35 protein-coding genes (1 of these 35 cut by a window edge) are annotated in these 42,815 nt (G+C 32.4%); 7 read left to right on the forward strand and 28 right to left on the reverse strand.

Features of this window, described 5'->3' with window-relative positions:
- From hisB to APR43_RS16630, 6 genes are all read right to left on the reverse strand, one after another.
- A protein-coding gene (gene hisB / locus APR43_RS16605; RefSeq protein WP_053471452.1) for a bifunctional histidinol-phosphatase/imidazoleglycerol-phosphate dehydratase HisB crosses the window boundary here: on the reverse strand, nt 1-771 show its 5' portion. 366 nt of this gene lie to the left of the window's left edge; only the first 771 of its 1,137 coding nucleotides appear in the window; the start codon lies at nt 769-771; its stop codon lies off the left edge, out of view.
- Between the two features lie 176 nt (nt 772-947).
- Nucleotides 948-1,997, reverse strand: coding sequence for a histidinol-phosphate transaminase (hisC, locus tag APR43_RS16610; RefSeq protein WP_053471451.1), 1,050 nt, complete (start codon nt 1,995-1,997; stop codon nt 948-950).
- Between the two features lie 82 nt (nt 1,998-2,079).
- Nucleotides 2,080-3,378: a histidinol dehydrogenase gene (hisD, locus tag APR43_RS16615; protein WP_053471450.1), complete on the reverse strand. Its 1,299-nt coding sequence runs from the start codon at nt 3,376-3,378 to the stop codon at nt 2,080-2,082.
- Between the two features lie 155 nt (nt 3,379-3,533).
- Complete coding sequence (gene hisG / locus APR43_RS16620) at nt 3,534-4,391, reverse strand: ATP phosphoribosyltransferase (RefSeq protein WP_053471449.1); 858 nt, start codon at nt 4,389-4,391, stop codon at nt 3,534-3,536.
- 303 nt (nt 4,392-4,694) lie between these two features.
- Entirely contained in the window at nt 4,695-6,101 is a 1,407-nt protein-coding gene (locus APR43_RS16625) for a sensor histidine kinase (RefSeq protein ID WP_053471448.1), read from the reverse strand.
- A complete protein-coding gene (locus APR43_RS16630) occupies nt 6,102-6,767 on the reverse strand; it encodes a response regulator transcription factor (protein WP_053471447.1) in 666 nt (221 codons plus the stop codon). It lies immediately after the preceding gene.
- Between the two features lie 201 nt (nt 6,768-6,968).
- Here APR43_RS16630 and APR43_RS16635 point away from each other — a divergent pair, with 201 nt between their 5' ends.
- Entirely contained in the window at nt 6,969-9,059 is a 2,091-nt protein-coding gene (locus APR43_RS16635) for an LTA synthase family protein (protein WP_053471446.1), read from the forward strand.
- A 586-nt stretch (nt 9,060-9,645) separates the two neighbouring features.
- Here the strand turns inward: APR43_RS16635 and APR43_RS16640 are convergent.
- The gene (locus APR43_RS16640) at nt 9,646-10,644 is read right to left on the reverse strand and encodes a zinc dependent phospholipase C family protein (protein ID WP_053471445.1); all 999 of its coding nucleotides are present in this window, start codon (nt 10,642-10,644) and stop codon (nt 9,646-9,648) included.
- Nucleotides 10,645-10,935: 291 nt separating this feature from the next.
- Here APR43_RS16640 and APR43_RS16645 point away from each other — a divergent pair, with 291 nt between their 5' ends.
- The gene (locus APR43_RS16645) at nt 10,936-11,766 is read left to right on the forward strand and encodes a hypothetical protein (RefSeq protein ID WP_240514962.1); all 831 of its coding nucleotides are present in this window, start codon (nt 10,936-10,938) and stop codon (nt 11,764-11,766) included.
- A gap of 1 nt (nt 11,767) precedes the next feature.
- On the opposite strand, the gene APR43_RS16650 is transcribed toward APR43_RS16645, so the two are convergent.
- From APR43_RS16650 to APR43_RS16750, 21 genes are all read right to left on the reverse strand, one after another.
- On the reverse strand, nt 11,768-12,733 hold the full coding sequence (locus APR43_RS16650; RefSeq protein WP_053471443.1) for a YeiH family protein: 966 nt from the start codon (nt 12,731-12,733) through the stop codon (nt 11,768-11,770).
- Nucleotides 12,734-12,807: 74 nt separating this feature from the next.
- Nucleotides 12,808-13,704, reverse strand: coding sequence for a LysR family transcriptional regulator (locus APR43_RS16655; RefSeq protein WP_053471442.1), 897 nt, complete (start codon nt 13,702-13,704; stop codon nt 12,808-12,810).
- A gap of 395 nt (nt 13,705-14,099) precedes the next feature.
- On the reverse strand, nt 14,100-16,127 hold the full coding sequence (locus APR43_RS16660) for a hypothetical protein (RefSeq protein ID WP_053471441.1): 2,028 nt from the start codon (nt 16,125-16,127) through the stop codon (nt 14,100-14,102).
- 126 nt (nt 16,128-16,253) lie between these two features.
- Nucleotides 16,254-17,000, reverse strand: a complete 747-nt coding sequence (fabG, locus tag APR43_RS16665; RefSeq protein WP_053471440.1) for a 3-oxoacyl-[acyl-carrier-protein] reductase — start codon at nt 16,998-17,000, stop codon at nt 16,254-16,256.
- A 165-nt stretch (nt 17,001-17,165) separates the two neighbouring features.
- The gene (locus APR43_RS16670) at nt 17,166-17,438 is read right to left on the reverse strand and encodes a hypothetical protein (protein WP_053471439.1); all 273 of its coding nucleotides are present in this window, start codon (nt 17,436-17,438) and stop codon (nt 17,166-17,168) included.
- Nucleotides 17,439-17,521: 83 nt separating this feature from the next.
- Nucleotides 17,522-18,868, reverse strand: a complete 1,347-nt coding sequence (locus APR43_RS16675) for a DUF4302 domain-containing protein (RefSeq protein ID WP_053471438.1) — start codon at nt 18,866-18,868, stop codon at nt 17,522-17,524.
- 10 nt (nt 18,869-18,878) lie between these two features.
- Nucleotides 18,879-19,739, reverse strand: a complete 861-nt coding sequence (locus APR43_RS16680; RefSeq protein WP_053471437.1) for a substrate import-associated zinc metallohydrolase lipoprotein — start codon at nt 19,737-19,739, stop codon at nt 18,879-18,881.
- Between the two features lie 19 nt (nt 19,740-19,758).
- Entirely contained in the window at nt 19,759-21,234 is a 1,476-nt protein-coding gene (locus APR43_RS16685) for a RagB/SusD family nutrient uptake outer membrane protein (protein ID WP_053471436.1), read from the reverse strand.
- 11 nt (nt 21,235-21,245) lie between these two features.
- A complete protein-coding gene (locus APR43_RS16690) occupies nt 21,246-24,974 on the reverse strand; it encodes a SusC/RagA family TonB-linked outer membrane protein (RefSeq protein WP_053471435.1) in 3,729 nt (1,242 codons plus the stop codon).
- A gap of 298 nt (nt 24,975-25,272) precedes the next feature.
- Nucleotides 25,273-26,385, reverse strand: a complete 1,113-nt coding sequence (locus APR43_RS16695) for a FecR family protein (protein WP_053471434.1) — start codon at nt 26,383-26,385, stop codon at nt 25,273-25,275.
- 90 nt (nt 26,386-26,475) lie between these two features.
- Nucleotides 26,476-27,087 carry an RNA polymerase sigma factor gene (locus APR43_RS16700; RefSeq protein ID WP_053471433.1) on the reverse strand — a complete coding sequence of 204 codons (612 nt, stop codon included), beginning with the start codon at nt 27,085-27,087 and terminating at the stop codon, nt 26,476-26,478.
- Between the two features lie 263 nt (nt 27,088-27,350).
- Nucleotides 27,351-29,642 carry a T9SS type A sorting domain-containing protein gene (locus APR43_RS16705; protein ID WP_053471432.1) on the reverse strand — a complete coding sequence of 764 codons (2,292 nt, stop codon included), beginning with the start codon at nt 29,640-29,642 and terminating at the stop codon, nt 27,351-27,353.
- Nucleotides 29,643-29,763: 121 nt separating this feature from the next.
- The gene (locus APR43_RS16710) at nt 29,764-30,192 is read right to left on the reverse strand and encodes a hypothetical protein (RefSeq protein WP_053471431.1); all 429 of its coding nucleotides are present in this window, start codon (nt 30,190-30,192) and stop codon (nt 29,764-29,766) included.
- A gap of 140 nt (nt 30,193-30,332) precedes the next feature.
- Nucleotides 30,333-31,205, reverse strand: coding sequence for a succinate--CoA ligase subunit alpha (gene sucD, locus APR43_RS16715; RefSeq protein WP_053471430.1), 873 nt, complete (start codon nt 31,203-31,205; stop codon nt 30,333-30,335).
- 86 nt (nt 31,206-31,291) lie between these two features.
- On the reverse strand, nt 31,292-31,654 hold the full coding sequence (locus APR43_RS16720) for a nuclear transport factor 2 family protein (protein WP_053471429.1): 363 nt from the start codon (nt 31,652-31,654) through the stop codon (nt 31,292-31,294).
- A gap of 1 nt (nt 31,655) precedes the next feature.
- Nucleotides 31,656-32,585, reverse strand: coding sequence for a UDP-3-O-(3-hydroxymyristoyl)glucosamine N-acyltransferase (locus APR43_RS16725; protein ID WP_053471428.1), 930 nt, complete (start codon nt 32,583-32,585; stop codon nt 31,656-31,658).
- A gap of 91 nt (nt 32,586-32,676) precedes the next feature.
- A complete protein-coding gene (gene efp, locus APR43_RS16730) occupies nt 32,677-33,243 on the reverse strand; it encodes an elongation factor P (RefSeq protein ID WP_053471427.1) in 567 nt (188 codons plus the stop codon).
- A gap of 126 nt (nt 33,244-33,369) precedes the next feature.
- Nucleotides 33,370-34,155: an acyl-ACP--UDP-N-acetylglucosamine O-acyltransferase gene (gene lpxA / locus APR43_RS16735; RefSeq protein WP_029270176.1), complete on the reverse strand. Its 786-nt coding sequence runs from the start codon at nt 34,153-34,155 to the stop codon at nt 33,370-33,372.
- Nucleotides 34,156-34,225: 70 nt separating this feature from the next.
- Nucleotides 34,226-35,614, reverse strand: coding sequence for a bifunctional UDP-3-O-[3-hydroxymyristoyl] N-acetylglucosamine deacetylase/3-hydroxyacyl-ACP dehydratase (locus tag APR43_RS16740; protein WP_053471479.1), 1,389 nt, complete (start codon nt 35,612-35,614; stop codon nt 34,226-34,228).
- Nucleotides 35,607-36,650: a UDP-3-O-(3-hydroxymyristoyl)glucosamine N-acyltransferase gene (gene lpxD, locus APR43_RS16745; RefSeq protein WP_053471426.1), complete on the reverse strand. Its 1,044-nt coding sequence runs from the start codon at nt 36,648-36,650 to the stop codon at nt 35,607-35,609. The genes APR43_RS16740 and lpxD overlap by 8 nt, the downstream gene beginning before the upstream one ends.
- 39 nt (nt 36,651-36,689) lie before the next feature.
- Nucleotides 36,690-37,919, reverse strand: coding sequence for an HD domain-containing protein (locus APR43_RS16750; protein WP_053471425.1), 1,230 nt, complete (start codon nt 37,917-37,919; stop codon nt 36,690-36,692).
- Nucleotides 37,920-38,140: 221 nt separating this feature from the next.
- Here APR43_RS16750 and APR43_RS16755 point away from each other — a divergent pair, with 221 nt between their 5' ends.
- From APR43_RS16755 to APR43_RS16775, 5 genes are all read left to right on the forward strand, one after another.
- Nucleotides 38,141-39,694 (forward strand): bifunctional response regulator/alkaline phosphatase family protein, encoded by a 1,554-nt coding sequence (locus APR43_RS16755; RefSeq protein WP_053471424.1) that lies wholly within the window; start codon nt 38,141-38,143, stop codon nt 39,692-39,694.
- Nucleotides 39,695-39,808: 114 nt separating this feature from the next.
- Nucleotides 39,809-40,216 carry a tRNA (adenosine(37)-N6)-threonylcarbamoyltransferase complex ATPase subunit type 1 TsaE gene (gene tsaE, locus APR43_RS16760; RefSeq protein ID WP_053471423.1) on the forward strand — a complete coding sequence of 136 codons (408 nt, stop codon included), beginning with the start codon at nt 39,809-39,811 and terminating at the stop codon, nt 40,214-40,216.
- A 4-nt stretch (nt 40,217-40,220) separates the two neighbouring features.
- Nucleotides 40,221-40,994 (forward strand): DUF4262 domain-containing protein, encoded by a 774-nt coding sequence (locus tag APR43_RS16765; protein WP_053471422.1) that lies wholly within the window; start codon nt 40,221-40,223, stop codon nt 40,992-40,994.
- A gap of 148 nt (nt 40,995-41,142) precedes the next feature.
- The gene (locus APR43_RS16770) at nt 41,143-42,342 is read left to right on the forward strand and encodes an alanine dehydrogenase (protein WP_053471421.1); all 1,200 of its coding nucleotides are present in this window, start codon (nt 41,143-41,145) and stop codon (nt 42,340-42,342) included.
- 36 nt (nt 42,343-42,378) lie between these two features.
- Nucleotides 42,379-42,765 carry a DUF4258 domain-containing protein gene (locus APR43_RS16775; RefSeq protein WP_053471420.1) on the forward strand — a complete coding sequence of 129 codons (387 nt, stop codon included), beginning with the start codon at nt 42,379-42,381 and terminating at the stop codon, nt 42,763-42,765.
- Nucleotides 42,766-42,815: the final 50 nt, after the last annotated feature.

The following is a 42,815-nucleotide window of genomic DNA, read 5'->3' on the forward strand; positions in this document are numbered from 1 at the left end:
TGCAGTATCTTCTATTGTATGGTGTTCATCAACTTCTAAATCGCCTTTTACAAGGATTTCCAAGTCCATTTGACCATGACGCGAAATTTGATCTAACATATGATCAAAAAAAGCAATTCCGGTATCGATTTTACTTTTTCCAGTTCCGTCAAGGTTTAAGTTGATATAAATATCTGTTTCATTTGTTTTACGCGTAATTGATGCCGAACGTGCTTCTAGTTTCAAAAACTCATAAATCCTTTTCCAATCTGTTGTTTGCAGGATAATTGTATCGTCTAATTCCTCACGTTTTGATGAAATTTCATTACTTCCAATTCCATCTGTCATATTCATGAAAATTGCTTTTGCACCAAGATTTTTAGCCAATTCAACATCAGTCAAACGATCTCCTAAAACAAAAGAATTTTCTAAATCATATTCTGGATTGTTTAAATATTTAGTTAACAATCCGGTTCTTGGTTTACGCGTTGGCGCATTTTCTTCAGGAAAAGTTCTGTCAACAAAAATTTCATCAAATACAACTCCTTCGTTTTCAAAAGCTTTTAAAATGAAATTCTGCGTTGGCCAAAACGTATTTTCAGGAAAACTATCCGTTCCTAATCCGTCCTGATTGGTTACCATTGCTAGTTCGTAATCTAATTCATTGGCAATTTTAGCCAGATATTGAAAGGCTTTTGGATAAAATTCCAGTTTATCTAAACTGTCTAATTGGTAATTTTCAGGTTCTAAAACAATCGTTCCGTCACGATCGATAAAAAGTACTTTTTTCATATATTTTATTTTTCTGCCACAGATTTCACAGATTAAAATGATTTTTTTTGTTTGCCACGAATTACACTAATTTTCACTAATTCAATTCGTGTTAATTCGTGCAATTCGTGGCGAAAATCTAAAACAAACAGAATAAAAATAATCCGTTTAATCTGTGTAATCTGTGGCCTATATCTTTACTTCAATAACTTTAATTCTTTAATTACAACAGCATTTTCTTCTTTTGTCCCAATTGTAAAACGAAGACAATTTTCGCATAATGGCTGCGTGGTTCTGTTACGAATTACGATTCCTTTTTCAATTAACTGATTATATCTTTTATTGGCGTCGTCTACTTTTGCCAGAATAAAATTGGCTTCTGTTGGATAAACTTTCTCTACAAAATCAATTTCAAGTAATACTTTAAGTAATTCTTCTCTTTGTTCAATAATTGAAGCTATTTCCTGTTTTATTTTTTCAGAATCTTTTAAACGTTCTTTTGCTCTTTGCTGCGTCAGTTCGTTTACATTATATGGTGGTTTTATTTTGTTTAAAACCGAAATAACAGCTTCTGATGCATAGCAGATTCCTAAACGAATTCCAGCCAGACCATACGCTTTTGAAAGTGTTTGTGTAATGATCAAATTTGGATATTCGTCAATTTCGATTAACCAGCTTTCTTTGTCCGAAAAGTCAATATAAGCTTCATCAATGACAACTAAACCTTTAAAATTTTGAAGCAGTTTAACCACACTTTCATCAGAAAAAGAATTTCCGGTTGGGTTATTTGGAGAACATAAAAAGATGATTTTTGTGTTTTCATCAACAGCTTCCAGAATCTTTTCAACTTGTGGCTGAAAATCATTTGTCAGTAGAATTTCTCTGTTTTCGATTGCATTTATGTTCGCCAAAACGCTGTACATTCCGTATGTTGGCGGAAGCGTGATAATATTATCGGTTTTTGGCTCACAGAAAGCCCTGAAAATCAAATCCAAAACTTCATCACTTCCGTTTCCTAATAAAATCTGGCTTTGTTTTGTATTGTTATTTTTAGCTAAAATGGCTTTAACCGAATTCTGCTGCGGATCCGGATAACGATTTACGCCATTTTGAAACGGATTTTCATTGGCATCCAAAAAAATCATTTCGGCGGTATCAAAATCTTCAAACTCATCTCTTGCTGAAGAATATGGTTTTAAAGACTTTACGTTTTCACGTGTAATTGTGTTTATATCGAAAGTATTCATTTTCTAAGTTTTGCTCCTGCAAGGTTTTTAAAACCTTGTAGGTATTATTCATTAAGGTTATAAATCGAAAATTTATTTAAACCTACGAGGTTTTAGAAACCTCGCAGGACTTCAGACGAAGTGTTACTGCATTTTTATGCGCTTGTAAACCTTCGGCTTCAGCCATAATTTCGATAGCTTTGCCAATATTTTGAATTCCTTTTTCTGATATTTTTTGAAAAGTCATTGATTTCATGAAACTATCAAGGTTTACACCGCTGTAATTTTTAGCATAACCATTTGTCGGTAAAGTGTGATTTGTTCCAGAAGCATAATCTCCGGCACTTTCCGGTGTATAATTTCCAATGAAAACAGAACCTGCATTTACAATTCCGTTGCAGTAAAAATCATCATATTCAGAGCAGATAATAAAGTGTTCCGGACCATATTCGTTGATTAAATCTAAAGCAATCTGATCATTTTCAACATAAATTAATTTCGAATTTTCGATGGCTTTTATGGCAATTGCTTTTCTTGGAAGAACTTCTAACTGCGATTGAATTTCTTTTTCAACTTGGTCAATTAATTTTTTAGAAGTCGAAACTAAAATTACCTGACTATCTGTCCCGTGTTCTGCCTGTGACAATAAATCTGACGCTACAAAGGCTGGAACAGCAGAATCATCGGCAACAATTAACAATTCTGATGGGCCTGCCGGCATATCAATCGCAACACCAAATTGTGTTGCCAATTGTTTAGCAACGGTTACAAACTGATTTCCGGGACCGAAAATTTTATAAACTTTTGGGATTGATTTTGTTCCAAAGGTCATTCCTGCAATTGCCTGGATTCCGCCTACTTTTAATATTTTAGTTACGCCGCATAAATTGGCAGCGTACAAAATCGCTGGATTTATTTTTCCTGTTTTATCTGGAGGCGAACACAACACAATTTCTTTACAGCCTGCAATTTCAGCCGGAACTGCCAGCATTAAAACTGTTGAAAACAAAGGCGCTGTTCCGCCCGGAATATATAATCCTATTTTTTGAATTGGTCTTTTTTCCTGCCAGCAATTTACCCCCTCGATAGTCTCAACTTCAATTCTTTCTGTTTTTTGAGCGCTGTGAAACTTGTAAATATTATCTTTTGCTAATTGAATTGCTTCTTTTAATTCATTCGGAATCAATGCAATTGCTTCATTTACTTCTGCTGCAGAAACTTCATAATTCTCTAAAGTGATTCCGTCAAAAATCGAAGTGTATTTGGCTACGGCTTCATCTCCTTTTTTCTGAACTTCTCTGAAGATTTCTTTTACCGTAACTTCAATATCATCAATCGTTTGGGTTGGTCTTTTTAATATTTCAGACCAGGTATCTGGTTTTGGATTGTCTATCTTATTCATGCTTGTATTTTTTTTAACCGCTAAACTTTGTGCTTTTTTTTTTACCGCAAAGTTCGCAAGGTTTTTTTTCTATTCTTTTGTTTTAGAAAACGCTAAGTTCACAAAGCTGTTGTCGAGAATTGGAATTTGGAATTTAAAAAATTGGAATTTTGTTTTTACAATACCATTTTCTCAATTGGGCAAACTAAAATTCCTTCGGCTCCAACTTCTTTTAATTGGTCGATTACGTCCCAAAAAGTATCTTTATCAATTACAGAGTGAACACTGCTCCAGCCTTCCTGCGCTAGTGGCAAAACGGTTAAACTTCTTAAAACCGGAAGGATTTTTCCAACTGCGTCGATTTTCTCGTTTGGAATGTTCATCAAGATGTATTTTGAATTTCTCGCTCTTAAAACAGATTGTATTCTGAATTTTAAGGTGTCGATGTGCTTTTGAATTTCAGGAGAAACTTTTGGTGAAACGGCAAGAACTGCTTCACTTTTCAGGATTACTTCAACTTCTTTTAGGTTGTTTTTGAATAAAGTACTTCCGCTTGAAACGATATCGACAATTGCATCGGCAAGTCCGATGTTTGGTGCGATTTCTACAGAACCGGAAATTTGGTGAATATCTACTGTTAACCCAAAAGAATTGAAATATTCGTTAACTGTATTTGGGTAAGATGTTGCGATTCTTAAACCAGCTAAATCCTGAATTGAATTGTATTCGAAGGTTTTAGGAACGGCAACAGAAACTTTGCATTTTGAAAATCCTAATCGCTGTACAACTTCGATTTCTTTTCCTTTTTCTACTAAAAGGTTGTCGCCAACGATGGCTAAATCTACTACTCCATCGATTAAATACTGCGGAATATCTGAATTTCTTAGGTATAAAACTTCAAGAGGAAAGTTTGAAGCTTCGGCTTTTAACTGATCGATTCCGTTGTTGATTGAAATACCGCAGTCTTTAAGGATTTGAATGCTGTCTTCGTTTAAACGACCCGATTTTTGAATTGCAATTTTTAAAGTACTCATTTTTCTTTTTTTGTTAGATTAATAGTTTGAGTACAAAGAATTGGTATAAAAAAACCCGTTTGATGTACTCAAACGGGTTTTAAAATATGATGATTTACATGCATACCATTAACACATCGCTTGAGAGCAATAATGAAAATGATGATGATGTAATTGATTTGAAATCATTGTTTGGTTTGTTTTATAATTCTTTGATTCGGTTGCAAATATACTAGTTAATTTCTAAAAAAAGCAATTTTTAATATAACTTAACGATAGTTTATTGTTAAAAAAAATCTGAAGTACTGTTTTTATTGAAAATTTTTAATTTACGAAAACGTTTTCCGAATCTTTGTTGAAAGCCAAAATTACTGTTGTTCCTACTCCTATCTCGCTTTCAATTTTAAATTTAACATGAAGCAGTTCCGTAATTCTTTTTACTATAGAAAGTCCCAGACCAACTCCTTTAATTTCTGGATGTTCTGTATAATTGGACCTGAAAAATGGATTAAAAATCATTTCTAAATCTTCTTTGGCAATACCAATTCCGTTATCAGAAATTTTACAAACTATTTTATTGTTTTCTTTAAATAGTAAAATCGAAATTTCTCCATCTGGATTTGTATATTTTACTGCATTAGAAATAATATTTCTAAGAATGGTAATGATTAAAAAATTATCAGACTGAATATAAAAATCTGTTCCGGCATCAAATTTTACATCTAGTTTTTTACTTTTTATTTTCTCTGAATTCAGCGTTAAAACATCTAAAATTATCGCATTTAAATAGACTTTTTCTGTATTAATCTGCTGCTTTTGATTATCGAATCTGGCCATTGTTAAAAGCTGATCTACGAGCATATTCAAATGATCAACTTCATTTATACAATAGTTTATTTTATCTTCGTATTCCTTATTATTTCTGGGTTTACGTATAAGCACTTCAAGTGTTCCTTTAATAACGGTTAAAGGCGTTCTTAACTCGTGTGAAGCATCAGAAGTGAACTGTTTTTCACGTTCAATAGCATCTTCAATTCGGTTTAATAAATTGTTTATGGTTTTGGAAAGTGTATACAATTCATCTCGCGTTTTAGGCAGCGGAATCCGCGCTTTCAAATTATCTTTTGTAATAATTTTTGAAGTATTAATTATGGCATTTATAGGCTTAATACTTCTGCCTGCAAAAAATCTGGCCAGAAAAAACAACACTATTAAAATCGCTAAAAACGATAAAAACATGATATCAAATAAGTTGTTTAATACCAATTTTGAGTCTGACAGCGACATTGCTACAATAATATAGCCTATCGGTTTGTTCTGAACATTTAATTTAACCTGAATTTGCCGAATGGCATTATTCCCCATTTTGGTATCAAACAATTCATAATCTTCTACAGAATCATGAAATTCAAGTGCTTGTGTTTTTAAATTTGGTGCTTTTTCAATAATTTTTTTATTCAAATCTAAAAACTCCACAAAAACAGGATTTACATCAACAGTATTGTGTTCACGCTCTTCCCATTCTTCTTCATCAATAAGAATTACTTTGCCATTTTGTACTTTGATTTCTTCTAAATGGTTTTTAATTTCAACTTTGATATTTTCGTCTATGTGACTGTAAACGGTATGTTTTACGATAGAATATATAACCGAAAAAACCACTAAAATTAATAGACCCGTGGTTATAATATAGTTTAAGGCGATTCTGTTTTTAAAGGAAAGCTGGTTCATTTATAAGTCATTAGCGATATAACCTACGCTGCGGATGGTTTTGATATAATCTTCTTCTATTTTTAATTTGAGTTTTTTACGAATGGCGTTCATAAAAACATCAATTACGCCGGTATCGTATTCAAAATTAATATCCCAAACGTCTTTTAAAATCTGATTTCGGGGACAGACTTTCCCTTTATTTTGAATTAAATAGGTCAAAAGCTCAAATTCTCTTTGTGTTAAAGCGATTTCTTCATCATTTTTTAAAACGATATGTTTGGAAAGATCAATTTTAATAGTTCCTAATGAAAGGGTTTCGTTTCCACCCCTATTCCTAAAATGAATTTTAACCCTTTCTACTAATTCTTCAAAACTAAAAGGCTTTTTAATGTAATCATTTGCACCAGCTTTCAATCCTTCTATGGTTTCCTGAACAGTATCTTTTGCAGTTAAAAAAATTATAGGAGTTTTTTGGTCTTTGATCCTGATTGCTTTGCATAAATCTAAACCATTGATTTTAGGGATCATCCAATCGAGCAAAATTAAATCAAATTTATGATTCTGAGTTAATTCAAAAGCTTTTGAGCCATCATTTGCGGTTGTAATTTTATATCCTTCTTCCCGCAGTCCTTGTTCTAAAAACTGAACAATTCCTAACTCATCTTCAACAATTAAAATATGCATATCGTATTATTTTGATCCAGGATTAATATCTCTTTTACTCTTCAAAGATATAGATTTTAAGACTTTTAACCTCTTAAAATCATAACAATAGGTTAAAATACGTAATCTTAAGCAAACATTAAGGATAGAATAAGTAAGGTAAAAGGGTAACTTCATCTGTTGTTAATTAATCGAAATTAATTTTGCAGAAAATAAAATACCATGAGTTCTTTCAAAAAATTATCTCCATTTTATAATCTGGCAATTTTCTATTTTTCTATAAGTTTTATCTTGAGAATTGTTTTGATTTTTCATCCAATAACGCAAAGTTCTTTTAAGTTTTTAGAAAGCTTGAAAATTTTTGGTTTAGGATTACTTTCAGATTTTTTTGTTTTCGTGATTGCCTCGGTTTTTCTTTGGCTGTATCTCATTTTTCTTTCAGAATCTAAATATAGAAAGCCGTATGGCTATGTTATTTTAGGTTTTTTGAGTTTATTACTTTTATATACGGCTTCGGGAAAAAGCATTTTTGACGAATACGGAGGCGCTTTACCCAGAATTGTCTTGATTTTTATAGGGCTAAAAACAATTTTATTTACAGTTTTTCTTTTACTGCCAAAATATCGAACCAAACTTAGATTTTGGCTTTATTCGTTTGTCATTTTTCTATATGTTTTACTAATTCTGCAAAACGGATTGAGTGAATATTTCTTTTGGAATGAATTTGGGGTAAAATACAATTTCATTGCGGTTAATTATCTCATTTATACTAACGAAGTTATTGGAAATATTATGCAGTCTTACCCTGTAATTCCTTTATTTTCGGCTTTATTTCTGGTTAGCGGGATTGTTACTTATTTTATAGTAAAAAGGTCTAAGAATTATATTAACGAAATTCCTTCTTTTACAGAAAAAGTAAAAATCTCTGGAATTTACTGGGTTTTATTTTTCATTTCGCTTGCTGCGATTCCAACTTTGGCGAAGACCGAAAATTCTAAAAATGTATTTGTAAACGAATTGCAGTCTAATGGATTGTATAAGTTCTATTTGGCTTTTGAAAACAACAAATTAGATTATTTCAAATTTTACAAAACACTGCCTAATCAGGAAGCTTTTACAATTTTAAAGAAACAGTTTCCGAATATTTCCGGAGAAAATACAATTCAAAAAATATCCAGCGATTCTACCGAAAATCATAAAAATGTGGTTTTAATTACGATTGAAAGCCTAAGTGCTGATTTCATGAAAACCTATGGAAATCAAGAAAATATAACGCCGTTTCTAGACAGTTTATCTCAAAAAAGCCTGCAGTTTACTAATTTGTATGCTGCCGGAAACCGAACTGTACGCGGACTTGAGGCTGTTACTTTATGTCTGCCACCAACTGCCGGAGAAAGTGTTGTAAAACGTGAAGACAATAAGAACAAATTTTCTACGGGTTCTGTATTTAAACAGAAAGGATATAACGTGAAATTTATGTACGGCGGAGATGCTTTTTTTGATAATATGCAGGATTTCTATTCTGGGAACGGTTATCAAATTGTCGATAAATCTAGTTTTACTCCTGAAGAAATCACGTTTTCAAATGTTTGGGGCGTTTGTGATGAGGATATGTACAACAAGGCTATTAAAGTGATGAATGCTGAAGCGGGACAAAATAAGCCTTTCTTTAATCATATTATGACGGTGAGTAATCACAGGCCTTTTACTTATCCAAACAATAAAATTGATATTCCGGGCGATATTAAATCTCGTGATGGCGGTGTAAAATATACTGATTATGCGCTTAAAAAATTCTTTGACATGGCTCGAAAACAGCCTTGGTTCAACAATACTGTTTTTGTAATTGTTGCTGATCATTGTGCTTCGAGTGCGGGAAAAACAGAGCTTCCGCTTGACAAATACAGAATTCCGGCTTTTATTTATACGCCGAATGAAAAACCTGAAAAATGCAATAAATTAATGTCACAAATTGATCTTATGCCCACCCTTCTTGGGTTATTGCATTTTGATTACGACAGTAAATTTTTCGGACAGGATGTTTTAAAACCTTCTTATAAACCAAGGGCTTTTATTGCTACTTATCAGGATTTGGGTTTAATAAAGGATAATGTTTTGACTATTTTATCGCCTAAACAAGAGGTGAAACAATTTGCTTTAAAATTAGATTCAAAAGATAGTGTTTCATCTGAGTTTCAGGTTGAGTACGACGAAATGCCGTTGAAAAAGCACAATGTAGATTTGGTTAATGAAACTATTTCTTATTATCAATCTGCTTCATTTTTGTTGAAGGAAAAGAAATACCAAAAGTAAAATTTTCAATTCTGAAATTCCAAATTCCAAATGTGGTTAATGGCACGCAGATTTGGCAGATTTAAACAGATTTTTATATCTCCGTTCTTGATATACTGGACGTAGACGCACTGCTGTGCGTCTCTACATAATCGTTGTGTATAAAATATATTGACATGGATTGATTCACATGAACTAATCGTAGAGACGCACAGCAGTGCGTCTACGAAATCTAAATCTACAATCGAAATCAAAATTTTAAATTCCAATCTTTTAAATTCCAAATGCGGTTAATGGCACGCAGATTTGGCAGATTTAAACTGATTTTTTATATGCGGGCGTGAAATACTGGACGTAGACGCACTGCTGTGCGTCTCTACATAATTGTTGTGTACAAAAAATATTGACATGAATTGATCGACATGAATTGATCGTAGAGACGCACTGCAGTGCGTCTACGCAATCTAAATCTACAATCTAAATCAATAATTCCAAAACTTAGTTAACCGCAAAGAACGCAAAGGTTTACGCAAGATTCAAAGAAAAAGCCTCAAATTCTAAATGAATTTGAGGCTTTAACTTGAAACTTTAAACCTGAAACAAAAATTTAATCATTCTGATTTTTCAATCCGAATAAATCTCCTTTTTTAAACAATAATAAATCGTCTTTTAAAGCTTGATTATTTCTTTGTGTTACTGCTGGTGAATCTAAATCGCTTAGGTCTGGTTTTCCAGCATTCACCCACGCTGTATACCAAAAACTTGCAGTTGCAGTAATGGCTTTTTTCATTTGGTTTTCAACCATTCCGTTTAACTGATCGTTTAGTTTCTTTGCATATTCATCAGAGAAAATCGGAGTATTGTATTTGCTTTTCAATACTTTTCCATCAGCATCCATTTTAAAAACCTGATTTTCGGGAGTTGCAGTTCTTAATTTTTTATCGATATCTAATAATGGCTGCGCTAAACTGTGCGTATCGTTTATCATATCCCAGATTGCTTTGTGAACATCTGTGTAGTATTGCGCCTGAGGAACATTTAATTTGTAATTTTTAGCAAATAATTCAGGAAGTCTGCTTTCCCAAAGAGAATGAATTCCTTTTTGGTCGCTCAATTGTCCGTCATGGTTTGCAGAAGTATGTAATGGCATGTGCGCATCACCTATATAATGACCTAAATCTGCAGCAAGAAATAAAATTTCTGCTCTGTTTTTATCTTTAAAAGCTTTAGTTAATTTCGCCATCATATCTTCAATATACCAAGGTAAAATTCCGTTATCGTTCAGGAATTTAGCATCATATTTTTTCTTTGCGGCTTCCATTGACTGCGGAATACTGTCAGCAGAACCAAAGTTTTCCATGTCGAAATAATGTCTTGGATTTTCGTCTTTATAATTTAAAGCATATTTACGAATATCCGGAACAGAAGCCTCCTGCGTAATAAAATCAATGTGGTTGTAAAAGAAAACCTGAAGTTGCTGTGGTAAAGCCATTACAGCTGCTTTATTAATTCTTTCATGGCCTACAATTCCCCATGATAAAGTAAAAAAACCAATAATTAATGCGAAGAATGCAATTAACTTTGGCCTCATTTTGAAGTTTTTCATTTTGTTTTTGTATTTGGAAGGCAAAGTTACCGTATTTAAAGATAATTTAAAAGATTACCCTTGAAGAATATGTTAATTTAACTTTTATAAGTTTTTGAACCATATAAATGATATAAGTTCATGTTAAAGATTTTTATTTGTAAGTTTGCTAGTGACTTTAGTTTTATAAATATGCGCCATATACATTTATTTTTTTTGCTTCTTATTAGTTCCGTTTGTTTCGCTCAAGAAGCTGACATAGAGCTAAAAAACGTTAACGATACTATCTTAAATACCAAGCGGGTTCTTAAAATGCAAGACCCGATTGACGGGGTAAAAACAATGCAAAAGCTGTTTCCAGGAAAATTATACAATCTTTCTGATCACAATACGTTTATAAGCTGGAAATGTAAAACTTGTAAACCTTTGCCTTTTACTGATGTGAATGGTGTTGAAGGCGATCAATTGTTTCCTTATTCTGAAGGTGTGGCAACAAGACTTCTTTCCAACATTGATTATGCTGATTCTAAAGGAAACCAATTCAAAATCTTGGCTTTTAATCATTCATATTATGATGCTGATGGTTTACAAACCGGACGTTTTTCTGGTGGTTTGTTAGGTTTAGCAAAATTTGCTAAAAATGGTAATGCTTGGGAAATGAGATCTTTTCAGCCTGCGGTTGCTGCTTTTGGTGCTTTTTCACAATCTCCAAAACCTAAACTTTTGCAAATTGGCGAAGATCAATATGCTTTTACTTTATTACATGTAAATGGCGGTGCTGGCGGACCTTTTGAAGGCTGGTTATACTTAGTTGCTGGTTTTGATGGTAAATATCAGCCAATATTGGAAGCTAATAGTTATCAGTTAACCAATGTTTCAAGTATAACCTGGTCTGGTTCTTATACAGTTGTAGATGATGGGACTAAAAAACATTTTAGAGATATCATTATTAAAACCAGCGGATCATTCAACAAAGCGGCAAAAGCTGAAGATGAGTTTGAAGTTACACCTCCGGATGAAATCGCTGCAATGGCAAAAACTAAAAAATCATTTAATTTTGAGATTGAAAGACGTTTTTCTTTTAAGGGAAAATCATATAAATTGATTGGTAAGCCCGTTGTAAAGTTTTCTAATGTGAAATAATCTAGCTTAGAAAAACAATTGACGCTAAACTTAAACCTGCAATAAATACCCATAGAAAAACTCCTTGGAGTAAAGGCTTTACTCCTACTGACTTTAAAGCATTTACATTTAAAGTTGCTCCAATTAAAAATAATGTAATGGTTAAACCAATTTTAGCCAGATTTACAATATGCGGTGCAATAATCGATACTTGCGGAACGTAAGAATTGATAAGCATTGCCAAAACGAACAAACCAATAAAATAAGGAATCTTTATTTTTGAGTTTTTATTTTTGAAAATAACGGCTGTTAAAAGTGAAATTGGAATAATCCATAAAGCTCTGGCCAGTTTTACGGTTGTTGCGATTTGCAAGGCTTCTGCCCCATATTTATTGGCCGCGCCAACTACAGAACTTGTATCGTGAATGGCAATCGCACACCATAATCCGAAATCTTTTTGAGACAAATCAAGCTGATGTCCGATAAATGGAAAAGCAAACAAAGCAATTGAATTTAGAATAAATATTACGCCTAAAGCAATTGATGTCTGGTTTTCATTTGATTTTATTACGGGAGAAATTGCTACGATGGCACTTCCTCCGCAAATTGCGGTTCCGCATGAAATTAAATGCGATGTTTTTTTCTCGGTTTTAAGCCATTTTCCTAACAGAAAACCAAAAATTAAGGTGCTGAAAATTGAAAATATAGTTAATACAAATCCTTCTTTTCCTGCTGAAAACGCGCTTGATGCGTTCATTCCGAAGCCTAAACCGACTACTGAAAACTGCAATAAAAAAGTTATGGCTTTGCTATTGAATTCTACAAATGGATTTCCGAATACATTCACTATGATAACACCAAATAATAAAGCAACTGGCGGAGAAATTATAGAAAATAAACACAGTAAGATTACTACAGCAAAAATTAATTGCTGCAAAAAGTGATTTATTTCAAATAAATGTGATGCGGAATGTTGTTTCGTTTTCAAAATAGAGTAATTGATATTTACTCTGCAAAGTTCCGTCGATTAAATGGAATTCGCCAATCGTAAAATACAATCGACTATAACTTCAAGTTATAATGATTTGCAATATTTTGAATAAATAATTCTGATAAAGGATCTGATTTGCCTAATAAAGTAATAACATAAAAATATCTTTCAATTGCTAATTTCTCGACATCTAAAACAATTAATTCTTTGTTTTTCAATTCTTTGTTTACGGCATGAATAGACATAAAAGCAAAACAATCTGAATTTAATAAATACGATTTTATACTTTCTGTACTTCCTAATTGCATTTCGATTTGCAGATCAGAGAATTTTAAACCAACATTTTTTAGGGCAAATTCTATAACTTCAAGTGTTCCTGATCCGCGTTCGCGAGTTATGAATTTCATTGATTTTAAATCGTTTACCGAGATTTCATTTTGTTTTACAAATGGATTGTTACTGTTGCAGACTAAAACCAATTCGTCTTTTAAAAACGGAATGTATTTTATGGATTGATTTTTTGATTGTCCTTCGACAATTCCAATTTCGATTTCTTTATTGATTAAAGCGTTTTCGATTTGTTCTGTATTTCCGTTTAACAAATTGACTTTTATGTCTTTTTGTTTTTGATGGAAACGTGCCAAAACGGGAGAAATGATATATTGCGAAATTGTTGTACTTGCGCCTAATCGCAATAATCCCTGACGTTCGCTGATAAACGAACTCATTTCAAAATCTATTTCCCGGTAAATTTCGAAGATTTCTTTGGTATGTTTTAGCAGAATTTCTCCTGCTGGAGTTAAAGCGATTTTAGAACCATTTCGTTCGAATAGTTTGGTTTTGTAGGTTTCTTCAAGTTCCTGAATGTGTTTCGAAACTGCCGGCTGTGTAATATACAATTCAGTCGCCGCTTTAGTAAAATTAAGACGGAGCGCAACGGTGTAGAAAACTTTTAGCCTGAAATCCATATTGTTATTTAATGTGAAACACTAATTTCACGAATTTACACGAAATTAAATTTAGTATAGTTCCTACGGGACAAATTTATTTAATTGATCATATTTTTTCTACCGATATCAAACTCCTAATGGAGTTTACTAATATATTCTCAAAATTTTAACCTAATAATTCTATAGTCCCTACGGGACAAATGTATTGGGGTGTTTATATTTTTTTCTACCGACCTGAAACTCCTAACGGAGTTTTTTTATAATGTTGATCTTTTTGATAAAATTTTATTTAACAAAAAAACAGCAAAAAAATTAACGAAGTAAATCTCGTAGAGATTAAATATCGGTAGCAAAACAATTGTTTTAAATTCAATTTTGTCCCGTAGGGACTTCACATAATAATGTATATAAAACTACAACAACCCATTATACTTCCTAACAAACCATTCCGTCGTTAATAAAGCAGCAATCAAAATCAATAACCAAACCCAATCAATTATTGGAGTTTTGGTGGAAATATTTTTCTCGATTGATTTGTATTCTTTGTTTTCTAAAAGTGTATTTATTAAATCTTGTTCTTGATTTTCGAAGAAAGCTTTTCCGTTGGTTTGTAAAGCCAATTGTTTCAGTTTTAAAACATCAGGATTTACAAATTGTTTTTCGATATCAAAATCTAAAATTTCAAAATGACTGGAATACGATGTATTTGAATTTAATTCTTTTACGGTGAAATTATATTTTCCGGCTGTTAATCCTTCTAAGTTTACAGAGAATGAATTATTTCCTTTTAATAAATCGTAGTTTTTAGCTTGTTTGGTTTCGGCATTTGTAACGGTGATTGTTAGTCTTGCTTTTTCGTCAAACTCATAGTTTTTATTGAAGTATTGCGCGTTGATTACAATTTCTTCTCCTGAATTATAAAAGCTTTCGTGTGTTACAACCAGTGATTTTTTTGAAGTTGATGTTGCTAAAAACTGAATTATCTTATCTACAAAAACATCGTACTTCTCAAATGACTGATTGTCGATATGGCTTTGTAAACGCCATTTCCAGCTATTTTCTCCTAAAAGAAAAGCAGTTCGTTTTCCTTGATTTTCGGCGAAAGCCAATAAAGGCGAATTGGTAGAAACGTTTCTAATTTTTGAAGAAAGTAAAACGGATACATTTCCGTTTGTTGAAATTGTTCCGAATGCATTTTGCAATGGCGGGAAGTTTTCAAAACCAATATTATCTATCGCAAACAAATTAAACTGAGATTGAAATTCTGATAAATAATCTTCAACTTGTCCGCTCATTCTGAAGTTTAAATTGTTTTGCTGCTGATTTAGGAAATTAAAATCGGTGCTGTTTCCGGTTATAATAAAGGTATTTCTTCCGGCTGCTTTATTATTGTCAAAAATTGGTTTAAAAGCATAAGTCGGCTGATATAAAACCAGAACTGAAGCTTCTTGTAATTGATTAATATCATTTGGTTTAACCAAGATTACTTTACGCTGTGCATTAACTTCTATAGAACGTTTTAAGGCCGCAATATCCGGGTGATTTATTGCCGAAACAATTGCAATCGTTGATTTTTGATCGATGATTTCGACGGCAAAATTCTTGATATTATTATAGCTGTTTTTCTCTTTTGCATTTGATGAAATGCTGGCTCTAAAAATCTGTAATCCGACTTTATCTGCTGGTAAGAGCAAATTTAAAGTGGCTGTTTTTTTTGATGGAGAAAAAGAAACTTTCTCTTTTGCTACAACTGAATTTCCCTGCGAAATTGTAAAATCGGCAGTTGTGGTTTTGTCTCCGGCATATTGCAGGAATACTTCAACGGGAAATTTATTTTTGTGGAATGCGTATTTGTTTACGTTAAGCTGATTTATTTTTAAATCAAAAAACGTGGTTGTATCTCCTACAACCAAAGGATAAACTTTATTGGCAGGATCGAATCTGTAAACGTAGTCGTTTCCTGTAGTTTGATTTCCGTCGGTAATAATAGCCGTTGGGAAAGTCAGGTTTTTGTTGATGCTTTTTAAATTCCTGGCAACTTCGTCTAAATTGGTTTGTTTTCCTTTGAAATCAAATTTATCTGAGGTTTTAAATTCATCGTCAAATTGATACGACTGAATTTCGAATTTTTCTTTTAAAGCTGGATTTGAAATTAGCTTTTGATATAATTCGACTGCTTTTTTATCTGATTTTAAAGCTGTTATTGAACTCGAATTATCAACTGCAATGGCTAATGGTGTTTTAGTTATTTCGAGCGAACTTTTAGAAATTATCGGGTTTATTAATAAAACTAATAATCCAAAAATGGCGAGAAAACGTAAAAAAGCCAAAAACCAAATCAGATTTGATTTGTTTTTGGCTTTATAAAAGTATTGAAAGTACGACAAACCACCCGCTATTACTAAAGAAAGTAATAATAATAAAATCGTGTTTGTAGTCATATTTATTTAGTATTCAGTAATCAGTTTTTAGTGATCAGCATTAGAAATCGAATTATAACAAATGTGTTCTCTTTATTATTATCAGACTATATTTACTGAATACTTAAAACTGAACACTGCAAACTATTAAGTAAGCATTCCTCCACAAACATTAAGAACTTGTCCTGTAACGTATGCACTCATATCTGAAGCAAGGAAAAGACATGCATTTGCAACATCTTCTGTAGTTCCGCCACGTTTCAACGGAATTCCGTCTCTCCATCCTTTTACTACATCTTCTGGTAATTTTGCAGTCATTTCTGTTTCGATAAATCCTGGAGCGATTGCGTTGCAGCGAATATTACGAGAACCTAATTCTAAAGCTACTGATTTTGTAAAACCAATTGCTCCTGCTTTTGAAGCTGCGTAGTTTGTTTGTCCAGCGTTACCAGAAACCCCAACTACAGAACTAATATTGATAATAGAACCTGCACGTTGTTTTAAGAAAGTTTTTTGGATTGCTTTTGTCATATTGAAAACAGATTTCAAGTTAACATCAATAACCTGGTCAAAATCTGCTTCAGACATACGCATAAGCAAGTTGTCTTTTGTGATTCCGGCGTTGTTAATTAAAATATCAACTGTTCCAAAATCTGCTAAAACAGCATCAACAAAAGCTTGTGCCTCATTAAAATCGGCTGCGTTAGATTGGTAACCTTTTGCTTTAACTCCTAAACTATTTAATTCAGCTTCAAGAACTTCTGCAGATGCAGCAGATGAACTGTATGTAAATGCTACGTTTGCTCCGTGTTTAGCAAAAACTTCTGCAATTCCTTTACCAATTCCGCGGCTCGCGCCAGTAATGATTGCTACTTTTCCTTCTAGTAATTTCATATTAAGGTATTCGTTTTTATTTTTTGAATTACAAATATAGAGTATTTGAGCGTTTAATAAAATTTGTGATACAAAATTTGATTCAGAATTTTCTTTTTATTGGAAACAAAAAACAGCCCAATAAATTGAGCTGCTTTCTTCAAAATAAAATCAAAACTAAATTTTTTATATGTGATTTTGGTATGTAACAAAATACATAATTCCAAGTATCACAGCCATAAACAACATTCTATAAATAGATGCCTGAAATTCTTTTGTTCCTTCTATTCTGTCTTTTTCCTTTTGCTTTATAAAACTAACAATCGCAAAAGGTATAATTACTATTATCGAAATATATAGATAATATCTTGTATAATCTGGGTAGAACCATGATACTGCCTGAAGTATTAACCCCCATAAAACGAAAATAATATTTATTGGTGTAAGGTACTTTTTCATTGTTTTTTATAATTTAATTAGAAAAAAAACAGCTCAAATGAATGAGCTGCTTTCTCCAAAATAAAAATTAAAACTAAAAATTACTATAATTGATATGTTGTTGTTCTAAAGTTATTTGTAGAACTTGTAACTGTATAAATGTTGTTTGTAAACTGGATTTTAAATGCTTCTTTTTTCAAATAAAGTCCTGCTGCGTTGAAGAATTCATCATCAAGATTTTTTAAGAAAGCCGGAGCCGGAATATAAGCTGATCCGTTATCCCATGAATCGTGCGTTAGAATAATTCGTTTGTTTGTATCATCTGCACTTGTTGTAAAGTTGTGATAAACGCTTGGTCTTCCGCCTGCGAAACGATATTCGATATAATTACCAAAAGCTGAATTGAAATAAATTTGAATTCTGGTTATTTTTTGGTTTGCCGGTAATGTAGCATTTGCAGCGTCAAATAACGTTTTAAAGTATGTTGATGTTGTTGGTGCTGTATAAAGGTTTGCAGTAATAAAACTGATAACCATTTGCGGCTTACCATCTAAGAAGTTTTTATAGTCATCTGTAATGATTAAAGGTTTACTAGAATATTTAATTTCAGCCTTCACTCCTCCAGTTCCAGTTGCTGTAAAGCTTCCGTCTGCATCATTATACACAAAGTTTGATAATTTTTGTCCGCCTACTTCTACAGCCGGGCTTACTATAATTCCGGTTGGCGTGTATCCTACTCCCATGTTGTAGCTTATAGAATAACCAGTTTCGATAGAATTTGACTCTGCAAAACGAGTTACTTCGCTAAAAGAAAAATCGAATTTGTGTGTTGTTGTTCCGTCTGTAGTTTCTAATAATCTAAAAAGTGGTCTATCGTCACTTCCAATAACGTTTTGCTCCATTACTAAATTCTGAGGCAATTTTGCCCAATCATCAGCAGTTGCTTTTACAAAACGAATTTCTGTGCCGTTTCTGTTTGCTTTAAAAATGATTTCTCCGTTTTCTTGCCCGTAGTATAAAAACTGAAAATCTCCTAAATATCCTTTTGCTCTTAATGCCGGAATTGGATAATTATCTGATTCAGATAAAAGGTGAATTCTGTTTTTTGTAGTAAATGTCAAACTTACTGTACTTCCAAGCTGAATTGCGTATTCACTTTTGTATACATTAGTATCTGCATCAAAATCAGAAGCCATTTCTACAGTTCCGTCTTGTGCAAACTTAAACAAGTGTGTGTATCCGCCTAAAACTGTATTATCTGTAAAATAAACCGCTTTCCAGCCAAATTGTGATGAAAGTAATGCAGTATTAAGTTCAGATTTTTGATTGTTGATACGCGTTGTAGGCGTTTCGTCAAATAATTGGTCGGCATCTGTATTGTTATTACAGCTGCTTAAATGCAGTATCAAAATAGCTGCAAATAAATACTTATATATGTTTTTTATTTTCATGATACTTGTGTTAGTTGTTTATTACAGCAGTTGTGTTTTTCTCAGCTTCGTCTCTTAAAGCATAAAAATCCATATTGAATGCTTCTTTGAAATATTTTACTACCAAGGCTTCTTTTGTTTTTAATGCCTGATATGCAAAAGGACTTTCGATACCATCTAAAAATGCTTCGTATTCTGCTTTTGTAAAAATTAAAATCATTGAAGCTGTTTCTGCAAAGTCTTCATTAATGTTTGATCTTGCATAAGATGTAATAAACCCGATTTCATTTGATTCCGGAATATCATAATTATACCAGTCAGCTGTATATCCTACAGGCGTTACTGCAGCCCAAGCTTTTTCGTCAAAAGGTTTGTTTTGATTCAAAATATGGATGTACTCATGTTGAATAGTATGTATAAATTCTGAAACGTTTGCACGATCTGACTGATCGATATAATCTGTTTCAAACAATGTAACACGTTGTCCTCCTTCGGCTAAACCTAAAGTTCTTGTTCCTACACTGTTTAAGTTTACTCCTCCAACTAAAACAATTTCTCTTGGTGCGATTTTTTTAACGAAATCTGCGCCTCCAATTGTTGAGTAACTTTTTAACCAAATTTCTTCAACAATTTCAAGCGCCGGCTGCACTTTGTCAATTGTTGGCGGAAATAAATAACGACTGTTATCTACTGTATTTTGGTTCCATTTGTATTGTACATTAATATTAAATGGGTTTAAATATGTAGTTGTAATCCAGTTATCTAAGGCCGTTTTTGTTGGCTGTGTAAAGTCTAACTGGCTTTCTCCCGGCTGATCATCGCTTCCGCATGAAATTAAAGCTGCCGAAACCAAGGCCATAACGATAATTTTATTGTATTTGAATAGTTTCATAAGTTTTTAATTTTAAAGATTATCTAGGATTTAATTCGACACCTGTATTTGATGCGTGCAAAGGAATTTGTATTGCTCTGCGGTTGTCATCTTTTACTAAAGTGTTTACCGGTTTGTTTGTTGTTTCGTGATTCACTACGATGTTAAAACGTTTTACATCAAACCATCTCATTCCTTCGTGTATAAAATCTCTACGTCTTGTTTCTGCAATTGCTTTTACATAAGATGTTTGTACTGGCGTCATTGTGTAGAACGGTGTGTACTCATCTGCAATTACCGGATATTTAGCTACCACTTTTGCTTCTGTAAGCTTGTCTGTTGGTACATATCCTACAGTTCTTGTTGATAGAAAATATTCTAACTCGTCGTTTGCTGTTGCAATATCTCCTTTCATTACGTGAGCTTCAATTCTGTTCAAGAAAAACTCATCATTGCTTAATAAAACTTCTGCAACATATGGATCTCCAATTCCTGCTGTTACATTTGAATATTTGAAATACTCATAAAATTTAGGAAGGAATACTGTAATACTGCTGTTTGATGAGTAAAAATTGTATAACCAAGGTTTATTAAACAAACTTGTTGCTGTACCAAAAATATCCGGATATCTTGCTCCTGAAAGGTAAAAACGGTTTGAATAATATGATCTGCTTACGATTGAATTTGCTGAAACGATTAATAAATTTGTTTCGGCATCACTGCTTGCATAAGCTAACCTTTGGTCAACGGCGCTAAGTAAATCATAAGATGCAAAATCTCTTAATTTCCCAACTGGTTTTGAGCCTAGATCACTTGTTAATTCTAGTACTCTGTCCCAGTCACCTTTTATTAAATAAAATCTGCTGGCAAAAGCTTTTGAAGCGCTTACATTGAAATGGAATTTTGGTTGTTTATAATCGTTTGTTACGATTTTTAAACCATCTTCGATATCTTTTTCAATAAAGTCAAAAACTTCTTTTACTGTATTACGTTTGTATTTTGTAACTAATTCAGTTTCTGGTTTTGTAACGTAAGGAATTCCTAAATCTGATGCAGCAGTTGCAGGATTATAACGTTTTGACCAAAGTGAAACCAACATAAAATGAGAATATGCTCTTGCGATTAATGCTTCTCCTTTTTGCGGGTTTAAACTTGCCGGGCTTCCTAAATCTTCAATAGCTTCTAATGCTTTATTAGCGTGTGCAATTGCAGTGTAGCAGGCATCCCAATAGTAAGCTTGAGTGTCTATATCTGTTGTTTCTGTTTGAATATCCCAGTTATAGCTTTGCTCATTTTTTCTTAATGTTTCCGGCATTCCGCTGTCAAAAACATTATCTGACATTGTTTCTGCAATATCAAAATAACTCATTTGCGGATAGGCTTGAACTAGTATTTCTGAGATTTTTGCAGGTGTGTCAATTTCTGTTCTGTTATCTGGTTTTTCCGAAAGGAAATCATCGCAGCTAGTAACACTTATTAGTATTAATAGGGATAATGCTATTTTTAAGTTTTTCATGTTTCTGACTATTATAATGAAAGGTTTAAAGTAAAGGTGTATTGAGATGTTACTGGTAAAGCAACTCCTCCAGAATTACGAAACTCAGGATCCTGACCGTTTAATCTTTTATCAGAGTAAAGTAACCAAGGATTAACTGCAGAACCTTTTAATGTAAAAGTGCTTAGTCCCAATTTTTTCTTGAAATCTTTAGGAAATTCCCAGCTTAATGAAATGTTTTTCAAACGAATGAAATCACCATCTGCAATACGAGCATCTGAATAGTTATAAGTATTGTAAGCTCTTGCAAGTGTACGTTCTCCACCATAATTAGCATTTAAACGTCTGTCTGCAATAACCGGAATATTTGTAAAATTCTCGTCTCCAGGATTGATCCAACGGTTTGTGAAATCTTTTGTAAATACTGTTAAATCATCATAAGTACTATCATACACAGGGTTTAAACGAACTTTGTTTCCTCCTGATCCAACAAAAAACACATATAATGACCAGTTTTTGTACGTAAAAGTATTTGCTAAACCTATAGATTTGTTTGGCTCGATTGATCCTTCATATTTAAGATATTTCGTAACATTTAAATTATCCTGAAAGTTAGCATCTGTAATATTATTTTCTGCTCCGTCTTGTAAAATAAAGGTTGGAAGACCTTGATTATTTAAACCTGTAAATTGGTAAGAATACAATGAGTTTCTTGGGTGTCCAACTGTGTTTCCTCCGTTTGCATCAATTAAATCGAATGCAGTTGGTGTGTTTTCTAACTTTGTAATTTCCTGGTGGTAAACAGAAAAGTTAAGTGTTGTAGACCATTTAAAATCTTTGTTATCAAAGTTTTTAGTTGTAATACCAACCTCTAAACCTTTAGTTTCCATATCAGCATTGTTTCCTTGTCTGATTCTTTGTCCTCCAATTCCTGAAGTAATTACGTAATCAACTAAGTCAAATGCTTTACGACGGTAAACGTCTGTTGTTAACTGTACTCTGTTATTGAACATTCCAAGGTCAAGACCAATGTTTGTTTCAAATTGTTTTTCCCAAGTTAAATCACTGTTTTGCAATTCGTCAATTCTAATTCCAGTTTCTCTGTCATCAAGATTAAAACGATCTGTAACATAACTTTTGTAGATTGCCAATGAGTTTGTTGCTGGTCCTGCAGTAGCTGTTAAACCGTAAGAAGCTCTAAGTGCCAATGTATTTACTGATTCTACGTTTTTCATGAAGCTTTCTTCGGCAACGTTCCATTTTCCACTAAAAGTGTAGGTTGGTAACCATCTTGAAGAATCGCTGTTTCCTTGTCTGTTAGATCCGTCATAACGTCCTGTTACAGAAGCTGTATAACGACGATCGTATGTGTATCCAATTTTTCCAAAGAAACCAACTGTTCTTTCTTTTTCTTCATTAAATCCGTAGTAAGAATCTCCTCCGTTAATGATTTTTTCAATGATTCTTGGATCTGTAAAAGCTGTTAAACCTCTGTCGTATTGTAAACCTGCAGCTGTAAATTGATCGCTTGTTCTGTCTACAACTCTCATCTCTGTTCCAAATAAACCTTCAACTTCGTGTTTATCTGCAAAAACATTTCTATAGTTAACACTATTTCTTAAGTTATAAGATGTCATGTCGTTTGTAAATTTTCTTAAGAAACCTCCATTTGGTAAAACAGAAACTTTTGGCGCTGTTAAATCATTTGGATCCTGGTATAAGAAAATATTCTGATCTCTTACTAGTGTGTTTACACCATCTTCTCCATCTGGAGTTCCAGCTTTGTAAGCACCCACTACGTTTGAGTTTTCTAAAATTTTATGTTCGCGGCTTGTGTTTGCGTAACGTGCTGAACCTGTTAAGTTGTACGTTAAATGCGGCGTAATTTTATAATCAAGATCTAACTGGAAACGGATATCTTTTACTTCGATTTCCATGTAGTTATTTTTCAACTCATTAATGATATTCATTTTAGCCCAGTTGTTTCTGTAGTATTCTAAGTTTCCATTTTCGTCATAAGGACGTAATGTTCTACTTGTGTTTAATACATAGTTAAACGGGTTGATATCAAAATCACGGGTTACTTTTCCAAAAACTACGTCTTTTTCACTTTCGTAACTTCCAGGAGCGCCCTGATCACGAATGGATGCTAATGTAGATAATGTAATGTTCAATTTATCGTTTACATAAAATGTTCCTTTAATGTTACTTGAAATTTGTTTTACATCATCAGCAATTGTCCATCCCGGATCTGTGTAATATCCTAAAGACGCATAGAATGTGTTGTTTTTTCCACCACCAGAAAAACTTAAAGAGTGGTTTTGTGTAATAGATGGTCTAAACAAAACGTTGAACCAGTCTGTATTTGCTAATTCGTATTTTTTTAAGAAATTGTTACGGCTTACAGGATCATTGTTTACTAAATATCCTCCAGTTTCTGGCACGTAAGTGTTGATTGCTCTTCCTAAAATGTTGTAAGCTCCACCGTATCTTCCGTTTACTGTTGAAGGTAAATCTAAATATCCTTTTTGTTCCATTTCTTTTAAAATACTCATAGATTCCTGAGAATTTAAAATATCATATTGGCTGTAGTTTGGCACCGCTCTAACAGTTTGCTCTAAACCGTAAGTAATTTTTAACGGAGCATCTCTGCGACCTTGTTTTGTTGTTACAACTACAACTCCGTTTAATGATCTTGAACCATAGATAGAAGTTGCCGATGCATCTTTAAGAATCTCAATACTTTGAATATCATTTGCATTTAATCCTGCAACTGATGAACTTAATAATGTTTCTGAGTTACCAGATGCTAAATCTGCAAATGACATATTGATGATATCTTCCTGAACCACACCATCAATAACCCATAATGGTTTTGTGTCTCCAAAGATTGAAGATGATCCACGAACTGTGATTTTTGGAGCTGTACCAAATGTTCCTGTAACGTTTTGTACGGTTACCCCTGCCGCTTTACCTTCAATCATTCTGCTTACGTCAACAACACCATCAACTTTTAATTCGGCACCAGAAATTTTACTGATAGCTCCTGTAAAAGTTCTTTTTGATGTTTTTTCGTAACCTGTTGTTACTACAACTTCTTTTAAGTTTTGTCCTACTTCACTAAGTACTACGGTTGGTGTAGTATTTTCTATACCAATTTCTTTCGTGTCCATACCTACGTAAGAAATGATAAGTCCTGTTGAATTTGCAGGCATTTCGATAGAGAAATTACCATCAAAATCTGTTAATACTGCTATTTTAGTACCTTTTGCCATAACTGTAGCTCCCGGAAGCGGGCTTCCTGACTGGTCTGTAACTTTACCTTTGATGATTGGACCTGCAGTTAATACTTCAAAAAGTGTATCATGATTATCAGCACTTGCAAATGGATCTGCACTGGCAGTTTTTTGCAAAATAATCTGATTGCTTACTTCTGAAAATGTAATATTAAATGGAACCAGAACTCTGCTCAATATACTTGAAAGCGTTTCCTGATTGGCCTCTATACTTACTTTGTTACTTAACTGAGGAAGTCTTGAGTTATACGAAAACTTTACATGTGCAGACTTTTCAATTTTAGACAAAGCATTATCAAGAGTCAAATTTTCAACTGTAATTGTAACTTTGGTATCTAATTTCTTTTGCCCATTTACATTATTTGCCACTGCAAAGCTTGAAAACACAAGTGCTAAGACAAACTGAAATAGTGTTATTTTCATGATTCTATGGAGTAATCGTTGTTTAACAACTGGTTTTTTCATAATTTTGATTTGTTTTGATTAATACTGATTCGAGTGTATTTTAAGAAACGTATGAATAACTCTTTACAGAGAGAAATTCGATTTAATGAAGTGTCGATAATGTTACAGCATTTCGGCACTTTTTTTATGGTATTCACTTTTACATAGGCATTTAGTTATTTCTGGTTGAGTTTAGTTTTTGGTTGTTATTTTGGCGAAATAAATTACATTTTCATTAGGAAATGAAAGGCTTTACTTCGAAAAATTAATTATTAGAAACAATGGTATTTTTGGTGTAATTACAGTTACACTAAAAAAATTAATTACAACCGTCTGAGGTAATAATTATTTGGTTCCCATTCATTTCAAAACTGGTATTATTGCCTATGCTTTTACAGACAATTTTCAGCTTTTCTGTTAAAGGCTGATCACTTAATGATGTTGTTAAGTGGCAGTCGGTTAATTTATTTTTTGGATAATCGATATTTACTAAGTAAGCCTGCTCAATTGTTTCAAAAATCTGCGAAACCGGAATATCATTAAATTCAAAACTCAGCTGTTCTATATTTCCAACACTTTGAGTTAAAGCTGCATCCTGCGTAATATTGGTAATTTTATTAAACTTTAAGTCGCTTCGCAAAAATCGTAGTGCCTGATTAGGCAGTAATATAATTTCTTCTTCATCAGATTTAGAAACCAGTTCATTTGACTTTACCTTAACTTTACCGGTGCGAACAAGAATTTCTACATCTGGCTGGTCAGAATAAGCTTTAACTCTAAAACTAGTTCCAACAACCTTGGTAACAATTTCGTTTGCATAAACGAAGAATGGTTTGTGGGGATTTTTACTAATTTCAAAGAAACCTTCGCCGGATAAATACACCTTTCTTTCGTTTCCGGTAAAGATTTTAGGATAACTTAATTTACTGTTAGGCTGCAGTAATACAGAACTGCCGTCTGATAAGGTAATAATTTGAGGTTTGTCAGAATTATTAGTTTGCTCAACTAATCCTTCGCTGTTTTCGTCAATAAGTTCTTTGTAAGTTACAACTGTGCTTTCGGTTTTAAAATAGCTGTTATAAAACCACACAGCCATAAAACCAAAAAATAATGTTGCTGCTACGCCAGACAGAAATCGTCTGCGGAAAAACTTAACTTTTAAATTCTCTAAAGTTTTTTGATTTTCTTTATCCCGAACTTTAATCCAGGTACTGTGCAGCGCTCTGTGAATATCAGAGCTTGAAAGATTATTTTCAGGAACTTTCATTGCCAAAAGCAGTAATCGTGCATCTTCAACTAATTTAGCACGCTGGCGGCTTTCTAAAGTCCACTCTTCCCAGCCATCTTCATCAATTTTGGATAAAACCCACGATTGGAATGATTCATCAGATAAAAAATCTTCTATTTCGGTATATTTATTACGTTTTTGCATCTAAAAAATAAGGTTACAAAAACATAGAGGACAGTTCTCTTATTATATACTCACCAAATTATGATTTTTTTTAAGTTTTTTTAACTTTTTTTAAAGAGTGCTTGAAAATAGTAGCGTGATTAAGGCAAAACTACCCTTCCATTCTTTGCGAAGAGTCAATAATCCGCGGTGTAACAAATTACTCGCCGACTGATAATTAACATCCAACATTTCTGCAATTTGTTCTACAGATAATCCTTGGTGATAGCGTAAATAAAGGGCTTCTTTTTGTCTGGCAGGTAATTCGTTAAGTAATTTGTTTAGGTATGTTACTTTTTCTTTTGCAGCATAATCGTCGTCCAGAAGTTCGTTTTCTACAGAAAATTCTAAAAGAAAAGCAATCGCATCTGTACTTGCCGTTTTTCTAAAAATATGATCACGTTCATATAGACGTGCAATTCTTTTTCGAACGCTAGATAATAAATAAGCTTTTACCACTACAGATTCCTGAAGGGAATTGCGATAAACCCAAATATCAGTAAAAACATCCTGAATACAATCCTGTACTTTTTCGGCATATGGAGAAAGGGAATTTCCATAATTTACAAGATCACTATAGTATCTTTCAAATAATAATGAAAATGATTTTTCATCTCCATTTATTAAATTATTCCAAAGTGTATTATCATCAACAGCATTGATCGGCAGGATTCGGGTTCTCATATTTGCGGGGGCTTATAATTCTGCAAAGGCAATGTTCCTTAATGCAGAGAATACATTATTTTAACATTATCATTTACTTTTGTTCGATAAATATATAAAAGCAAAAACTTAAAAACAATTATTTTACACAAAAGAGACAGTTTCCTAATATAGAAAACTGTCTCTTTTTGTTGATATAACTGGGTTCTTAAGGAAATGTTAAAATTATTGTTCTCCCCAATAACAAATATATTTTTGAATGACTTTACTTACTTTACTAAAATTTAGTATTTAATAAATTTAGAACTTGAAATCCCTTTATTTGTTTTTACCTGTAAAATATAATTCCCTGCCTGTAGTCTTGAAACATCAATATTAGATGTTTTTTCTGCATTTGGAACCGTGATTATCAGCTGCCCTAAAATATCATAAATATTCAAAGTCTTAATTTCAATTGTATTATTTACAGAGATATTTAAAACATCTTTAACCGGATTTGTATATATATTAAAATAGTTCGAAAACTCGAAATCCTGAGTTCCTAATGTTTTAAAAGTTGAAGTAGCTTTATTGGTTAAAATTGGAAAATTATAATCGAAATAAATATTAGCTTCATTTGTAAAAGAATCACCCACTTTTAAGGTTGGTAACGTTTTAATTTTAAAAGCAATGTATCCATCATTATGAGCATCATCAAAAGGAAGGTTTATTTTTTCAAAGATGAATTCTACTTTATTTCCATTAGAAATTTTAGTGACATACGAGTGACTTGCTCCTGTTGGAACTAATGTAGAAATATCAAACTTAGACAAATCAATTAAATCCTTCACTACGATATTCTCAGCCGGATAAGTTCCCGTATTTTCAAAACGAATTAAATAATGAACATATTCGCCTATTAATTCTGGTTTTATAACGTCGCCTTCTAAACAGGTTTTATCATTAGGGTCAAAAGATCCAACTACTGTTTGGCGCAATGCAAAAGAGTTGTCAAGTGGGGTTACATCAACTTGATTTGATGCAATATTTACTGTGTAAATTAAAATATCATTATTGTTTACAGCCGGAATTTCAGTTGGAGAGTTCAAATTAAGAATGATATTAATATCCCTTGCTTCAAAAGGCTTAAGGTTAGTAAAACTCCATGATAATTTATTTGCTGTTTGTTCATTAACTAAAGGAGTTGACTCTACTAAATCTAAGATTGCATCATTAAAAACTAAATCTACCACCCCATCCTGTTTAAAATTACCTTTATTTTTATACGTTATTTTATACTTAGCATCAAAACCTGGTCGTGCTGCACCTAAAGGAATTATAGAAACTTCTAAGTCTGCTTTTGGATTTTTTAAACCAACACAAAAATTTTGTATAATAAAATCATCATTAGCAGGAAATTTAACCTTGATTGATTCAGGAGTAATTGTAAAATAATCTGGATTTGCTAATATAGGTGTTATAGTGTAAGTACCGGCCTGAACAGGGATTTGATAATTACCTGAACTATCAGAAATTACTCCCCATGAAGCTGTTCCATTCGTAATGTTGTATTTCAAATTTGGAATTAATGAATCTGAAGCATTACATTCAGTATTATCAATATTTACTTTATTATTACCTTTAATTGTATAAAATTTTCCGCCTGGAACAAATGAGCAATATGAACTAACGTTACAGTTTTTATAACCATATTCTTTTACTAAATTTTCTGCGCGTAAAACTCCTTCTTCATCTACACAAATATATTCTAGATTTGGACAAAAACTAAATGTAAATGCACCTCCAAGTACGCTGCCTTTTTTTACAAAAATAGTTGATAAAGGCAAATTATAATCACATTTTAAAGTTTCTAAAATACTAATATGACTAAGTTCTAATGTCGATAAATTATTATTCTCACATTGCAAATATCTCATTTTAATATTATTAGAAAAATCTAAAGAAGAAATTTTATTATTAGTACAATAAAATCTATCCAGATTTTTCAATGTACTTACATCAATCGAAGTAAGTTCATTAAACTCACAATATAAATTAAAAATTTCAGTAGAACCTGTAGTATTTATCGAAGTAAGGTGATTATTATAACTTTGAACGATCTTTAGATTTGTCAGGTTACTGATATCCAAAGATGTTAATTCATTATGTGAACAATTAATACCTTGTAGATTAACTAACCCACTAACATTTAGGCTGGTAATTTTATTGACAGCGCAATTTAAATCAGCTAATGATTTCAAACCTCTCAAATCTAAAGTTTCAATCCTATTGTTATTACAATTTAATGTATAAAGATTAGAAAAATTAAGAATTCCTTCTAAACTAATGATATGGTTTTGACTAACAGAATTATAAAGATCTAGATATATTAAATTTTCAGCTTCGCTTACATCAATTTCACGATCTCCGTTTAAATCTACAGCCGTATAATTTCCAAGCTTATTTTTTGCTTTAGAACTATTACGATCTATACTCAACAATCTATTTTTAAAATTAATATCAGGGAAATCAATAATTTGCGAATTCGCTGAAGAAAGAAAGCATAAAGTCAGTAATAACAAGTAGTTTTTGATCATAGATTTAATTTGTTTTTGATGCCTAAATATATAAAACCAAAAATTAAAAACCTATCTATCAATAAAAAAAGCCTTACTAAGTATTAGTAAGGCCTTCGAAATTTTATAAATTGAAATCAGCTTAAAAAGCCACATTCCATCTTGGTAATTTTGCATTTTCATCTAAGAAATTTTGCAAAACTTGTCCTTCAACTGCAGTTGGAATTGCTTTTACATCTGCATTAAAAGTTTCATACCAAACTACTTCAAGAACAGAAATGTTCTCAAGTTTCATTTGAGCCGGCCATGAATATTTTCTTCCTGTTTTAGCAAATTGATGTCCGTTTACGATTTTATCATACAACCCTCCATTTTTGCTTTTAAGAGTTCCATCATTTTGAACAGTTCCAGTAGAACCTACCATGATTAATTCTTTTGCATCTCCGTCAATTTCATAAACTACAAAGATTCCAGCGCTTCCTTCCGGAGCGTTGCAAACTTCTTCTAAACTATCGTTTACAGTAAAAGTAAAACTATTACTTGCTTTAAACTTTTCTAATTCTTTACTCATCATTTCTTTTTTAAGTTTCTAAGATACTGAGGTACTAAGATTCTAAGTTTTTTCTTTTTACGCCTCAGTCTTTAAAATGTAAAAAAGTCTCAACAAAATATTGAGACTTTTTTGGAATTTATTATTTTAATAATTGGAATTTATCCAAGTACTTCTTTTACTTTTTTACCAATTTCTGCTGGTGAATCAACAACGTAAATTCCGTTGTCTCTCATAATTTGTTTTTTAGCAGCAGCTGTATCATCAGAACCACCAACAATAGCACCTGCGTGACCCATTGTTCTACCAGCAGGAGCAGTTTCTCCAGCGATAAAACCAATAACTGGTTTACGGTTACCGTCAGCTTTTACCCATCTTGCAGCATCAGCTTCTAATTGACCACCAATTTCACCAATCATAATGATTGCTTCAGTTTCTGGATCGTTCATTAATAATTCAACAGCTTCTTTAGTTGTAGTTCCAATGATTGGATCTCCACCAATACCAATAGCTGTAGTAATTCCTAAACCTTGTTTTACAACCTGGTCAGCAGCTTCGTAAGTTAAAGTTCCAGATTTAGAAACGATACCAACTGTTCCTTTTTTGAAAACGAAACCTGGCATAATACCAACTTTAGCTTCTCCCGGAGTAATAACACCTGGACAGTTTGGCCCAATTAATCTAGAATTTCTTTCTTTAACATAATTATTTGCTTTAATCATATCTGCTACAGGAATTCCTTCTGTAATAGCAATAATTACTTTAATTCCGGCATCAGCAGCTTCCATAATTGCATCAGCAGCAAAAGCTGGCGGAACAAAAATGATAGAAGTATCAGCTCCGGCTTGATCTACAGCATCTTTTACTGTATTAAAAACCGGACGGTCTAAATGGCTAGTTCCTCCTTTTCCCGGAGTAACACCACCAACAACATTAGTACCGTACTCAATCATTTGAGAAGCGTGGAAAGTACCTTCGCTTCCTGTAAATCCCTGAACAATTATTTTGGAATCTTTATTAACTAAAACACTCATGATATATATTTTATGTAGTTTTTAAAATTGTGTTGCAAAAATAAGGTTTTGTAATGTAATTTGCCTCTTTTATTGTCAAAAAAATATTAAGAAAATTGACTCATTTGATAACCTCTATAAAGCTTATCATCTTTTATTTGCCAAATTGTTGCAAAATGTGCCAATAACATTTCCTCACGCGGATTCTCGATTGTTTTTACATAATGAGAATAACGTACTGAAACTAAGTCATCTTCGGCTAGAATGTGGCTGATTCTGACTTTAGAACGCACATAAGCTCTGCTGAGTTCATTTGTTAATTCAACTATAGCATTATAATCTAACTGAATAAAACCTTTTGTACTGTTCCATTCAATAATTACTTCTGGATGCAGATAAGTTTTTAAAATTTCACTATCAATTAAGGCATCCGACTTATAAAATTTTTGAACAAACTCTTTTATAGACATATTACTTCAATTTATTTAAAATTTCAGGAATCTTTTTGATATTGGCTAATTGTTTTAACTTTTCTCTTGATTCTTCAATTGGAGTTCCAAAATAGGACTTTCCTCCTTCAACCGATTTAGTAACTCCAGTTTGTCCCATAATAACAGCCTTCGCTCCTATTGTAATTCCGCTGGTTGTTCCAACTTGTCCCCAAATTGTAACTTCATCTTCAATAACAACACAGCCTGCAATACCAGTCTGCGAAGCAATTAAACATTTCTTTCCGATAACAGAATCATGTCCAACATGCACTTGATTGTCGATTTTTGTACCTTCTTTAATTGTAGTATCTCCGGTAACTCCTTTGTCAATTGTACAAAGGGCGCCAATTCCAACATTATCTTCAATTACAACTCTTCCGCCAGAAATTAACTGATCGAAACCTTCCGGACGTTTTTTATAATAAAAAGCATCTGCTCCTAAAATAGTTCCGGCATGAATAATAACATTATCACCAATTACTGTATGATCGTAAATAGAAACGTTTGAGTGAATCAAACAATTCTTCCCAATTTTTACATGATTACCAATAAAACTATTAGGCTGAATTACAGTTCCTTCTCCAATACTAGCTGAAGATGAAATCGCAACATTTGCAAATTGAAATGGTTTAAAATGTCTGGTTAAAGTATTAAAATCTCTGAAAGGGTCATCAGAAATTAAAAGAGCTTTACCTTCCGGGCATTCAACCTTTTTGTTTATTAAAACAATGGTTGCTGCAGATTGTAAAGCTTTGTCATAATATTTTGGGTGGTCAACAAAAACAATATCACCTGGTTCTACAACATGAATTTCGTTCATGCCTAAAACCTCAAAGTTTTTGTCACCAATAAATTCGCATTTAAGCAAATTTGCAATTTCTTCTAAAGAGTGAACTTTTGGAAATTTCATATTTTTATTTCGTTTTTAGTCTCAGTTTTCAGTCACAGTTTTCAATCAACAAACTGAAAAACTGTGACTGAAAACTGAAAACTTATAAAAACTACTCTTTTACACGCTCCATGTAAGAACCTGAAGCTGTATCGATTTTAATTTTATCACCTTCGTTGATGAACAACGGAACGTTTACAGAAGCTCCAGTTTCTACTGTAGCATTTTTTGTAGCATTTGTAGCTGTATTTCCTTTTACTCCCGGCTCAGCGTAAGTAACTTCAAGAACTACAGATGCAGGCATATCTACAGATAAAGGTAAATCAGTTTCAGTATTAATCTGAACCATTACATTTGTTCCTTCTTTTAATAAATCCGGAGCATCTAAGATATTTTTGTTTAAAGAAATTTGTTCAAATGTCTCTGCATTCATAAAGTGAAATTCATCACCTTCTGGATATAAAAACTGGAATGTATGTGTCTCAACTCTAATAACGTCAATTTTGTGACCAGCAGAAAAAGTATTATCCAATACTTTACCTGAAGTTAAGCTTTTTAATTTAGTTCTTACGAAAGCTGGACCTTTTCCTGGTTTAACGTGAAGAAATTCAATGATTTTATAGATATCGTGATTAAATTTAATACACAATCCGTTTCTAATATCTGATGTAGATGCCATTTGTTTTTTATTTTAGATTTTTGAATGTAGATTTTGAAAAACTGATCCACATTGTATTTTTATAATATGATTTAAATTTTATTTTTACAGCTTAGAAATCTAAAATCAGAAATCTAAACTCTAAAATTAATAATTCCCTGAATAACCTTTCATAATTCCTCGCGATGAATTTCTGATAAAATCAAGAATTTCATCTCTCTCAGGAGTCGCTTCCATTTCAGCTTCAATAATACTTAAAGCTTGTGTTGTATTGTAATTCTTTTGATATAAAATTCTGTAAATTTCCTGAATTTCTCTAATTTTTTCAGTACTAAATCCTCTTCTTCTTAAACCAACTGAATTGATCCCCACATATGATAATGGTTCTTTAGCTGCTTTTGTATAAGGAGGAACATCTTTTCTTACCAAAGATCCACCAGAAATCATAGCATGATCTCCAATATGAATAAATTGGTGAATTGCTGCCAAACCACCAATTACGGCGTGATTACCAACAACTACGTGTCCTGCCAACGCAACACCATTTACAATAATAGCGTTATTACCAATCTCACAATCGTGTGCAATGTGAGCATAAGCCATAACTAAACAATTGTTTCCAAGAATAGTTTGTCCAGAAGCTACTGTACCTCTATTAATAGTAACACATTCTCTAATCGTACAGTTATCTCCAATAATTGCAAGAGAATCTTCTCCTCCAAATTTTAAATCTTGTGGCACCGCAGAAATTACAGCTCCTGGAAAAATGTTGCAATTTTTACCAATACGAGCACCTTCCATGATGGTCACATTTGAACCAATCCAAGTACCGTCTCCAATAACAACATTATTGTGAATTGTTGTAAAAGGTTCAATTACAACATTTTTAGCGATTTTAGCGCCTGGATGAACATATGCTAATGGTTGATTCATCTATGTTTTATATTTTAATTAAAATAGTCTAATTTTTAGGGCAACAAACCTAAACAATAAATTTGATTAATTATTGTTTTCTTGCAATTTGTGCCATTAATTCTGCCTCAGTCACTAATTTTCCGTTTGCATAGGCATTTGCCTGCATATGGCAGATTCCTCTTCTGATAGGAGAAATTAACTCACATTTGAAAATTAAGGTATCACCCGGCAATACTTTGTGTTTGAATTTAACATTGTCAATTTTCATGAAATATGTCAAATAATTTTCAGGATCTGGAACAGTGCTTAAAACCAAAATTCCACCTGTTTGTGCCATTGCTTCAACAATTAAAACTCCCGGCATTACTGGAGCTTCAGGAAAATGTCCTACGAAGAAATTTTCGTTCATCGTAACATTTTTTAAACCAACCACATGACGATCAGACATTTCGATAATTCTGTCAATTAATAAAAACGGTGGTCTGTGAGGCAACATAGCCATGATTTTATGAATATCCATCAATGGCTCCTGATTTAAATCATAAACAGGAACATGATTTCTCTGTTCTATTTTAATGATTTTTGCCAGTTTTTTAGCAAACTGAGTGTTTACAAAGTGACCTGGTTTATTTGCAATGATTTTTCCTTGAATACGAACTCCAATTAAAGATAAATCTCCAATAACATCAAGTAATTTGTGTCTTGCAGCTTCGTTTGGATAATGCAAAGTAAGGTTATCTAAAACTCCGTTTGGTTTAACAGAAATCTCTTCTTTACCAAAAGCTTTCTTTAAGTTAGCCATTGTAGATTCAGATATTTCTTTGTCTACATAAACAATAGCGTTATTTAAATCGCCGCCTTTAATTAAACCGTGCTCTAATAAAGATTCTAGTTCATGTAAAAAACTAAAAGTTCTAGAGCTTGCAATTTCTTGTTTAAAATCTGATAAACTTTTAAGTGTAGCATTTTGAGTACCTAAAACTTTTGTACCAAAATCTACCATTGTAGTTACCTGATACTCATCGCTCGGCATAACAAGGATTTCGCTTCCTGTAGCTTCATCAGTAAATGAAATAACTTCTTTAACTACATAAACATTACGGCTTGCGTCTTGTTCTTCAATTCCTGCTTTTTCAATTGCTTCAACAAAATATTTTGATGAACCATCCATAATAGGTAGTTCAGAGGCATCCAATTCAATAATAATATTATCCAAATCGCAGCCAACTACAGCCGCTAAAACGTGTTCCGGAGTTTGTATTTTAACACCTAATTTTTCTAAATTAGTTCCTCTTTGCGTATTAACAACATAATTAGCGTCAGCCTCAATGACTGGCTGGCCTTGCAAATCTACTCTTACAAAAGTGAAACCATTATTAATTGGAGCTGGTTTAAAAGTCATTGTAACTTCTTTTCCAGTATGTAATCCAACGCCTTTTAGTGAAATTTCATTTTTGATGGTCTTCTGTTTAACCATTATTTCCATTTTTTGGGTTTATTATTTGTTTTTTTATTTCTTCAACTTCGGCAACTATTTTAGGAAGATTTTTGAAATGAACATACGATTTATTAAAATCAGTATATCCAAGCGATGGCGTTCCTTGCAGAATTTCATCATCTTTAATGTTTCTTGCCACTCCAGACTGTGCCTGAAGCCTTACATTATTTCCTATAGTTAAGTGGCCTGCGATACCAACCTGTCCGCCAATCATACAGTTTTCGCCAATTTTAGTAGAACCTGCAACACCACTTTGAGCAGCAATTACAGTGTTTTTACCAATTTCAACATTATGGGCGATTTGAATTTGATTGTCTAATTTAACTCCTTGTCTAATAATTGTAGAACCCAGAGTTGCTCTGTCAATTGTAGTATTGGCACCAATATCTACATTATCTTCGATAATTACATTACCTATTTGCGGCACTTTACTATAAACTCCTTCTTCATTTGGTACAAAACCAAAACCATCTGCACCTATAATAGTACCGGAATGTATGGTACAATTATTACCAATTATAGTTTCAGAATAAATTTTTGCACCGGCAAAAATAAACACATTATCGCCAATAACAACATTATCGCCAATAAAACTGTTTGGGTAAATTTTTACATTATTTCCTAAAACTACATTTTGCCCAATATAACTAAAGCTTCCTAAATACAAGTTTTCTCCATATTTAGTTCCCTCAGACATAAAAGACTGTGGTTCGATTCCGTTTTTATTCAATTTTACCTGATTGTAAAATTGTAAAAGTTTAGAAAAAGAAGCATAAGCATCTTCAACCTTAATTAATGTAGTAGTAATTTCCTGTTCAGGTATAAAGCTGTCGTTAACAATGGTAACTGTAGCTTTTGTAGTATATATATAGTTGATATATTTCGGGTTAGCCAAAAAAGTAAGAGATCCTTCCTCTCCTTCTTCTATCTTAGAAAGTCGAGAAACTTCGGCATTGGGATTCCCAACAACTTCTCCTTCTAAAATTCCTGCTATTTGTTCTGCTGTAAATTTCATCGCGACAAAAATATAAAAAATAGATTTTAAATGTTAATTTTAGATAAGTTGTTTTGGAAAACAGATATAATATTTTGTCACCAATTTAGATAACGATTTAAGATTCAACTGATCAGAAGCTTCGACAACATCCTCAATTGTTTTATCTTTTTTCAAAATTCGTATTGGTTCGGCAGCTTTACTATAAGCCTGATTCTTAATTTTACCTCTAAAAATAAAATAACCGGCATCAAGTGCCGAAATATTATGTGCTTCTGCAAATTCTTCTTTTAAAGATTGGGATTCTTCCATTGGAATTTTGTCTGCACTAAGTTTAATCTTTAATAAATCTCTGTTAATGATCATTTTACTTAAGGTAGAAAGTATAAAATCAGAATTTCTCTGCCATGCTTTTAAAGCACTGATGATATCAAAATCATCTAACTGGGAAAATAAATCCAGTTTTTCGGCATCAAAATCTTCAAGACTAATTTTGTTTTGCATAAAATACAAAAGCGGTTCACTACAAGGAAGTTTAACTCCTTTTAAAGTCAATTCTTTAGCTCGTTTCAACACTTTCATTAAAATTAACTCGGCAACCAGACTTGTTTTATGCAAATAAGCCTGCCAGTACATTAATCTTCGCGAAAGCAGAAATTTCTCTACAGAATAAATACCTTTTTCCTCAATCACCAGAACATCGTCAACTACATTCATCATCTGAATTAAACGTTCTGAATTCACATTTCCTTCTGCAACTCCAGTATAAAAACTATCTCGTTTAAGATAATCCATTCTGTCCATATCTAACTGACTTGAAATCAACTGTAACATGAATTTTCTATGATATTCACCTTTAAAAACCTGAATTGCAAGGCTTAATCTTCCGTCAAATTCATCATTAAGCCTGTTCATAAACAATAATGAAATGGCTTCGTGATTAACATCTTCAACAATACTTTTTTCCATAGCATGCGAAAACGGTCCATGCCCAATATCATGCAGTAAAATAGCAATTAATAAAGCACATTCTTCATCATTTGAAATCGCAACACCTTTAAAACGAAGACTTTCAACAGCCTTTTGCATTAAATGCATACAGCCCAATGCATGATGAAAACGAGTATGATTTGCTCCCGGATAAACTAAATACGATAATCCCATTTGCGAAATACGTCGCAAACGCTGAAAGTAAGGGTGTTGAATTAGGTCGTAGATGAGTTCGTTCGGTATTGTTATAAACCCGTATATTGGGTCATTGAATATTTTTAATTTGTTAATTTGAGTCACTCTTTGGTTATTTTTTGGTCAACAAATATAAGTAATTAAGTATAAATTCATTTCAGTTTTTAACTTAAAAAACAGATATTTACTATAAGTATTTTCTTAAACATTAAAAAGGCGCAAAAAATAATTCTAAATAAATTTCAATTCGTCATCCTTAATTTTATACTATTTTTAATACTTTTTAAGTTCTATACTTTTAAATTGCATTAAAATTAAAACTGTTTATGGATAAGATAAAAATACTTTGGGTCGATGATGAGATCGATCTTTTAAAGCCACATATATTATTTCTCGAAAAAAAGAATTACGAAGTTACCACAAGCAATAACGGACTTGATGCCATTGCTTTGTTTGAAGAAGAAAATTTCGACATTGTTTTCCTTGATGAAAATATGCCGGGAATGAGCGGACTTGAAACTCTTTCTGAAATGAAAGAGAAAAAATCTGCCATCCCGATGATTATGATTACCAAAAGTGAGGAAGAATATATAATGGAAGAAGCGATTGGTTCTAAAATTGCCGATTATTTGATAAAACCGGTAAATCCGAACCAGATTTTATTGAGTTTGAAGAAGAATCTGGACGATTCGAGATTAATTTCAGAAAAAACAACGCTCGATTATCAGAAAGAATTCCGAAAAATTTCAATGGAATTAGCAATGGTAAATTCGTATGAAGACTGGGTTGAATTGTATAAAAAATTGCTTTTCTGGGAATTAAAATTAGAAAACATTAACGATCAGGCAATGGTCGAAATTCTTGAATCTCAAAAAGTTGAAGCTAATTCTCAATTTGGGAAATATATCGAAAGAAATTATGAAGACTGGTTTGCACCAAAAGCAGACAAACCAATTCAGTCTCACAATTTATTTAAAGAATTAGTAGTTCCTGAAATCAAAAAGAAAGACAAACCAATCTTGTTTGTTGTTATTGATAATCTTCGCTACGATCAATGGAAATCTTTTGAAACCGTAATTTCTAATTACTATAAATTAGAAAAAGAAGTTCCGTATTTCTCAATTCTTCCAACCGCTACACAATATGCCCGAAATGCTATTTTCTCTGGTTTAACGCCTTTAGACATGGAAAAACAATTTCCGCAATATTGGAAAAATGACGTTGAAGACGGAGGAAAAAACCTTTACGAAGCTGAATTTCTTTCGGCACAAATAAAGCGTTTAGGATTAAATATTAAGGAAGATTATTTTAAAATCACCAATTATGCCGGAGGTAAAAAACTGGCAGAAAACTTTAAAGCCCTAAAAGGAAACGACTTAGTAACGGTTGTTTACAATTTTGTGGATATGCTTTCGCACGCTAAAACGGAAATGGAAGTCGTAAAAGAATTAGCTTCTGATGATAAAGCATATCGTTCTTTAACCTTAAGCTGGTTTAAAAATTCTCCTTTATTAGAAATTATTCAACAAGCACAAGTTTTAGGTTTCAAATTGATTTTAACCACAGATCACGGAACAATTAATGTAAAAAATCCGTCGAAAGTTGTGGGAGATAAAAATACAAGTTTAAATTTGCGCTACAAAACAGGACGTAGTTTAACATATGAACAAAAAGATGTTTACGTAGTTAAAGAACCTAAAACAATTGGTTTACCTGCCATAAATATGAGTAGCTCGTTTATTTTTGCCAAAAATGATTTTTTCCTAGCTTACGTAAACAACTATAATCATTATGTAAGTTATTATAAAAATACCTATCAACATGGTGGAATTTCGTTAGAAGAAATGATTATTCCGTTCTTGGTATTTAATCCGAAATAAAAATATATCGCCACGAATTTCACGAATTGACACTAATTTTTATTGAAATTGAAAAGAAAAACAACTTTTAATTCGTGAAAATTTGTGAAATTCGTGGCAAAAAAAAATATAAAAATGAATATCGTTTTTTCATTAGATCAAATTCAGGAAGTTGCACAGCAGATTTTAGATTCAAACCCAAAAAAAATCATTCTTTTTAATGGAGAAATGGGCGTTGGAAAAACTACTTTAATTAAACAGTTATGCAAAAGTTTAGGAGTTCAGGATGCTACCAGCAGTCCGACTTTTTCCTTAGTAAATGAATATTATACTTCTAATAATCAAACCGTTTATCATTTTGATTTCTACCGATTAAATAAAGAAACCGAAGCGCTCGATATGGGTGTTGACGATTATTTATACTCAGGAAATTGGTGTTTTATTGAATGGTCTGAAAAAATTGCAAATCTTCTTCCGGAAGAATACTCTACCATTAATATTGAATTATTGGCAGACGGGAAAAGAGAATTGAAATTAAATTGATACTATGATCTCAGATGAAAATCATAATTGTATTGATCCTGATGAATTAATCAGGGAAACCAAAATTAATATTGAAAAATATGGTCTTCAAGTTATACTTATAGAAGCAACTGATTACCTGCCTTCTTTTGCATATAGCATTGGGCTTTGGGAAAAATACAATCATCCAGAAATTATTTGTTTTGGACTATCTATTTCTCTTTTACATGCACTTATAAATGATGTTGCCGAAATAATTAAAAAGAATGAAACAATTATTGAAGGAAAAAACTATTCAGATATTTTTGAAGATAGCAGAGCAGAATTTTTAAAAGTTCATCCCAATAATATTTCAGACTATTTTGGCACAGCAATCAATTTCTATGAAAGAGAGGATATTCCAGCTCTTCAATTGGTTTGGACAGATAGAAATAATAAATTTCCTTGGGAAGAAAATTTCGAAGAAGAATTCCTTTACAAGCAACCCTTATTGGATAGAAATAGTAATTTCAAATTTCGAGAAGCCAAAAATCTTGCAACTTTTACAACCAAACAGTGGCTTAATGAAGGAAAGACAATCGTAAGAGTTATTCATGAAGAAGATGGTGACTGGCAGTTTTTGACAGATGATGAAATATCAACAGAAAATATTATAATTGTTGCTTTGGAACAATTAATATTGAAAGATAAGACATTAAACGAAGTATTTGATCTTGAATATGGAGAAGAAGCAGAGAGAAAATTCATTGGAGATAAATGGGTTAAAGATATCTTAGAATACGATGATGATAATGAATAATATAATTTTCATTATGTAATCAGGTTTAAAAAAACAATAAAAAACAGATAGAAAAATATCTTAACACTGAACCTTACTATTAGCAGAATTTTTGCACTAATTTTAAAACTTTTTACGTAATTTGTACCCTTAATATTTTGCACAATCCATGTCAATTACCTTAACTCCATTTACAAAACAACAATTGCTTCCGCAAGAAGAAAAACTTGAGGTTGGTCGTTTTAAAAGAGAACTTTTCATAGGAATTCCTAAGGAAACAAGCTATCAGGAACGTCGTATCTGTTTGACTCCTGATGCCGTAAATTCCCTTACTTATGAAGGTCATCGTGTTATGATTGAATCTGGAGCAGGAGAAAGTTCGAGTTATACTGACAAGGAATACTCAGATGCAGGTGCTGAAATTACAAAAGATACCAAAAGAGTTTTCGGCTGTCCGCTGCTATTAAAAGTAGAACCGCCAACATTAGCTGAAATTGAAATGATAAATCCCGAAACGACAATCATTTCGGCCATTCAATTGAAAACCAAAAAGAAAGCTTATTTTGAAGCTTTGGCACAAAAAAAAATTACAGCTTTAGCTTTTGAATATATTAAAGATGAAGACGGTTCTTATCCTGCCGTAAAATCGCTAAGTGAAATAGCAGGAACAGCTTCTATCCTTATTGCAGCCGAATTAATGATTACAGATGAATTTGGAAAAGGGCTTTTATTCGGAAATATTACCGGCGTCCCTCCTACTGAAGTCGTAATTCTTGGAGCTGGAACAGTTGGCGAATTTGCTGCAAAAACAGCAATTGGATTGGGTGCAAACGTAAAAGTTTTTGACAATTCAATCACAAAATTACGTCGTTTACAAAATAATTTAAACCAGCGAATTTTTACTTCAACTATACAACAAAAAGGTTTATTAAAAGCTTTAAGACGTTGTGATGTTGCGATTGGAGCGATGAGAGGAAAAGAAAGATGTCCGATTGTAGTTAATGAAACTATGGTCGAACACATGAAAAAAGGCGCTGTGATTGTTGATGTAAGCATTGATACCGGAGGTTGTTTCGAAACTTCAGAAGTTACAACTCACGAAAAACCGACTTTCATAAAAAGTAATGTTTTACACTATTGTGTACCAAATATACCTTCACGTTATTCTAAAACTGCCTCATTATCAATCAGTAACATCCTAACACCTTACTTACATCAGATAGCCGAAGATGGTGGTTTAGAAAGTGCAATTCGATGCAATAAAGGACTTAAAAACGGAATTTATTTATATCATGGAATCCTAACAAATAAAGCAATTGGCGACTGGTTCGACCTGCCAGACAACGATATTAATTTACTTGTATTTTAAAGGAACTTTAATGTACCTTTGCCAAAATTTTATTTCATGAAGTTCGTACACCGTTTTGCATATTATTTGATTGGATTAATTATGGGATGCTTTTTTGTAGCCCTTGTATTTAGTGGTAAAGACACTCGCTGTAACTATTTTCCAAACGCCCGAGTTTTAAACAATCTAAGAACAAAACCTTTTAAATATTCCGATAAAGCAATTCAGACTTTAAACGAAAAGTGGGTTGATACTGCCGATATTAAAAATACTTTAACTTACGGTGATGTTGATTTTGATCAAAGTAATGTTCCGTTTAACAAGGGAAAATTATATGTCATTGAAGGAAAAACAGTTAAAAATCAAGAGATTATTCTAAAAGTTACTAACTACGAAAACGAAGCTGTTTTAGAAGAAATTATTAAGAAAGCTGTCGAAAAATAGTCTATAAATTTATTAAGTTTCTTGTCATTTCGAGGAACGAGAAATCGCAC

The sequence above is a fragment of the Flavobacterium sp. NLM genome, assembly GCF_002210235.1.
Taxonomy (GTDB): Bacteria; Bacteroidota; Bacteroidia; order Flavobacteriales; family Flavobacteriaceae; genus Flavobacterium; species Flavobacterium panici.

Excerpts from the sequence above, each read along its gene's own strand:
- hisC (WP_053471451.1), bottom strand. The coding sequence starts at position 1,997 with ATGAATACTTTCGATATAAACACAATTACACGTGAAAACGTAAAGTCT.
- hisD (WP_053471450.1), bottom strand. The coding sequence starts at position 3,378 with ATGAATAAGATAGACAATCCAAAACCAGATACCTGGTCTGAAATATTA.
- hisG (WP_053471449.1), bottom strand. The coding sequence starts at position 4,391 with ATGAGTACTTTAAAAATTGCAATTCAAAAATCGGGTCGTTTAAACGAA.
- APR43_RS16625 (WP_053471448.1), bottom strand. The coding sequence starts at position 6,101 with ATGAACCAGCTTTCCTTTAAAAACAGAATCGCCTTAAACTATATTATA.
- APR43_RS16630 (WP_053471447.1), bottom strand. The coding sequence starts at position 6,767 with ATGCATATTTTAATTGTTGAAGATGAGTTAGGAATTGTTCAGTTTTTA.
- APR43_RS16635 (WP_053471446.1), top strand. The coding sequence starts at position 6,969 with ATGAGTTCTTTCAAAAAATTATCTCCATTTTATAATCTGGCAATTTTC.
- APR43_RS16640 (WP_053471445.1), bottom strand. The coding sequence starts at position 10,644 with ATGAAAAACTTCAAAATGAGGCCAAAGTTAATTGCATTCTTCGCATTA.
- APR43_RS16645 (WP_240514962.1), top strand. The coding sequence starts at position 10,936 with ATGCAAGACCCGATTGACGGGGTAAAAACAATGCAAAAGCTGTTTCCA.
- APR43_RS16655 (WP_053471442.1), bottom strand. The coding sequence starts at position 13,704 with ATGGATTTCAGGCTAAAAGTTTTCTACACCGTTGCGCTCCGTCTTAAT.
- APR43_RS16660 (WP_053471441.1), bottom strand. The coding sequence starts at position 16,127 with ATGACTACAAACACGATTTTATTATTATTACTTTCTTTAGTAATAGCG.
- fabG (WP_053471440.1), bottom strand. The coding sequence starts at position 17,000 with ATGAAATTACTAGAAGGAAAAGTAGCAATCATTACTGGCGCGAGCCGC.
- APR43_RS16670 (WP_053471439.1), bottom strand. The coding sequence starts at position 17,438 with ATGAAAAAGTACCTTACACCAATAAATATTATTTTCGTTTTATGGGGG.
- APR43_RS16675 (WP_053471438.1), bottom strand. The coding sequence starts at position 18,868 with ATGAAAATAAAAAACATATATAAGTATTTATTTGCAGCTATTTTGATA.
- APR43_RS16680 (WP_053471437.1), bottom strand. The coding sequence starts at position 19,739 with ATGAAACTATTCAAATACAATAAAATTATCGTTATGGCCTTGGTTTCG.
- APR43_RS16685 (WP_053471436.1), bottom strand. The coding sequence starts at position 21,234 with ATGAAAAACTTAAAAATAGCATTATCCCTATTAATACTAATAAGTGTT.
- APR43_RS16690 (WP_053471435.1), bottom strand. The coding sequence starts at position 24,974 with ATGAAAAAACCAGTTGTTAAACAACGATTACTCCATAGAATCATGAAA.
- APR43_RS16695 (WP_053471434.1), bottom strand. The coding sequence starts at position 26,385 with ATGCAAAAACGTAATAAATATACCGAAATAGAAGATTTTTTATCTGAT.
- APR43_RS16700 (WP_053471433.1), bottom strand. The coding sequence starts at position 27,087 with ATGAGAACCCGAATCCTGCCGATCAATGCTGTTGATGATAATACACTT.
- APR43_RS16705 (WP_053471432.1), bottom strand. The coding sequence starts at position 29,642 with ATGATCAAAAACTACTTGTTATTACTGACTTTATGCTTTCTTTCTTCA.
- APR43_RS16710 (WP_053471431.1), bottom strand. The coding sequence starts at position 30,192 with ATGAGTAAAGAATTAGAAAAGTTTAAAGCAAGTAATAGTTTTACTTTT.
- sucD (WP_053471430.1), bottom strand. The coding sequence starts at position 31,205 with ATGAGTGTTTTAGTTAATAAAGATTCCAAAATAATTGTTCAGGGATTT.
- APR43_RS16720 (WP_053471429.1), bottom strand. The coding sequence starts at position 31,654 with ATGTCTATAAAAGAGTTTGTTCAAAAATTTTATAAGTCGGATGCCTTA.
- APR43_RS16725 (WP_053471428.1), bottom strand. The coding sequence starts at position 32,585 with ATGAAATTTCCAAAAGTTCACTCTTTAGAAGAAATTGCAAATTTGCTT.
- efp (WP_053471427.1), bottom strand. The coding sequence starts at position 33,243 with ATGGCATCTACATCAGATATTAGAAACGGATTGTGTATTAAATTTAAT.
- lpxA (WP_029270176.1), bottom strand. The coding sequence starts at position 34,155 with ATGAATCAACCATTAGCATATGTTCATCCAGGCGCTAAAATCGCTAAA.
- APR43_RS16740 (WP_053471479.1), bottom strand. The coding sequence starts at position 35,614 with ATGGTTAAACAGAAGACCATCAAAAATGAAATTTCACTAAAAGGCGTT.
- lpxD (WP_053471426.1), bottom strand. The coding sequence starts at position 36,650 with ATGAAATTTACAGCAGAACAAATAGCAGGAATTTTAGAAGGAGAAGTT.
- APR43_RS16755 (WP_053471424.1), top strand. The coding sequence starts at position 38,141 with ATGGATAAGATAAAAATACTTTGGGTCGATGATGAGATCGATCTTTTA.
- tsaE (WP_053471423.1), top strand. The coding sequence starts at position 39,809 with ATGAATATCGTTTTTTCATTAGATCAAATTCAGGAAGTTGCACAGCAG.
- APR43_RS16765 (WP_053471422.1), top strand. The coding sequence starts at position 40,221 with ATGATCTCAGATGAAAATCATAATTGTATTGATCCTGATGAATTAATC.
- APR43_RS16770 (WP_053471421.1), top strand. The coding sequence starts at position 41,143 with ATGTCAATTACCTTAACTCCATTTACAAAACAACAATTGCTTCCGCAA.
- APR43_RS16775 (WP_053471420.1), top strand. The coding sequence starts at position 42,379 with ATGAAGTTCGTACACCGTTTTGCATATTATTTGATTGGATTAATTATG.